Raw genomic sequence first — 51,854 nt, 5'->3', positions numbered from 1 at the left:
CACAACGGCTCCGGACACCACTTCTCCACATCGCTCATCGTTGATCAACAATATCGCCTACCCCACAACACCCCCAAACGAGATGCGGTCTTAGGACGTCAGGCGGGCCCGCCTGCACATCGGCCGGACCCGATCCTGCCGCCCAGTGTCAAGTAGCCGCGGAGAGCGGTCGCCGAGCAAGTCGATAGCCTGCTCACGTGGAGTTCGCAGTCGCCGATGACGAGGCCTGGCTTTCCGTGTTCGGTATCGCCCCGCAAGCCGAGGAGGCGTCCGGTGAGAAGTGGGTGCGGGAGGTGCGGATACCCGTCTCCGCGACCGAGGAACTCCACGTCTCCTGGGACATGGTCGAGCGCAGTGTCCGCCTCCGGTGGAAACAGGCGTCAAGGATCATCGTCGACGTCTACCGCGAGCAAACGACCCGTCTCACGGTGGACGACCACAACAACGAGCCTCTCGTCCTGGTGGAGTACCACGCAGGAGGATGTAGCGGCCGGACAGTCGTACGAACCCGGCCGAATCTCACCTTGAAGGACACGTTCCTGCGGACGTGACCACCCGCTCCCGAACGTCCGCACATGCCGATGAGCGAGCGTTCATCAGGGCGAGTCGATGTCGGCATGCTCAGTGATCCACCGGGTCAGGGCGCCGAGGTAGCCGGACACCAACGCGGTCCCGTCCCGTACTTGAACACGGTGGTTCGCATGGGGGAACACCTCGACGGTCAGGGTTGCCTGCGGATGGCGTTCGGCATGGCAGGCGGCTGCGGCGAACAGGCCGATGCTGTCCGCGACCGGAACCAGTTCGTCGGCGCCGCCGAATGTCGCCAGGTGCGGACAACGCAGACGCAGCACGTCCGGAATCGGATCGTGGTCTTGTTTACGTTTGGTGAACTCCCAGAGGTTCTCGTCCGTCTCGGACCAGTATTCGTCGAACAGCTCTTCGACGGCTGCGGGGATCGAGAAAGACTGGACCAATCGCATCGCTTCGGCGAAGTCAGCGCCGCGTCGACCGGCTTCGACGAGACGGTCGTACACGGCCAGTGTCACCTCGGCGTCGTGGAGCGTGACACCGGAGATCGCCTGGAGGGCGGTGGCCAACGCATAGCGGTCCTGAGCTGCGGGTGTCATGCCGGGGCAACCGTTGGTGACCACCCAGGGCACATCCTCGCGAGCCGCGGCGCGCAGGACGACCCAACCGCCTTCGCTGTGCCCGAACAGGCCGGTGGTTTCGGCTTCGACACCACGCTGGGAGCGGAGGAAGTTCAGCGCTGCGACGGCGTCAGCAGCGAAGTCGTCGATCGTTCCCGCGAGCCAGTCGCCGGAGGACGCGCCGACACCGCGCTTGTCGTAGGAGAGCACGGCGAATCCGGCTTCCACGAGGTGACGGCGGATCGGCGGGAAGAAATTGTCGTTGGTCCGGTCCGACGGTCCGGACCCGCCGACCATGACCACCCCAGGAGTCGGGTCAGGGCGACGGGGAATCGCAAGCGTCCCCGCCAACTCCACATTCGTGCTGAGGAAAGCCACACCGCAGACGCGCTCATCGGTCACCATAAACCCAGTATCCGGACCCCGGACAGAACGCGCTCTCGTGCCGCTTAGAGTCCGCCAGCAGACCTTGCAGCATTCGATGAGCTTCTGTCGCGCCTGACTGGTTCACGCAGGAGCCCGACGACGCGGTCGAGCAGGGACCCGAACTCCTCGACGTCGTCCAGTTCGACGTACTCGGCGGTCGGCCCGTCGATGCCCGGGTGGATGACGGAGACGTCCGCCCAGCCACCGGCGTACAGCACGAACTCCGCCTCCCCCGCATCCCCGTGCACTCGCACACCCAACGACATCGGCCGACGTGCCTGGCCACGATCCCGCAGAAGCGGCGCCGGCCAGGAGACGTCGTTGTCCATCCACGTGAGCTCATCAGCTACGAGGCCCAGCTCACGCCAGCCGGCGCGCCGGGCGTCCACCAACACAGCCGCCCGGTCCAGGTCAAGATTGCTGAGGTCGACACGCCGCTCCACGCGGCCACTGTAACGATGCTCAGCGCACCACCGTCGAACTTTCCAGCCACCTACAGCGGTGACCAAGGCCGCGAACGTCCGCACATCAGCGTGTCGCGCGTTCGACACAGATCGGGCCGCCGAGCTGGAAGGGTGGCAACTCGCGAGGATGACCGCTCGCGCGGCACAGCCACCAAGCTGGGATCTGGCACCTCGATGGCTAGTCCGGTGAAGGGCCCCGGGTCGAGGTCGAGCACCAGCCGGTCCGGTGGTAGCCGCCCGCCGGCGGGGTCGATCTTCCACTGCGGGACGTGCAGCTCGAGCGCGGCCATGTTCGCCGCCCACACCAGCGCCGGCAACTCGTTCAGCAGCGCGTAGGTGATCGTGCCGCCGCCGCGGCCGGAGCGGGAGCCGGTGCTGGGCAGCGCGACGGTGGGCAGCCAGTCAGGTGCACCGTTGGGCACGTTTTTCTCGAAGAACTGCTGCTTGCCGTCGCCGACGCCGTCAGGAAACCGGATGAACGTGACCGGGCTGCCAGCGAGATGCGGCAACAGCACCTCTGCGATGCGGGAGTAGTAGTTGATCACCTCGCCCTTGGTGAACCCGTCCGCCGGGTACAAGACCTTGTCCAGATCGGACAGTGTGAGGCGCTGCCTCCCGACCTGCACGGTCACCTTCGGCCCCAGCGGTACCGACGCGGCCGAGTCTGGCTCAGTCGGCCGCTGAGTCGGCCGCAGATCGGGAGTCGGCGCAGTTTCGGCGTCGACGCGTTCACGGGCGCGCGGGGCCAGGACGTCAGCAGGTTTGCGTCCTCACGCAAGCCGCGCCACGCGGTGTGGCGCAGCCGGCCGACGCCGTGGGTGAACTGCCGAAACACCAAATCACCGACAAGCTCGGGCCGCACCCAGTGAGCACGGGCGGTGTCCTCCAGCGGCGGCGTCACCGCGAACGGATGCCGACGCTGCTCGAGAGCTTCCATGCGAGCGAGCAGCTGCGCCCGGGTCGCCTCGCTGAAGCCGGTGCCTTTACTGGACTACGCCGGTCATCCAGACGGCAGGCACAAGTCAACGTCCTGTATCCGATGAGTGGGCTGCGGATTCAGCACCGAGCACAGGCGCGAGGCAGGAGTACCGGAAGGTGCCTGCAACAGCCAAGTAACTGCCGCGGCCGACCCCCGCTGGTGGCCAATCGTCAGCCGTCCCGGTGGCGTGGTGACCGAAACATCACAGTGGGTGTCGAAGATGCTGCTCCACGTGGGTGGGATCGGCACGTCCGGTGGGTGACGGGTCCTCCACGTCGGGCATGGGGATGGCACCGTTGTCGAAGGTGTTGTCCTGCCACAGGGGGTGGAGGCGGTGATGTCCCGGCGAGCGTCGTCCGACGCCGAAACCGCACAGGGTGGTTTCGGGAATGGTGTGGCCGGGTCGGTTGATGCGGTATTGGCAGAGTTCCTGGCCGATCAGGTGCGCAAATCGGCGCGTCCGCAGGTGGGGCTGTTCGCGGGCTGGTTGCGGGAGTGCTTGGTCGGGGGGAAGCGGTTGCGTCCCGTCTTGTGCTGGTGCGGTTGGGTGGCTGCGGGCGCTCATGGTGACCCGGCCGGGGTGGTGCGGGTGGCGGCGTCACTGGAGTTGTTCCACGCTTTCGCGTTGATCCAGGACGATGTCATGGACGGCAGCGACACCCGCCGAGGCCGTCCGGCGATGCACCGTCAAATCGCGCGGCTGCACGCCGGGCATCCGGCAGCGCAGCGGCTGGGGGAACATGTCGCGATTCTGCTGGGGGATTTGGCCTTCGGGTGGTCTTACGAACTGCTGCACACGGCGGGGCTGGATCCGGATCGGGCGGCGGCGGCGTGGTCGTTGCTGAACGCCATGCGCACCGAAACCCTGGCCGGTCAGTACTTGGACCTGGTCGCCACCGGCCGCGGGCACGTTGATCTCGACACCGCGTTGCGCGTGGCCCGCGCCAAAACCGCCGTCTACACCGTCGAGTACCCGCTGCGGGTGGGCGCGGCCCTCGGCGACGCCGACCAGAATTTGCACCGCGCATTCACGGCCTACGGCGTTCCGCTGGGTGAGGCGTTCCAGCTACGTGACGACCTGCTGGGCGTGTTCGGCGATCCCGCCCGTACTGGCAAACCTATCCTGGACGACCTGCGGAGCGGCAAGCCCACCGCGCTGCTCGCCATCGCCCACGACCGCGCCGACTCCGCCCAGTGCACCCGTCTGGGCGACCTGGTCGGCCACCTCGGTCTCGATGAGGACGGCGCGGCCGAGGTCCGGTCTATCTTCACTGCCACCGGCGCTCATACCACAGTGGAGCACATGATCACCCAACGTTGCCGGCAAGCGGCAGTCGCCTTGGATTCCGCGCCGTTGCACACCGAGGCCGCAGCGTTCCTGCGCTCCCTGATCACCCACGCCACCTCCCGCGACCGGTGACCCCACAACCGCCCCGGCGAGCCCCTCGACCTGAACAGGAGCCGGACTGTGAGCCACACCCGCGCCACCGCGCACCAGCCCACCGGCGGATCCCCATCTGACGCGATCGAGGTCTACTGCCCGGTACCGCTGCAGATTCACCCCGCCGGCGCCGAGGAGGTGGACACCTTCGCGGTCGACTGGCTGGTGAACCACGGCCTGTTCACAGACACCACCCCAGTCACACGCATGAACATCGGCCTGTTGATCGCCGCCGCCATGCCCTTCACGACCACAGCGTTCGTCAAGGCCTTCACCACTTACTGCTACTGGGCCTTCGCCTGGGACGACCACCTCGACCACCTGGCTGAGGAGCCGGCCACCCTGATCGCCCACGTCGGCGAAGTCGCCCACGCCCTCCAACAGCCCACGGCAGTGCCGATCGCCGACGACCTGTGGGTGCGCACCGGCCGCGCGGTGCGCGAACTGCTGTTCGACTGCCTGTCCCCAACCGCGCAGGCGGAGTTCCGGCACACCAACCTGTACTGGATCACCGGCGAACTGTGGAAACGCGCGATCCAGATCCGCGAACACCCTCCGAACGTCGGGAACTATCTCCGGATGCGCTGGGCCAAGCTCGGCGGCCCCGTCCTGGCCGCCGCCACCGGCCCAGGCGGCGGCTACCCGCTCAGCTACCAACACCTGCAGGAACCACTCATCCTCGCGTTCACCCAGACCGTTCTCCTGAGCTGCGGGCTTTTGAACGACATGGGGAGCTCCCTGAAAGAGACCACCACTCAGTCCCACGTCAACCTGATGGCCGCGCTGGACCACGACCACACCCTCGGCGGCCCCGCCGCCCTCGCCCAGACCTACCAGCTCTACGAACGCGCACTCTGCTTGATGCCACACCTGCAGCAACGCCTGCTGGCCGACCCCCGCCCGGAAGTCGCCCGCTACGCGAGCGAGCTACCGCAGTGGATCCCCGCCACCGTCCACTTCACCGCCACCAGCGCCCGCTACCACCAGCACACCGCGCCGGCACTCACCATCCGCACCACCCCCACCCTCTGGGACCCCACCGACCTGACCCCACCCCCCTACCCCCAAATCAGCTGGTGGTGGAACCAACTAACCTGACGCCCGCCGTCGGCACAACCCAGGCACCCTGCCGTATCGCCTCCCGCTCCAGAACGTGCGGCACCCGGACCGTGGACGTCCACCGGGGCGGCGGCGACAACTTTCCGGACGCAGCCACCGAGAACCTGGCGACCGCGATCACGACGCGACTGGACCGGGCCGGACTGCTGGGCATGGAGATCCGCACGGAGTTCCTCCGCTACGGCGGCCACGACAAGGACTCGCCGCTGGACCAGGTCACCGCGAACTTCACGACGTGGGGACGAGACGGCCCGGCCGGCGAACGGGGAAGCTGCGACTGGCCTTCGGGTAGGCCGCTCGTCACCGGAGGATCTTTCACGTCTCACTGGGCAATCCTGCGGCCGTCGAGCCGTGCCGTGGGCGTCGAGGCATCAGCCCACGACACCAAGTGCCTCTGCAGCACTGGGATATCGATGGTGTCCGCACAGTCGAACCGTCCGGCGCCTCAGCGACCTGCCCGGCATAGTTGCAGTCCACAGTAGACAGACAGCCCTCTAGCGTCGGGCCGTTGTGGTGACCGTCCGTGCACGTGTCGATGGCGGGACGACGAGCGGTGCTCTGCGTCGGTTTCGACGGTGGAGAACTTCGGCTCCGTTGTGACGCCGCGAGCAAATTGAATCTCCTTCGCGTGACTGCCGGATCAGAGGGATGAACCCTGTTTCGGCCACTGCCGCGGCGGCAGTCGCTCTGGTAAAAATGGAAATGCGAAAGGTCGAACGACCCGCGTCCAATGGCGCAGCGCATATAGGCCGACCCTCGCCATCCCGCTGCATCACCCCCGAGCGGGACAGGTGGCCTATCGCCCAGCCGAGAACAGGACTCTTGTGACCGCAGCGACAAAATCCGTGAAAGAACTACTCGAGCACCCCAACCGAAGCGGTATCACCCCCGGCGCGGACCAGCAGGTCGACGCCCTGCTGGCCGACATCCAAGGCAACATCCTCAAAAGCCACGGACGGGACCACAGCACGCACCTGTTCCTCGCCTTCGATGACGTCCATGCGGCCAAGAAGTGGCTGGGCGCGATGGCAACGCGGGTGACCTCGGCGAAGAAGCAGTGGGATGACTCCCGGGCACGGGCCGAAGCAATGGCCGCCGCCGCCGAAGATCCGGTGGCCTGGCACGCTGCGCTGACGGAAAAGGCTGCGCGGCAGGCCGGCACGGTCTTCGTCAACCTGCTGCTGTCGGCGTCCGGCTACACCAAGCTGGGTTTGACGCCTCCGCCCGATGAGGCTTTCCTCGATGGCGCCAAGAAGCGCGCCTCCTCCCTTCACGACTCGCCGAGTTCGACGTGGGAGGCAGGATTCCAGCAGGACGTGCACGCCGTCGTAATGCTCGCCGAGGATGATCGCTGCAAGGTGCAGGAAGCGGCGAGCAAACTGGACGCCGACCTGGCGGCGAACCCTCGGATCGGCAAGGTCTTGTTCACCCAGAAGGGTGCCGTGATCCGCACAGACGAGGGCGGGAAACCCACGCGCGACGGCCCCCCTCGGGAACACTTCGGCTTCCTCGATGGGATCGCTGATCCGCTCTTCTTCGCGAAGGACATCTCGAAGACGCGACCCGCTACCGGCGAACCGCTGAACGACTCGAGCGCTCCACTCAACCTGGTGCTGGCGCAGGAGCCGGGCCGGGACTCGTGCGGGTCCTACATCGTCTACCGGAAACTGAAGCAGCACGTCGATCGGTTCACTGAGGACCGCGATCTTCTGGCTCGAAATCTGAGTAAAAACGATCGGAACACTCCACAGAAGAGCAGCCAGTACTACAAAGACCTCGCCGGCGCATACATCATGGGCCGGTTCCGCAACGGCTCCCCGGTAGTCACCTCCAGCGAACCGGGCCGCCTGACCGACGAGTTCAACTATGCGGAAGACGTGCCTGACCGTAGCAAGCAGGGGACCTCCCGGTGTCCGCTTCAGTCGCACATCCGCAAGACGAACCCGCGCGGCGACGACGACGTAATCAACGGAAAATCCCTGGAAATGGAACGCGAACACCGCATCGTCCGCCGGGGCGTATCCTACGACGACACAAAGCCGGAGGATTGCGAACGACAAGTCGGCTTGCTCTTTCTCTGCGCGCAGGCCTCCATCGAAGCTCAGTTCGAGTTCATGCAGGCGTCATGGGCGAACATGGACAGTTTCGTAAAGAGCGGCGTAGGCCTGGACCCGGTCATCGGGCAAGCTGCCGGTGACCACACAACGCATGCCGCCCAGTACTGGCCCAAAATACACGGACAGGAGGGCCTGTTTCAATTCCGGGTCGGTGGGAACAGCGCGAGCGACGGGCTCTGCCGGAACTGGGTCACCCTCCAAGGCGCTGAATACTTCTTCGCTCCCAGCCTGTCGTTTCTGCGCTCCTGCTCACCGCAAGGCATCTGACCACACCCGAACCTCTTGGAGGACCCGTGTCCACCGAACCTGTGCCCTCGGACGCCAGCACGTCCTCCGGGGAACGACCCGGCACCACGTTCGCTCGCCGCACCGCACTGACCGGTGTCGTGGCGACCGGCTGCGTCGGCCTCCTCTCCCAGCGGGCCGTCGCCGCCCCGGCACCCCCAGCCGGGCCAGCGCCGACGGCCACGCTGCGGGTGCAGCCCGCACGACTGTCGATGACCATCGACGCCACCACGGACACCCCGCAGCGCGGTGTCCCGGTGCCACTGACCATCAGCACCACCTCCGCGCGCAGCACCGATGTCATCGTCAGCAGCCGGACTGCCAACACCCACATCGGCCCCAGCCGCGATGAAAGCGGCCGAGCCACCAGTATCACGGTACGGATCGAGCCGAACGCGGAAGCCACCGTCTGGGTGACGCCCCGCGACGCCGGTAAGCCCGGCGAACCCGGCGACCTGCTCACCGTCAGCGACGGCCACAGCAGCGTGGAAGTAGAAGTGTGGATCGAGCCGACCGGCGGTCGCTGGGAGCCACTGGCCAGACCTGGCAACAGCGCCAAGAGCGACCTCCAGATCGTTGCCGTCCACGCCGCGCTCATGCGCGGCCCGAACGGGCCCGAAGTGGTCATGTACTCCCCACCTCGCGAACGCGACACCAGCGGAAAGCTGGAGGTCCGCAAAGACGTGAACCCCGAGGTACGGGAGAAGTGGATCTGGGACGTCAAGGACTTCCAACACACCGAGACCAGGACCCTGAACCTGAACACCGTGACCACGGCGGACGTCAACTCCGGCCTGGGGCACAACATCTTCTGCGGTGCGGCCGCCCACCTTCCCGACGGCCGACTCCTCGCGGCCGGCGGACACATTCACGCCGACGACAAGAGCACCGCCAGCGGCAAATCGCTGTACCTCTACGACCCGCACAGCCCCGAGAAATGGAAGGAGATCCCGAACAGCGGTAAAGTCCTTATAAACCCTCGATGGTACCCCACCGTCACGCCACTGCCCGATGGGTTGATGCTCATCGCCGGCGGCTACTGGGACGGCCTCTGGAACAAGAAGTACTTCGGGAGGTTCCTCAACAGCTACATCATCTACGACCCCAAAACGGTAACGGGAAAAACCACAACTGGATTGGTCAACAGTAAAAAGCTGACCAGTAAGTCTCCGCTTGCGGCTTATCCCGGGATCTTCGTCGTCCCGGGCAAGAACCCCAACGACACCGTGATCGCTGTCGTCGAAACCAACCGGGCTTGGCTGCACACCTACCTGCCAGGCGAGAAGCTCACACCAGTCGGCGACGGCAGCCCCAGAATGATGACAACCAAGGGAACGCGCAGCTATCCATGGTACGGCTCGATGGTGCTGCTCCCCCTGCACCCCGGCGACCCGGTCTCCAAGATCCTCGCGGTCGGCGGAGCGAAAGAGACGAAAACCGACCACACGGACCGCGACAAGAACGGTACTGACCCGACCACCGCGACCGCGGACCTGCTGCGGCTGGATCCCACCAAGCCGCCCTCGTCGCCGGAAGCAGCGAAATGGACGCAGCTGAACGCGTTGCGCGCCCGGTTCCTGTGCGACGCGACGCTGATGGCCGACGGGACCGTCCTGATCAGCGGCGGCGCCAGCCAAGGCTGGAGCGACCACAACCACACCCCGGTCAACGAGGCCGTCATCTTCGACCCGACGACCGAGAAATTCCACGTCGCGGCCACCGCCGCCACGCCACGTCGCTACCACTCGGTGGCCCTCCTGCTGCCCGACGGCAGCGTCCTGAAAGCCGGCAGCACCGGCGGCTTCGGCGGCCCGAATGCCGACGCGGGCAAGAAAAACCTGTGGTTCCTGACCCGCACCGACGCCGAACGCTACCTGCCGTCCTACCTGTGGCGCGGCCCTCGCCCGGTGATCGAAACCGTGAACGCCACCGCCACGGCGTCGGTGGGCCCGACGCTGCAGCACGGCAAGCCGTTCACCGTCAACGCCAAAGGCCGAAGCCTCAACGACCGGTGCAAGCTCGCCCTGATCCGGCTCGGCGCCACCACCCACGGCAACAACATGGAGCAGCGCTACGTCTGGCTGGCGGTCTCCGAGCGCGTCCCGGCCGGCGACCGCTGGTCCATCACGGCCACCCCGCCCGCCAGCAAGGCCGCCGCGCCTCCCGGTGACTACATGCTCGTCGTCGTCGACAGCGTCGGCGTCCCGTCCGCAGCTCAGCTGGTGCGCGTGGCGAACACCGGCCCGTGACGAATTCCCGACCCATTCAGCAGGCGGCCAGCACGGAATGAGGAGATCATGGTCCAATTGCTCGGTTCCTCCCAGACGATGCAGGACATCGAACCGCCGGTGTCGGCATCAACGGAGGACTTCGACCCACTGCAGGACGCCCACACCGAGCCGGCGGAGGGCACCCGGACACTGCGCTACAACCGGGACGTGCAGGGCAACGTCCTGGCCGCGTTCAACAAAGACCACGAGACCTTCCGCATGCTCCACTTCGCCGGCACCGAACAAGCCCGGACCTGGTTGCTGAGCATGCTCGGGCACATCTCCACCACGCCGGAGGTGGAGCAGTTCAACGAGCAGTACTCCCTGCGCCGCCGCATCGGCGGCGTCGACCCCCAGGACCTCAAAGCGACCTGGGTGAGCGTCTCCCTCACCTACCAAGGACTCCAAGTCCTCGTCGGCAACGACCAGAACGGCAACCGGCTGAAGAAACTGGCCGATGACATCAACAAGGTCGAAAACAACTTTCCCGATGCCGCGACCCGCGCCGAGCACCTCGGCGACATCGGGCGATCCAGCCCGGCCCTGTGGGAATTCGGGAACACCCAACACGATCCGGCTGAGGCGGTGCACGCCGTGGTCATCGTGGCGGCGGACGACGAAGAGGACCTCAAGGATCGGGAAGCGTGCCTAACCCTGATCGACAAACGGACCGGGACCACCGAAGTGCACCACCTCGCGGGCAAGACCCTCCCCGGCGACCTCAGCGGCCACGAGCACTTCGGCTTCAAGGACGGGGTGTCCCAGCCCGGAGTGACCGATTTCCACAAGCACGGTCTCAACGGCCAGCGCCTGGGACACCCCGGAACACAAATGATTCAGCCCGGCGAGTTCGTCCTGGGCCACCGCCGCGAACCCAAGGCCGGCACCTCACCCAAGATCCCGTCGTGGATGCGCGACGGCTCGTTCCAGGTGGTTCGCAAACTCGAGCAGGACGTACCGGGATTCCGCAAGCTGATCGACGACCTGGTGAAACAAGACCCCAAGCTCGACCACGAACTGGCCGGGGCCATGGTGGTCGGCCGGTTCCCCGACGGACGCCCGCTTGCTCGGCCGACGCACGAACGGCGGGGTCTCGGACCGGACCTCAACGACTTCGACTACCACGGTGACCCGGACGGCAAACGCACCCCCTGCAGCTCCCACGTGCGCAAGACGAATCCGCGCGCCTGGATTCCGAGTTCGGAGACCAAGGCCGACCTCAAGAAAGACGGGGACAAGGACCACGAGCAACTGAAGCACCACCGCATCATGCGCCGGGGCATCCCCTACGGCGAGGTGTACGAGAAAGGGAAACCGGACACCAGCAAACGCGGGCTCGTGTTCGTCGCGTACTGCGCCTCACTGACCGATCAGTTCGAGTTCCAGCAAGCCAAGTGGTCCAACAACAAAAAGTTCAACCCGGGAGCACACAACGCAGCCACCGGTATCGACCCCGTCATCGGCGTCGACCCGGAAACCGTTCTCACCGAAGACATCACAAGCAGCGGGCAGGGGACATCGGCATTCGAATGTCCCTCGGGACGAAAGACACTTTCCTTCGACCGCGTGGTTCACACCCGAGGAGCCGTGTACGCCTTCACCCCGTCCATGACCACGCTGCGCAAACTCGCTGAAGGAGCCACTCTGTAACGGAGGAGCAACCACTCAGCCGAGCTTCGCCGTTCTTGAACGCAGTACGATCAAGACGGTCGCGAAGGTGGACATCGTCTGGCCGAGGCGGAAACCGCGGCGATGACCTTGCGGGTTCGGCCGACGGCGGATCCGTCGGCCGAACCCGTCGGTGGTCATGCTGCTTCAGGGCTTCGGGTCGACGAGGATGGGCAGGCCTAGGTTGACCGGCCCAGCGGGCCGGCGTTCGCGAGCGCGGTCAAGGCTGACCAGCTTGCGGGCGGCTTCGTTCAGGCTGGTCTGCATGCCGGCGACTTCGCCGAGCCAGCCGTTGGTCTTCGCCTCGTTGACGCGGTCGCGGAGGTTGGCGATGATCTCCAGCAGCCGGGGTCATGCCTGCGGGTCGAGGCGCAGGCTCGGGCAGCGGATGTCCCGTTGACCGAACTAACTTGGCGATCTCCTGGGCTTCCTCGATGCGGACCGACAGTGACGACTGGGCCTGGTCTCGGCAGGATCTGACCTGGTGAGTCACCGCGAGTTACGGGGCGTTTCTGCTCTGATCCCGTGCCGTCAGAGAAGACGGCTCGTGGAGGTTGGGATGGCAGAACGCGGCACGGTGGTCCGGGATGTGGCGGCCCTGGAGGTCGCCAGAATCGGGAGGGTCGAAGAGACCGGGGGTGGTGGAGTCGCGTATTTAACTGTCGCGACTTCTTCGCGGTTGTATCGGTGCGTGATCACCTGAGGCGTATCGGCTTCAGATAGTGCCTGACTCCGTCGCGCTCAACACGGTGTTCGAGCGCTACGCCGGGCAGTCGGCCACCGAAGTCAAGGCCGCGGTGCGAACGGCTTGCGACGACCAGTGCTCGCCGTTGGACGACGAAACCCTGACCGCGTTCGCGGAACTAATCGCCGCCGGCGAGTACGTCGACATCACGACCTCCAACGGCCACAGCACCGCTCCGATCGATCCGCCATGGTGAGTAGAAGAACTCCTCTTGCGGACGCGTCTGCAAGAGGTCAACCAGCAACAATCCTGACCGATTGATCCGCTGACCCCAGATACGGCGTGGTCGACGGAGTACTACGGCCTGGCCGTGGAGTCGGTGCGCGCGGCCGGGCGGCGCATCGGTGACGAGGCCCCGGCCCACATTTACCCGGCGCACAGCGAGAACATCCACTTCTTCGGCGCCATCGAGGTCGACATCGAAGGTGAACTCGCCCAGCTCGGCCCGACCGGGTACCGGCCGCTGCGAGTCCGCGACATCTTGTTTTGACCGATGAAGGCCAGGGGTGGTGCTCACCCTGTTCGGGCGTGAGCCCGGCGCAGCACGCACTTGGCGTTGACCTGGCGGGAGGCCGCCAGGGCCCGCGGCGCCCGGTTGCAGCCGGCCCGAGCGTGATCGCGTACCCGCAGCGGCATCATGCCACCGGCTGCAGACGGAGAGAACCCCGTGTCCCGGCCGGGGTGCCGCGGTGCAGCAGCAGGTCGGCCAGGCAGTGGCAGACCAGCCTGTTCCCGGCGGCGGGCCACCGGCTGACGGCCGGCAGGTCGGCCACCGCCGCCGGGAGGGCGGCGCAGTAGTCCGGCAGGCGGGCCCGCAGGACATCGCACACCGCGTGACCGACCTCGACCTGCGCTACCCGGGTGGGGAGCAGATCCTGCCTGAAGAACCCCGACTTGCCCGCGGTGAACTCCGGGCCGCGCAGCAGCTGCCGCGCCGGCTCCGGGTGGCTGACGCACCAGCCGCCCTGCGGCAGCCGGATCACCTCCGCCACGCTGCGCCGGTGGAGGTTTTCCGGGTAGTCCAGCGGATCGCGCCGCAACCGGCGCCTGTCCCCGATCCTCATCCTCGATTCCCCTCCTCAGTTGCTTCGTTTCCCCCTTTTTCCGGGGGCGGACATCATCCGGTTGTCACAGGCTGGGTTTCCGCCGCGATGAGGCACCCAACCCGCAGCCGCTGGTCACCACCTGGACGAGGGACCCATGACCATCTGGCCCGCGCGGCCGGAGCGCAGCGTCCTGGATCACGTGCGTCGCACCGTGGCCGCGGCGCGCAGCCGCGGGTTGGCAGGCCTCCTTCCCGTGCCGCCACCTCCACAGCCGCGGCAGGTCGTGCAGCCGCCGCCCGCCCGCTAGCTAGCCGCCCAGGCAGGGTCAGGCGCCATCCCCAGAATCGCCGGTCCAGCTGCCCTGCGCACGAACTCCGGCATCGAGACTGGTGAGCTCGCCTGTTCGCCCCGCCGGACGGCGAGGCCGGGCCACCGTCTCCCGCCCCCGTGCGCGTACCCGGTCGGGCGGACTTGATCGGCCAGAGGCATGAGTGCCGCCGTCGCAGTGAACCCGGGTGCGGAGTCCCTCGCCCGGGGACCGCGGACTGCGGACGACCCCGGGTGTGGCATCCCTGACAGGTTCACAGAAAGGCACCATGATGCGACGCAATATCACGGCCTTCGCCGCGGCGGCCGTCACCCTTGCCACCCTGCTCGGCACTGCCGCGACCGCTACCGCCGACACCACCCTTGCCGCCAGGATCGGATGGGTCACCTTCAAGGAGTGCGTCGACGGTGGCGGCACACCGCTGGGAGGGGCTGGCCCGTTCCAATGGCCCTGGTGCAAGGGCGGAAGGTACAACATGGAATGGCTCAATCCCTTACCGTCGTGACCGGCGACGTGCACGCCCGTCCCGTGCTGCGGCCCCGGCCGGTGATCGGCGGCGCGCCGTGCCACACCCAGTTAGAGCAGCAGTCCTACAGCCATGAACGGGCCTGGGGTCCTGGCGACCGGATCAGGCTCCGGGAGCAGGCGGGCCGGTGTGGGTGACCGCGTCCCCCTTCGAGTGGTGCCGCCCCGATAGCGCGTACCGGTCACCGCAGCGGCTACCCGGTGAACAAGGGGGCAACCGAAAGGAGATCGACGATGCGATCCACCATGACCGGCGCCGCGGCGGCCGGACTCACCACACTGTTGCTGCTCGGCGGGACCGGTGGCGCCTCCGCGCAACCGGCAACACCGTCGTCGCCGACATCCACCCACGCCAGGCAACTCGACCCGGTCGGCCCGTCGGCGCTGTCGTGCGATCCGGACGAGGACCAATGCTCGCTCGCCCTGGACTTCGCCGGTCGGCGCTTCCGCGCCGGATGGGACGCACAGGTCCGCGAGCAGGACGTCCGGCTCGACGACTCGACCCAAGCCCCCCCGGGCGTGATCACGTGCAACGTCATGGACAAGAACAGCTCCTGCGCCGCAGACTTCGATAAGAATGCCGTGGCCGTCTGGGGCGTCTACGTCGAACTCGACGGCCGGCTCGACACCCCGGACCCGAGGGCAGTCGCCGATCTGAGGTGCGACCCGGCCGCCTCCACCTGCACGGCACGGCTCGACGGTCACTGGATCGCCACATGGGGCGTGGAAGTGCGCACAACGCGGTAAGCAAACCGAGTTCTCGCGCGGGCCCACTCAGTCAAGGCCGTAGTTGCAGGTTCGTAGGAGTCATTGTCCTCCCAACCTGACCTGCGGGGTAACGCTTAACGCCGACTGCTGAATCGCTGCTCAACCCCGGTCAAGATGAATCGCGCGCGCCATCGCCACAGTTACGTCTTGCCCGGCGAGGAGGTCCTGGCCCGGCTCGCCGGGGTTCAGCCGAGGGTGGCCAGGGCGATGGTTTCCGGGGTTTGTCGGTGCGCAGGCCCAGGTAGCTGGGTTGGCGCAGGGTGCGGCCGGCGACGAGTTCGCGGTAGGCGATGGAGGCGATGAGGACCGGTTCAGCCCAGTGGACCTGGCAGGTGGTGCCGGTGCGGGGTGGAGCGGCGAAAGGGGTGGTGCTGCGTTCCAGCGGCAGGAGGCGTTCGAGCAGGTGCCGGCGGTCGGTGTCGGCGAATCCGGCCGACACTGCCCAGATACACCAGCAGCCCGTTCCGGTCGCGGGCGCCGACGATCAGGGACCCGATCGTGCCGGCCAGTCCGCCGTGCCCGGTTTTCCAGCCGCCGATGAGCAATTCCGCGCGGGGCCGCAGGACGGTTCTGATCCAGTCCCGTGACCGGCCCGGGGTGAGCGCCGGGACACAGGGCGCGGGAACCGTCGTCCTCGGCGCCCCAGCCACCCACGGCAGGTCGTCAGGCAGCCGGGTCTGCGGCGGCGTCGCCTTTCGAGCGTGCCGGGATCATCCGGATGCCGTGGCCGGCCATCCAACTCGAACCGGCTGGCGTCGGGGTCTGCCTGCGCGGTCCCGCAACGCGCGGTCCCGGAACGCTCCATGAGCCCCGCCAGTCGAGGGACAGGCAACGCAGGCGAAGATCCCGCGTTCGGCGATCTTCTCGGCGACGTCGTCCCGCAGGTCGTGATCGCCTGCCGACCTGCCCGCCTGTCCGCCCGCAGGTGCAGTGCTCAATCGTGGCGCCGTCCGCCTCGGTAGCCGCGGCAATCACGATCGGCTGTCCCACAATCAACAGCAAGTTCGAGCTCCGGTGGCGCAGCGGTGCCTGTTGACTCCGTCTCTTTCACAATCATCACGCGCTGTCATGGGAGGGAGCAATATCTGACTCCTCCGGTCCTCCTTCGACCTCTATAGCAGGGACGGTTTCCAACCTTCTTCCGGAAGCAAGCCTTCGAAGTCGACAGCTTGCGGCTGAACCTGGACCTGTTGGACCTCTACCGGGATCGGTTGTGGTTCCGGCGAATGTGCGCGGTAGTCGCCACACCCGCCGGACGACGCCTCCGCGTAGCGCGCGACCGGCTCGAACGCCGGATCGACCCGCCCCGAAGTCCTGCTCGCAGCCCTCGAACGCCGGGTGACTCAGCTGTGGCCCGCCGTCGCCACCGCCCTGGGCGGGAAAATCAGCGATAGTGATGTCGCCGGACCGCTGGACCTCGGCGACACCGTCCCGCTCGCACCGGCAGGGGGGAAATCGCGACCTGAGACGAAGTCCCTGCGTGAGGTCGCACTCTGGATGTGCACCGGCTGAACAACGTCAGACAGGCTCCCGCATTCCATCGCAAGCTAGCTACCCGGAATCACCCCGGGACGGCAACCGCGAACTTCGTGCAATCCGGACCCACATCCAGGTGGTCGGGGTCGACCAAAAGCGGGAGCGAGTTCACCACCCTGCAACTAGCAAAGTTGATCTCCTGACCTGGCTTTGCTTTGAGCCGCACGGGGCCGGGGTTGTCCACCCACCTGGCCGACGGTTGGTCTCGATCTGTGGGCGGAGAGGGGACGGCGGCGATCGTGCACACCGCTCCGGTGGGTGTCTCGTCGGGTTCCAGGGCGTCCAGGGAGACTTCGACGGTGTCCAGAGACGTGCCCGGCTCGGCACAGATCGCGACACGAAGATTCGCGAACCGTTCGGGTTCGTTGGTCCGGTACAGCACCCACCCATGGGGCTTGGTGGTGTCCTCCTGCGCTGCTTGGGCGAGACCGCCGGCGGGCGACACGGCTGCCGCCACCAAGGCCAGGCATCCCGCAGTCAGGGCACCGCGACGAACATTCGGCATGACTCCTCCTCATTCCTCGGCGGACGGCACTTCCGGCCATCCCTGCACCCACGGAGTGCCCGCTCTTGCCGCAGGGGCGACGTCATGACGCCTCAACCACTCGAAAGCGTCACTCGATCGTCTGGATCATCGGCCAACAAGCCGACCCAGCCCACATATAGACGCTGAACAACGCGCTCAAGGACGAGGACAAGCTGGTCCGATCCCGCGCCGCCGCGGCACTCGGGCGAATCACCCACGAGAAGCCGCTCCCGCTGCTGACCGAGGCCCTACGCGACCCCAGACCACGCGTCCGGGCCAACGCCGCGACCGCTCCGGGCCGAACCTCCGCCGACGGCCTGCGTTCTCCTCGCCGACGCACTGGTCGGCCCGCACCCTGCCATCCGATCCGCCGCCGCGGCCACTACGAGCGACCGCCCGCTGACCGTCCTCCGTAGACGATTAGCTCAGCTCGCCGGTTTGCTGGCATCAGCGTGGTGTACTCGGCCACTCGGGCAAGCAGCCCGATCTCGCCCTCGCCCTCGTGAGGAAATGCCACAGATTTGAGACTGATCATGGCTGACAAGGCTGTGAGACAGCAAAGAACGTCCAGGCCACCCAAGATCGACATGTCACGCGCTGTAAGACCCTACAGTCGGTGGCCCGCGCTCCGGCGCCCGCGGCGAGTACGGCGATCTTCTGCCGATCCGGCCCGCCGCAGACGTCCCCGTCCAGTGCCTGCGCGGGGAGTACCTCACCCACTACGGCATGACCCGCACCTACAGCCATCGCTACCGGCTACACGGCACCGTGTGCTTGTGGACCTGGTTGGAGCGTGACCGTTGACCGCCGGGCTGGTGGGCTGCAGTCCGGGGTCGGACAGTGGTCTGTCGGCGCGACCGGCGGTGCATCACGGGCACTGTTTCAACGGACATGATCTCGATATCGCGGGGCGGACCATGAGCTATGACCACTCGGTCTATGTGCCGACATCGAGTTGCAACCTGTGCCAGGCGCTTGGTTTGCCGAGATCAACCTGGTTCGAGATTGATCTGCGGTTCGTGCACGAGACGCCGCCGACGGACGCCGAGCTCGTGCTGATCGCGAGGCCGCCGACGGCGAGGGCCGGTGTGGGACAAGTCGACTTGCAACTGCGCAGTCAGCGGATTGGCGGCCTCGACCTGTGGTTGTGCGGGATTGACCGGAGGGGGGTGATCGGTCCGGTTGGGGTCGATGCCTCCTACCGGCGGCGCGGGTTCGGCACCGTACTCGTCGCGGCGGCGCTGGCACGAGGGGCGGGCTATCGGTGGTCGACGACGGCAATCAGCGAGTCAGCGTCTGCACGGGCATTTTGCGCGGCTCAGTACTGGCCGGACGGTGTGCACCTGAGCAGGCCGCATTACTGCTCTCACATGAAGTTTGCGAACGGCGATGAAGTCTAGGAACGAGTGGCCCCATCCGGGGGCGACATCTCTCCGGTCAGGGTCGTTTGAGGCTTCAGGAAGCTGTCCTGGATTTTGGTCACGCCTGCAGCCGCTTTCGGCAGCCCAACGGAGCCGCCGGTGCGGGCTCGCCGGTGGGCTGGCCGAGCGGCTCTCGATGACGAAGGTGCGTGCCAGACGCCGTCGCGTTGGGCCATGCGTTCACGGATCCCGACGGTGCGATATCCGGCGGCGTGGTGAGGGCGACGCTGGCCCGGTTATCGGTGCAGGTCGAGGTCAGCAGGGGCTACAGCCTGGCGATGTGAGCGGCGGTGACTTGCTTGTGCAGCAGCGTTCTTCCGACTCCTCAGCATTGGTCGGAGGGAAGAAGCGCTTCGCGACCAGCCTGGCACGAGCCAGAACTCCAGTGAAGCTTGCCGCGGCGGCACCCCCCACGCCACTACCAGCGCCGAACCCGTGAGGCCTGTGAGATAGCAGACGACGCGGCCGATCTGGGCGAACCAGGTCAGCGGCTACACCGTCGGCTGGCCACTAGCGTTGTTGCCGGCCTGCCTGTACATGTGACCGGTTTCCCCATGCGCTCCGGGCTCGTCCTCGGCCCGGAGCGCTTCATCCCGGGTGTTGTAAAGTTCGCCGGCCAGCGCCAGGCCCCTCCAGGACAGCCCGTTCGGCACGGTTCCGACAGCCCCCAGCCGGACCAACTGCCGCTCTGATGTGGTTGAGCACGCAACCAGTGGCCTGACAGCCAGATTGCGTGAGGATCGGGCCATTCGCCGAATCGCCGTCCTCGTCCCCATTGACCGGAACGGACCGACGTATTTGGTGACGTCGCATTGACGTGTGCTGCAGGCGGTCAACAACCTCTGTCAGCTCTGGAACTGGGCCGCGGTGGTGGCCGACGAGCTCGATCGCCCGGTCCGCTCGCGCTGCTCGAGAGCGGCAATGGCCGACGCGGTGAGACTGCGCTCGATGTGTTCCCGCATCAGCGTTTCGGCGCCCACGACGTCGCCGACGACGATGAGGTCGAATAGTTCGTGGTGTTCACGGTGATCTCGCATACGCGGTTCGTCGCCGGGCGGAAGTTCGAGACCGACGCGCCGGTAGCGGTCGGACTTGTCCCACAAGTCGTCCAACAGCCGGATCAAGACATCGTTGTGCGAAGCGAGGTAGAGCGCCCGGTGAAACGCGCGGTGCGCGGTCAGCGCCTCCTCGCCCCAGGCCCGGGTGACCGGCAGGAGCCGTGCGGCGGCGGCGCGCATCGCGGCGATGTCCGCCTCCGTGCGACGCTCGGCAGCGAGCCGGGCGGCACTGGGGTCCAGCGACAGGCGGACCTCGAACAGCTGCCGGGCCTCGGTCGCGGACATCGAGGCGACGCGTGCGTTGCGGTGGGCATCCAGGTCGATCAGCCCTTCGCTGCTGAGCCGGCGGATCGCCTCCCGCAGGGGGGTGAGGCTCATCGCCATCGTCTCGGCCAGATTGTTCTGGTCGAGACGGGATCCTGGCTCCAGCGCGCCGGTCAGGATCAGCCCGCGGAGCTGGGCATAGGCGACGTCACCCTTGCTCGAGAACACGTTCGGGCTGCTCATCGCCTCATTGACCTCTTCTTGGGGCAGGGCTTGCGCCCGGTTCGACCCCAACCTACCATCCGTTGCAAATTATAAATTACAACGGAGGTGTCAGTGAAGATCACCGCAGTGCACGAGGGCGTCATCCCGATCAGCTCCTCGATCCGCAACGCCTGGATCGACTTCAGCGCGATGGACTGCTCGATCGTCGCGGTCGTCTCCGACGTCGTGCGCGACGGCGAGCCGGTCGTCGGCTACGGGTTCAACTCCAACGGCCGCTACAGCGCCGGCGAGATCCTCCGCCGCAGGATCATCCCCCGCCTGCTCGACGCCGACCCGGAAGCACTGCTCGCCGATGACGGCCAGCTCGACCCCACCCGCGCCTGGGACTTCATGATGACCAACGAAAAACCCGGCGGGCACGGCGAGCGCTCGGTCGCCGTCGGCGTCATGGACATGGCCCTGTTCGACCTGGCCGCCAAGCTCGACGGCCGGCCGCTCTACCGGTGGCTCTCGGACCGCTACGGCGACGGCACCCCCGACGACAAGGTCTTCGTCTACGCCGCCGGCGGCTACTACGCCCCCGGCAAAACCCTGACCGACCTGCAGGACGAGATGCGCCGATTCCTCGACCAGGGCTACCACGTTGTCAAGATGAAGATCGGCGGCGCGGACCTGGCCGAGGACCTCAAACGCATCGAGGCCGTCCTCGACGTCCTCGGCGGCGACGGCTCCCGCCTCGCCGTCGACGTCAACGGCAAGTTCGACCTGGCCACCGCCCTCGAGTACGGCAAGGCCATCGAGCCCTACGGCCTGTTCTGGTACGAAGAGATCGGCGACCCGCTGGACTACCGGCTCAACGCGATCATCAGCGAGCACTACCGCGGCCCGATCGCCACCGGCGAGAACCTGTTCTCGCTGCAGGACGCCCGGAACCTGATCCGCTACGGCGGCATGCGCCCCGACCGCGACTACATCCAGGTCGACCCGGCCCTGAGCTACGGACTGACCGAATACCTGCGCGTGCAGGACATGCTCGCCCAGCACGGCTGGTCGTCGCGGCGCTGCATCCCGCACGGCGGGCACCAGTTCTCCCTGCACATCGCCGCGGCGCTCAAGCTCGGCGGCAACGAGTCCTACCCCGGCGAGTTCCAGCCCACCGGCGGCTTCGCCGACGGCGCGGTGGTCGAGGACAGCTACGTCGGGCTCACCGACACACCGGGCATCGGCTTCGAGCGCAAGGCCGCGTTCCACGAGGTCCTGCGCAAGCTGCACAGCTGAGCCGCCTGCCCCACCCTTCTTCCGCCACAACGTCGTGCAAGGGAGCAGCACCATGTCATCCACGAGCGTCACCGACCGCCCCTGGCGGTCACGCATTCGCCGGCTCATCGGCCGGCTTTGGTTTCAGGTCGTCGCCGCCGCCGTCCTCGGCGTCGCCGTGGGACTCCTCTTCCCCGCCGTAGGCTCGACGCTCAAGCCGCTCAACGACTGGTTCATCGCACTGGTCAAGATGATCGTCATCCCCGTCGTGTTCTGCGTGGTCGTCACCGGCATCGCCTCGATGGACAACCTCCGCAAAGCCGGCCGGATCGGGGCCAAGGCGATCGGCTACTTCCTGGTCCTGTCACTGCTGTCCATGCTGATCGGGCTCGTCGTCGCGAACGTGTTCAAACCCGGCGCCGGGATGAACGTCGACCCCGCCACCCTCGACGCCGGCGACATCCCCGCCGCCGCGACCGAACAGCACGCGACCTTCACCGGATTCGTCTCGAGCCTGATCCCGGACTCGCTGTTCGGCGCCATCACCGGCGACAGCATCCTCACCGCGCTGCTCGTCTCCATCGTCTTCGGCATCGCCCTCAACATGGCCGGGCCGTCGGGCGCACCGCTGACCAAGGGCATCTCCGCGCTGTCGGGCGTCGTTTTCCGCGTCGTCGGCTGGGTCATGCGCCTGGCCCCGATCGGCACATTCGGCGCCTTGGCCACCGTCGTGGCCACCTACGGAGCCGGCAGCCTGCAGCAGCTCGGATACCTCATCCTGCTGTTCACCCTCACCTGCGTCGCCTACGTCGTCATCGTCCTCGGCGCGATCATGCGGGCCTGCAAACTGAGCCTGTTCGGGCTCATCCGCTACCTCAAGGCCGAACTGCTCGTCGCTCTCTCGACCTGCTCCAGTGAAGCCGTCCTGCCTCAGCTCGTGCGCAAGCTGGAGATGATGGGCATCGGCCGTCCCGTCGTCGGCATCGTCATTCCGTCCGGGTTCTCGTTCAACCTCGACGGGTCGGCGGTCTACCTGACCATGGCCTCGTTGTTCCTCGCCCAAGCACTGGGCATCGACCTGAGCTGGCAGCAGCAGCTCGTGATGGTCGGCGTCATGATGCTCACCAGCAAGGGCACCGCCGGCATTGCCGGCGGCGCGTTCATCGTCCTGGCCAGCACCATCACCGCGGTCGGGCACATGCCCCTCGCCGCGCTCGCCCTGATCGTCGGCATCGACCGGATCCTCAACGAGGGCCGCGTGTTCATCAACGTCCTCGGCAACGCCGTCGCGACCATCGTGATCGCCAAATGGGAAAAGGACTTCGACGTCGAGAAGGTCAACCGCGTCCTGCACGCGGACGCGGCCGAACTCGAACGCATCGAGGCCGAACACGACACCGCAGCACAGCGCGCCCTCGCCGGGCCTGACGGCCCGGCCCGGTCAGCGACACGCGCGACGACCGCCGACCCGAACGAGAACCCTGCAATCCACGACGTCTCGACCATCAACAGCTGAGAGCCGCAGTCCGAAGGTCCTCGCCATGATCAGTGGCAGCTGACCGGCCTGCGCCGGGCATCCTCGGCGCAGGCCGCCGCCACAGGCCGTGTTCGATGCCGGCGGGCCGTGCAGGGAGGGTGACCATGGGGGCGGCTCGCTGCGAGTGCGCCCGGCGTCGGCCGCCTGAGGGCTTCGCTCGGGTGGGTGAGGACTGCTCATCCATAGATCGGTGATCCGGCCCGTCTTCCGCGTACGGCGGGTGGGCACGCGATTCTCGACCCGGCGGTCAGGGGGTGAGCTGCTGGCGTCCGATGACGGAAAGTAGCTGGAGTTTGGTGTGGCTCTCCGTGCCGGGGCGTGCGGTCAGCACGATAAGGGTGTGGGCGCGGTTCTCGGCGTACAGGAATTCGCAGTCGACCTCGATCCGGTCGGCGGTTCATCTGCTGAAGCCGCGTTGCGGGCGTTGCGTTCGGGCCCAGGTTGCCGTCCAATATCGTCCTGCTCGCAATCGCAGTGTGATCGGCGTGGACTGGGGCGACTGGGTGCGCGCCGAAGGGGGAATGACAGCCGGCCGGGACCTGCTGACCGACGTCCTGGGCCGGATCCGTGCGGGAACGATCAACCCGCCGCTGCCGGAGCCCGTCCCGCTCACCGGTGCCGAACAGCTCCTGCGCCGCTTCGCGGAGCGGCGGGCCAGCGGCAAGTACGTGGTGCGACCCCATCAGGACTGAGCCTGCACTGGGCGAATCGCAGGGACAGCGGGGTACGCCAAGAGGTCGAAAATGTCCGGGTCGGCAGTTGACGGAGGGGGTCGATCATGGCTACGTCGCGTTCCGGCGGATCGCCGCGGCTGGAACGCTGCGTCCTGAGCCGGGACGCGGGCGCCGGTTCGACCGTGAGCGCCGCGAAGAGCTGCACGATCGAAGGTCCGACCGAGTGAAAGGTCGTGGACTCGTAGTCCGGGGTTCAGGATCGGGCGAGTTAGCGGGTGAGCATGAGGGCGACGGCTTCGTCCACGATGGTGGTGTCGGTGGGGTCGGGCGGGACGAAGTCGGTCCGTACGAGTTGAGGCCACAGGAGCTGGCCGCAGATCATGCCGAGGAACTGTTCGGCCACTGCGGATGCCGGCTGTGGCTGTCCGTCGGCCGAACGGAAGTCGAGTGTGCCGGCCTGTGCTTCGGCGTCCAGGTAGTCGCGGAGCCGGTCGAAGAAGGGGCCGCGGTCGATGGCGAAGCCGGTGCCGACGATGTCGGCGAGTTCGGGCATCTGGGGAAGTTCGGTGATGATGAGGCGGCACAGTGCCGCCGTGCCGGGCCGCGAGACCAGGCAGGCGTAGTCGCGGCCGATGTGGTCCAGGCCGTACCGGGGGTCGCCGGGCGGGGGCGGTTCGGCGTACTGCACGTCCAGCTGCCACTGTTCGGAGGTGACGGCCGCGAATAGCGCAGCCTTGGAGGGGTACCGCTTGAAGAGGGTGCCGGTGGAGACGCGGGCCTCCCTGGCGATCTGGGCCAGGGAGGCCTTGTCGTATCCCCGGGCGAGGAAGAGGTCGCGGGCGGCGCGGATGATGCGCGCGCGGTTTTCCGCTTTGATCTGCGCGTGATACCCGACTTCACAGGTATCGCCACCGGTTTCCGCTCGGTCACGGTCCGCCGCCGTCATACCTGCGCTCCCTTTCCCGTCTCTCAGACGCGCCCTCGCATGTCAGAGGATGGTCTGGCCGCCGTCCAGGATAAGGTCCTGGCCCACGGTGAACGCGGAGGCATCGGAGGCCAGGTACACGACGGCTTCCGCGATCTCTTCGGGCTTGCCCATGCGCCCCAGCGGGATGCCGGAGCTGATCCCTTCCAGAACCGCCATCTGCTGCGCGGCTCCTCTCCGCCGAGGAGTTCGGCATCCCCCAGACCCGCTCCCGCCCGATGCTCGTGGCGAAGCGTTCCGCCACGGCCGCGCTCCCGACTCCGACCCACGCCCCCTCCTGAAGGACGTTATACAGGCTGACGGCGACCTGGACCTCCTGCCCTTGGTCCCGATGGCCGACGCGCTCGGCTGGCCGGCCGGGCTCGTCGGCTTCCCGCGGCTCGTCGACCCGGGCGCCGGGCCATCACGATCAACGGCACCGAGTACCGCGCCCGCGACCTCCGCGGCGCCGACCAGCCGAGCTTCACCCTCACCGGGAAGGCCCGGAGCTGGCTCCGCTGGCTCCCAGGACGGCGGAGTCGACTCGGAGCCGGTCCGCGTCACCGTCGAGGAGGCCGCCGCCCTCCAGACCTTCCCCGCGAACTACCCGTGGCAGGGCGTCCGGACCAAGGCGTTCCAGCAGATCGGCAACGCGATCCCGCCGGTCCTCGCCCGCGCGATCCTCGCGGAGGTCGCGCGGCGAGGAGAAAAGAATGAGGCTCGATGGAACCCGGGTGCAGGCAGCCCGCGTGCGCACAGGTCGGCGCCCGCTGACATCGGCCTGTTGACATGATGCGCCTGCATGGTCACGCTATGAACATGAGCTGCGGGGAGGAAGCTCAAATGGGGACAACCGAGAACAAGCAGCTCCGAGCGGCCCGGGAGCGCACGGCATCGTTACGACACGTCGGCGAGTGCCTGTCCCGGCGAGAACTGGCAGAGCTCGTCAACGTGTTCCTCTGGCAGCGCCACGAGCTACGGGCCGCACTGGACGACAACTACATCGCGAAGCTCGAACGCGGCACTATCTTGTGGCCGAACGCCAAATACCGCGAAGCATTCCGTGCCGTGCTGCAGGTCGACACTGACACGAACTTGGGCTTCGTCAACTCCCGCAGGCAAGCGGCTCCCCTCGATAGCGATCCCGCCCGCGGCGGACATACCGCCACTCCAGGTGGACGGTGCGGCGCGAACCAGGCGTCGTTGCCACCGGACGCCTCGGTGCCGCAACAGCTTCCGGCGCCACCGCTGCGGTTCACGGCCCGCGCGGACGAATTGCGCGCACTGTCCGCCGTATGTGACGAGGCGAAAGTGGCGGGAGAGGCCGTCATGGTCATGTCGGCGGTCGCCGGCGTCGGCGGCGTGGGAAAGACGTCGCTGGCGTTGCATTGGGCCCACCGTGAGCTGGACCGCTTTCCGGACGGCCAGCTCTACGTCGATCTCCGCGGGTTCGACCCTGCCAACCCACCGCTACCCCCGGCCGCCGCGGTCCGCGGGTTTCTGGACGCGTTGGGGGTGACACCGTCAGCGATCCCGGAGAGTGTGAGTGCGCAGATCGCGTTGTACCGCACTCTGGTCAGCGGGAAACGCATGTTGATCGTTCTCGACAACGCCAGGGACACCGCTGCGGTCGAGGCCTTGCTTCCGGGTAGCGCGACCAACACGGTGATTGTCACGAGCCGAAACCACCTGCCCGGCCTCGCCGCGCGCGGCGCGCACGCGCTGCGGTTGCGGATGTTCACACCTGCCGAAGCCCGTGAACTGTTCGCCGAGCACCTCGGCGCCGACAAGATGGACACCGATGCCGACGCAAGTGCCGACTTGGTCCGATTCTGCGCCGGGCTCCCGCTGGCCATCAGTATCATCGCCGCCCGAGCCAGCGAGAATCCGACCTTCCCGCTGGCACTACTGGCCGACGAACTCACAGACGAGACTCACCGGCTCGATGGCCTCGACGCCGGTGAAGTGTCCGTTCACTTGTCCTCGGTCTTCGCAGCCTCATACCGCTCGCTCGACACCGATGCCGCGGATTTGTTCCGGCACCTCGGCCTGACTTCGGGTGCAGACATCGGAACCCCGGCCGTCGCCAGCCTGGTCGGCAAGCTCCCGCGCCTCGTCCGCAGGCAGCTGCGCACCGTCCAGAACTCCCACCTGCTGGAACAACACCGCCCAGACCGGTACCGGATGCACGACCTCGTCAGCCTCTACGCTCGCGATCGTGCGCACAGCGATCTGCCTGCCGAGTCGCAAGAGCAGGCGATCCGCAGGCTCGTCGATTTCTACCTGCACACGGCATTCAAGGCAGAACGCCTCCTCGACGCTCGCCGGCCCTCGATCGATCTCCCGCCCGCGAGCCCCGGGAGTCACGCCTATACACCCCCGGACCACGCCGCGGCCGAACGTTGGCTCATCGAGGAACACACCAACCTCCTCGCCGCTCAGCAACTTGCGATCCGGTACAGCTGGCACGACAAAGTCTGGCGGCTCGCGTGGACGTTGAACACTTACCACGTGCGTCACGATCGCCGAGATGACAATTTACGCAGCTGGCAGGCGGCGATCGACGTCGTCGCGCACATTCCCGGGGTCTCCGACCAGGCCGAGGTGCATCGCCTCTGCGGCTGGGCGCACATGATGGTCGGAGAACACGAACTGGGGATGCACCACCTCGAACGTGCCCTCAGTTTGTTCCAGGACGCCGATGATCTCGCCGGCCAAGCCCGTGCCTACGAGGCCCTCGCGGCGGCCTGGGAGCAACATGGTGACCACCAGCGCGCCTTACCGCCGGCGTTACAGGCGCTGGACTTGTACCAAAACCTCAACCAGCCTGCTCGGACCGCGAATGCCCTCAACACCGTGGGGTGGCACTATGCCCGCCTCGGCGAACTCGACCGGGCAAGCACCTTCTGCACCGCCGCACTCAACCTCTACCTATGTCATCGCTACCACGACGCCGAGGCCTACGCCCTGCACACTCTCGGCTATATCGACCACCACTCCGGTCGATACCACGACGCCGTCCGTCACTACAGGCGCGCCGTGAGCCTGCTGCGTGCGGAGCGCGACCCCAAGCAGGAGGCTGTCGTGCTCGCCGATCTCGCCGAGGTCCATGCCTCTGGTGGAAACCGTCGCCGAGCCCGGCAACTGTGGATCGAGGCCCTCGCGCTCCACCGGCAACAGCATCGAACTTCCGACATCGAACGGATCAAACGACGCCTCGCTGAGCTCGACTGACCGACGAACCATCTCCCGATACAAGATCATTATGATCGCCCTTGCCTACGACGCTGGCTCTGCAGCAGGATCCCGCGATCTATCCCTCGTAGCCTCCCTCCCCTGAAGCCGCCTTCGGATGCCAGATTTGATCCGTCCAGAGAAGCCGGACTGCGCCACACCGGCCCTGGAAGTGGGAGGAGCTGGTGGCGGCCCGAGGAAGGTGCCGCCACCAGCCGGGGTATTGCAGTCAGCCTTCACGAGAGGGAATGAACATGAACCGGATCAAGATGATCACCGCCGGGATGGCCACCATCGCCTGTGTAGGACTGGCCGTACCGGCGTCGGCGGATACGCCGGCTGCGCCGACGTCCGCTGCCGGAAAGACAATTCTGCGAGTCGACTCGGCGCAGGCGAGTTGGCCGATGTACTCCGCCCCACACAGCGACACCTACTGGGTTGGAGCGTTGCGGAGCGGCGAGTGGTACGAGTACTGGGGCTATCGGGATATGCCGGACGGCCGTTGGTGCCACATCGTGGATACCGCCGGGTACGGCGGAGAGCACTACGCCGACACCGCCGCCTGGGTCCGAGGTATTTGCTAACGGTTCAGGCCGCCGGACGGGCTCACCTGCGAGCACGTCCGGGGGCCGACGGCGCCGCCTCGACCACCTACCTGTTTCGCAGCGTCATCCACGACCATGTCCGCTTCACCGAGCCGCACAAACCAGCGTGACAACCGTATCCACCCACCTCTGTGTGTCACGCAGCGACCGCGTCCCTGTACCGCGCGAACAGCGGGAACGCCAGCGCTACCTCTGACGCGCGGCGGACGCGTCACGCCGATGATCAGAGTGCCGGTCGCGGCAGATCAGAACGGCTACGGGGCACCCGGCTCGGGCAGAGTGAACAGGGCGTGTTGAGCCGGGTCGTCGGGTTCGCCGGCCAGCCGCAGGCACTTGCGGCAGCTGACCTGCTGATGGGTCGGGGTGATCTCGCCGCCGGCGCCGAGCCCGGACCAGCCTTGATGGCAGGCGGGCGCGGGCAGGGTGAGACTGTTGACGCACTCCCCTCGCCACCCTTGCGGATCCGGCCGTCACCCGACCGTGGAGATCGCCTGGTCAGGGCCCGATTCCCTTGCCTATCACCAACACAGGGACTGGGCATTTTGTGGGCATCGTGCTGGGCCCAACCCATGCCCACAAAAAGCCCAGCAGAGGACGAGATGGCCGCCGCACTCAGGGCGACTGCTCCGCCGCGGACTGCCGGTCACCCCAGCCGCCGCGGACCCGGTCCTGCTCAATCTGCGCGGAATCGTCGCCCGAGCGGTCGACCCTGCCGACGACGCGAGCCGCACCGCGGCGCTGGATCACACGCTGCGCGGCCTGCTCGCCCGGTTCCCGGACACCCGCTACGCCCCGGCAGCGCGGACGCTGTTCGGGCTGGCCCCGGCCGAACCGGGCCAAAACCTCACCGCCCGCCGCAACCTGGCCGCCGAACAGGCCCGGCACGAAGTACACCACTTCCGCAAGCGAGTCGAACCCCGCCTGGTCAAGCAGATCGCCTGGGAACTGCTCGCCGACGCCGACCGGTTCACCCGCCCGCCGACAATCGCCCCCGAGTTGGCGCCCGTCACCGAGCCGCAACCAGTCCAGTCCGACCCGTTCGCCTGGGAGATCGCCGAACACGAAGAGCAGCAGTCCCGGCTGTGGGCGGCGATCTACGCAGCCCGCGCTGAACTCCTCGCCATCCAGCGGCAGATCAGCCTGCGCGCCTACCGGATCGACATCCGCGACACCGCTACAACCGCCGCGTGGCGATGGGCAGCAGCCCGCGCCGAAGCAATCGACTACACCACCGCGTTCGCCCCCGACCTGAACGCGGACGAGCTGGTCGTCCTGATCGGCTGGACCCCGACGCTAACCGAAGCACACACGTCCCGGCTGACCAAGGCCGCCAGCGGCGGCGCCAGCCGCGAGCAGTTCGTCCACGCCCTGCACAGCCAACCCGGGCTGAGGCACCCCTGGATCGACGGCTTCCTCGCCCGCACCACCCCATCCCCCAAGCACATCCCCGAAACCGAACGACAGGTGCCGCGACCAGCACCAACACCGCCTTGACCGCCGCGCTGGAGGTCGCCGCCAGCGGCAAACCCCGCCGCCACGTCATCACCGGCGGCCCCAACTCAGGCAAAGACAACCTGATCGACGCGGTGCACGCCGCCTGCATTCCCTGCATGACCGAGGAACCCGGCCGGGAGATCTACCGGCGCCACCGCGAACGACTCGACCGCCACCTGCTGCGCGAAGACCGCCGCCGGTACTCACTGGAGGTCCTCTCCGCCTTCATCGCCGAATACACCGCCCACACCCACGGCATCCGCTTCTACAACCGCGGCATCCCCGACAGCTACGGCTGGGAAGGGCTCTTCGGCCTGAAACCGACCACCGACCTGGAAGAAGCGACCCGGACCTACCGCTACGACGCGATCTTCATTCTCGATCCACTAGACACCTTCGAAGACCCCGACGACATCGCGTGGGCCAACCACGAGACGCGCCGCGCACACGAGCTCATTGTGCAGGGCTACTACGACGCCGGCTACGAGCCGATATTCGTCCAACCCGACCCCGCCACCGCCCGACTGGACTTCATCTGCGCCAACCTGAACCTCCCCACACCCAGCCTAAGAGCATGACCGCCAGGCACGGCAACCGGAACTGGGAGTCTGAAAACGACGAGTCGCACCGTCAAACCGTCACGGCTAGTCTCCCGGACTAGCGTGCTGGCCAATGTGCTGCGCTCGATCAACATCCCGCGGCCACGCGTGCTCGCAACGACGCCGCCCCGGATCGGGTTTGGGTCGGCATTAAGATCAACAACCAAGGAAGCGCACGGCGTGCCTCGTTCACGGTCGACCTCAAGGTACGGCACCATCGAGAAGCGCGCCCCTCTGCAGCCAATACACTCGACGCCAGAAGCTTTAGGCAGCGATGTTAGTAGCCCACAAAACAACCTCGACTTGGAGAAAATTTTCACCATTTCCGGGCGGCGCTAATTTCACCCGTTCGAGGTTCGCGACGTGTCGCGCGTGGCACAACGTCGAGCTAACATGTCGACGATGATGCCCAACATGTGGCCGCCCAGCAGGAGTCCTGCCGCGCTGACATTTGCGGGCACATGAGCGACACGATGTCACGAGAATTCGGGAATCAGGCGCCCTTCACGCACTCACAGCGAGCAGTCGCCCGCCCGAATCCCCGGATACTCGCAGACCTCGCCCGGGCGAAGGTGATTGCCAGCGCAGACGGCTCAAATTCACCTATGCCTCGACGTTCAAATAACGAGGGGCCACTCGTCTGGGGTTCCATTCCGCCACGGATACCCGATTTTACAGGACGTCGCGAACTTCTTGAGCAACTCGACGAACGACTGGGCGCTGGCGCCACAGCAGTCCTGCCCGTCGCCCTGCGCGACATAGGCGAAATCGGCAAATCGCAAATAGCCGTCGAGTACATCTACCAGCCTTTGCTGGACTACGTGGTCACCCAGTGGATCCAGGCTACCCAGCCGACCGACTTCCACGCTCCTCTGATCTCAGACGAACACCTTCCACCCGTGGGTGTCAGGACAGAATCTTTCCGCCGACCGGGTGCGAAATGCTATGCACCCTCCGCTCTGCCCAGCCGACACAGGCCAGTTCTTGGCACTTCTTTACAAGAAGGCATATCATCCCCCGAGTCCCTTGCCTGGGACATGAATCCTATAGGCAAGAAGACCGGCCCCTACGCCGGTAGCAAGAGATCACTCAATAGCAAAGGAGAAGATCTTGAACACAACCGGCTTTACATAGATTCTCTGGCATCGTTGCCCAAGCCTAAGCAAGGCTTCCAGCCTTGAACGCCTTGGCGACTGCCTCGGATCACGTGGACCTCCGTCATGTGCCCGGCATGCCGCCGGGCCCCGCGGGTAGTGGCGTCAGCCCACGTAGGGCGAGACAGTGGCTGGCCGCGCTGAGGACGTGCGCCACGATCACCGGCGTCCCGCGATGAGCAGAAACCGTGCGAATGCGTGATGAACTCCGGGGGCCGCGCCGAGCTGAGTTGTCGACTCAGAAGCTGCTCTCTCGGACCCCCATGAAGCCGTACCGGTGGGCCATGTCGACCAGCGCGGACCGAGCACGTCTCCGCCGCGATTCAGCGTCCAGGCCCGGCACGGCCGGCAGCGAAACGAACAGCTCAGACAGCTGGGCGCGATGACCGGTAGCGCCGAAGGAGTCCAGGTCGAGGACGTCCTCCAGCATCAGCCGCGTCTCGGGCTGGTTGTGCGACCGGTCGGTGCCGACCCACAACTCGACGTGGGGCACCGCACTCCAGCGCCTTGGCGTCACGGGATCCAGCACCAGCCGGGGCAGGAGCTCGGTCGCGGTCTCCCAGGCCGCCACGAAGAACTCCAACAGGTCATCTCCCGACCAGCGCAGACCCGACCCCGGTTCCACGCCCAGAGCCCTGGCCCAGGCATCGAAGCTCACGATCCGCACCTCAGCACAGGTGACGACGGCTGAATTCATCGCACCCGGCAGCGACATCATCACTTCGGCCACCAGCGCGACCTCACCGTCCGACGTGGCGATCTCACTGGCGTAGCTGAACCGATCACTTGAGTTCCTGTTGGGGCCGGTATCCCAGGCTCCCGCTGGCAGGGACCCGCCGCGGCGACTCGACAAGTTCGTGGTGAACCCGGCCAGCTGGCTGAACGGTAGGTCCGGCAGCACCGTGTCCAGCCGGTCCGGGGTGATCTTCAGGTCACCGGCGTCCGCGAAGGGCAGGATCGCCAGCACTCGTGCCCGCAGTTGGGGCCGCACCGAGGTAGGCGCCCAACTGCCCGTCGACGCCGACGTCGTCGTGCTGGGTTCTGGTTCCGGGGCCCACCACCAGCCCTGTCCTTGGACGGTTTCGCGCAGTAGCCGGCCGCGGCCCCAGCGACCTCCCGACAAAGACACCGCTGTGACGTTTCGGTCGACGACTCGGGTCGTAGTGGTATCCCCCGAAGGAAACCCCACAGCGCCCAACGCGTCCCCGTCGGGCGAACCGCTGCCCTGATCCCGCAACGCCTGCCAGATCTCCTCGGCGACGACGACGGGCCGGCCTTTCGGCTGAGCACACAGCACCCAGCCGAATCGCTCGCCCGGCACCGCGAAGTACTGCACGACGCCCGGGCCGACCGGAACGACGTCGCTGACCGGCTCACCCAGCATCACGCCCTGCTCGGCAAACTCGCCGAACGCCTGCAGGAACACTCCACTCCAGCCAGGCTCGCCGCCGCCAACGGTGTACCTCGGCTCCGCGACCGGCCGCGGGTCCCCGATGCTCGCGAGCGCGGCGCTCAGCTTGCCGATTACCTCACCCGAGTTCGCCCAGCCCAGCCCGACGAAGTGCTGGATCTCGTGCGGCCGCAGCCAGGTCGTGCCATCGCCGCGGCGGACCGGCACGCCGAGGGCGATCTTGCTGACCTCGGAGGTCCCCGTGGGTGCCGGCACGGCGAAGAGCTGACTCGACTGCGGTTGGGCGGGAATGTCGATGATCAGGACACCCAAACCGTTGCCGCAGTCGAGCCAATCCACCGACACCTCCCGCAACGCGGGGATCACTCGTGTCGCGATCAACTGGCGGTGCCTGTCGAGGTCGATCAGCTTCCGAGGCACCGGATTGAGGGCCTCGACGATCTCCTCGCCGTATTCCTTCCTAGTGGTGAACCCCACCAGGATCAAGCCGCCGTCACGGGTGTTCGCGAAGGCCGCCACGTCCTTCGCGAGCTCTTCCGGCCCCTTGGGCTGCTCCAGGCGGTAGACACCGTCCTTCACATCGAGCCAGACGCACTCGCGCTCACCGAGCAGAGCCTCGGGATCACCGCGACGCAGAGCTTGCCGTGCGCGTTCCAGACCCGAAACCGTCATGCGGAATATTCTTCCCGATCCTCGCCGGGCCACAGGCGCGGGGTGTGGCCGCAGCGGCAGCACGCGTACTCGCCAGCCCGGCCAGGTGACGTCGAGAACGTCGACGCCATGCTGTAGTCCGATCCACGATGCCCAGGGTGGTCGAGCAGCCGGGCCTCGACGTGCCGGCCGGGGCCTCAGTGGGTCTGTGCTCACACCTGTCGGCGCTCTTGCCGGTCGAGCGCCGACAGCACCCGCACCGGATCCCCGATCAGCTCGAACAGCCCGCTCGTCCGGCGCGCCCATCGCACCGGGTCGTCGCCCTCGTCGAATACCGCAGCCGACGCGAACTGGTCCCGGAGTTTGACCGGCAGCTTGCCAGCCAGAGCCGCCCCGAGCTCACGACCCAGAACAGCTCGCGGCGACGACGGCCGCATGAACCGGCTCAATCCGCGGAACGCTGGTGCAACGGTGTCAGAGGTATTCGCGAAAGCCGTGACGGCATCGCGGACCCATTCGGCGTCCCAGACGTCGGGGAGCGGCACGGCGACCTGCTGGACCCCGGCGATCGCGTCCCGCCCTAGCGCCAGGGAGAGCCCGCCGGGGTCCTCGTGATAGTTGAGGTAGCGGGCGACGTCGACGCCGGCAGGGCAGACCTCGGCCAGCACCACATCGCCGACGAAGTTGCTGGGGTCGATGAGCCAGTCCTCCCGCACCACGACGGACGGCTTCAGATGAACCCGGTAGAGATAGAACTGACTGCCGTGGTCGGCCTGGTCATCCATCCGTCGCAGCATGTTCTGGACCGCAGCTTCGTACGTGCCGACGTGGAGCGCCTTCGCGCGCTGGCGCGCGGCCCACTCTGCGACACGCCGGTCGCCGCCCATCGTCATACGGGTCTCGGGCGCGAGGACGGCCGCCGGGTCGAAGTCACTCGTCGGCCAGTCCGGCTGCGTGCTGGTGTGGTACCAAGCGAGCCGCGCGACCTGGGCATCGTCCAGTGCGGGGTCGCAGGGGTCGACCGTCACCCGGGGCGAGTCCTCGAGCTCGCACGTCATGCCGCAGCCCGGGGCATGCCTCCCTCGCCTGATCCCACCGTTCGATCCAGTCCAGACTGACATCCCACCGATGCCTGCAGGCCCCGCACAGCATGCGCCGATCGCGCGAGAAGTCGATCCGTCGTTCCATGGCTACCCATCTTGGACCGCGGCATCAGTCCCGACCACAGCACCGAAACGCTCGGGCCCACGCCGCCGAACGCCAGCGGCGTGGGCCCGAATCGTCTCGCTTACCAGCGTCTACCAGCCGCGCTCGGCCAGCCGGGTGAACTCCGTCTTGACCGTCGTGTCGGCATCTTTGGACCACGGCACGTTGATGCCGACCATGGCCTCGCCGAGGCCGCGCGAGACCTTCGCCAGCACGTCCGGGTCATCGTAGAACGTCGTCGCCTTGACGATCGCCTCGGCGCGCTGGGCCGGGTTGCCGGACTTGAAGATGCCGGAGCCGACGAACACGCCCTCCGCGCCGAGCTGCATCATCATCGCCGCGTCGGCCGGGGTGGCGATGCCGCCCGCGGTGAAGAGCACCACCGGCAGCTTGCCGGCCTGCGCCACTTCGCGAACCAGCTCGTACGGCGCCTGCAGTTCCTTGGCCGCGACGAACAGCTCGTCCTCCGGCAGCGACTGCAGCCGCCGGATCTCCTGGCGGATCTTGCGCATGTGCGTGGTGGCGTTGGAGACGTCACCGGTGCCGGCCTCGCCCTTGGAGCGGATCATCGCCGCGCCCTCGGTGATCCGGCGCAGTGCCTCGCCGAGGTTGGTCGCACCGCAGACGAAAGGAACGGTGAACGCCCACTTGTCGATGTGGTTGGCGTAGTCGGCCGGGGTGAGGACCTCGGACTCGTCGACGTAGTCCACGCCGAGGGACTGCAGGATCTGCGCCTCGACGAAGTGGCCGATGCGGGCCTTCGCCATCACCGGGATCGAGACGGTCTCGATGATGCCGTCGATCAGGTCGGGGTCGCTCATCCGGGCGACGCCGCCCTGGGCGCGGATGTCGGCGGGCACGCGCTCCAGGGCCATCACCGCGACCGCGCCGGCGTCTTCGGCGATCTTGGCCTGCTCGGCGGTGACCACGTCCATGATCACGCCGCCCTTGAGCATCTCGGCCATGCCGCGCTTCACCTTGGCGGTGCCGGTGACGGACTGGACGGTGCCACTGGAGGGGGTGGGCTGCTGCTCGGACACGACGAGGCCTTTCGACACGGTTCGGGGGCGGACGAGTCCGAGCGTAGGTCGGCGATGGACCCTTCAGGCAGGCCAGTACACGGGTATCTCAGCAGTCCACTTCCCCGGTGCCCGCGACCAGGGCTTCCGCGAGGGAAGTACGCACGTAGAGCACGTGACGTCCGGCACGGTGCCCGCTGACCAGGCCCGCAGCTTTGAGGATGCCGAGGTGCTGCGACACCGCACCGGCGCTCAGGCCGGTCCGGCGGGCCAGTTCGGCGGTGGACGCCGGCGCGGCCAGTCCGGTCAGCAGCATCGCGCGGCCGCGGCCCACCACGGCGGCCAGCGCGCCGGGCGCGGTGGCCGTGCCGGTTTCCCACAGGGTGGCGATCCCGCGCGGCGGGTAGCGCAGCACCGGCTGCCAGCGCGCGTCGGTCTTGGAGAACACCCGCGGCCAGACGAACGCCGAGGGCACCAGCACCAGCCCGCGCCCGTCGAGCGGTACGGCGGCGCGCAGGTGCCGGTGCGCCACCGTGAGCGTGCCGTCCTGCCAGCGGACCAGCGGGGTGAGGTCGTTGAACAGTTCGGCGGCCCCGCCCTGGGCCAGCAGCCGGGACCGGTACAGCACGTCGGCTTCGAGCAGGGCGCGGATCCGGGGCCAGTCCGGCGCCAGCACGAGGTCCCAGTACTGCGCCATCAGCGTCGCGAGCCGCTCGAGGCCCGCCTCGGGGTCGCGGTGGAAGCGGCTCAGCGCGGGCGAGCGCGGCCCGGCCATCGCGTCCAGTTCGCGCCGGATGAGGCGAGCGGGCACGTCCCGCAGGTCGGCCAGCTCGTCGGCCAGTTCCGGCAGGGGCGTCGACGGCGTCCCGGCCAGGAAGCCGGGCAGGTGGCGCAGCGGGACGAGGTCGCGCAGCAGCCCGATGTCCAGGCCGGCCTCGTCGAGCGCCGCGGTGGCGCGCTTGGTCCACGGCAGGTGCAGGGCGTGCTGCCCCGGCTGGTTGAGGACGCGGACGCTCGCGACGATCTCCCAGGCCGGGGAGAACGCGAACCGGGTGTGCGCCAGGTCCTCTGTGGAGAATGCCAGGTCGAGCACGTGCTGCCTCCTGCCGGCGGAATCCGGCGCAGTCTAGAACTCTCCCTTGTGGACGGTCCAGCGGGACGGGGAAAGCCCTTGCGGGAAGGCGAAAATTCCTCGGGGGTCATACTTTCGGGCGACAGTGCGCAACCGCGGCAGGTTCACCCCGTAGTACGCCTGCGCCCAGTCCGGCATCTCCGGGTCGAGGTAGTTGACGTACCCGGTGACGCCGAATTCCGGCCCCAGCCCGTCGCGGACCGCGGCCACCGCGCGCCGGGCCGCCGCTTCGCCGCCGCGTTCGGGTTCCGCGCCGCGCAGGAACTGGAAGCTGGCCAGCGCGGTCCGGTGCGGGAACGCCGTTTCGCGGACACCGACGCGCGCGATGGCACCGCCGCCGGAGTCGATGATCGTGTCGACGCCGGGGGTCCCGAGCAGCACCTCGACGACGGCGGCCGGGTCGGGCGCGCGCCGCGTCAGCATCCGTGAGGTCCCGACGTAGGCCGCCCGGTCGACGGCCAGGCCGGGCCGCGACTCCCGGTCGTCGAACGACCGCATCGCGCTCAGGTGGTCCTGGACCCGCCGCCGCTGCTCGGCCGGTGGCGTGCCGACCCGGCGGATCAGGTCGTCGAGCAGGGCGTTCATCCGCGCTTCCGGCCCGACGAACGTGCCGCCGAGGACAGCGTGGTCCGCGCCGAGGCCCATTCCTGACCACAGCTCGTCCGGCATCGCGGGCTGCCAGTCCTGCCAGGCCGCGAACAACGCGGCCTGCGTGCCCACCGGGAACTTCAGGTCGAAGGTGGCGACGTCGGTGAGCGGGACGGTCCGGAACGTGAACCCGGTGACGATCCCGAAGTTCCCGCCGCCCCCGCCGCGCAGCGCCCAGAACAGGTCCGGCTCCGCCGACCTCGACACCGTGCGCGCCCGGCCGTCGGCCGTGACGATCCGCGCCGCCTCCAGGTGGTCGCAGGTCAGCCCGTACTTCCGGTCCAGGACACCGACGCCGCCGCCGAGGGCGAGCCCGGCGATGCCGACCGTGTCGCAGCTGCCCGCCGGGAGCACCCGGCCGGCCGCGGCGAGCGTCGTGGCGATCGGCCCCAGCCGGGCGCCGGCCCCGATCACCGCGCGGCCGTCAGGACGCGTCTCGATCCCCGAGAAGCGGCTGAGGTCCACGACGATCCCGCCGTCCACTGTGGAGTAGCCGGGGTAGCTGTGGCCGCCGCTGCGCGCGGCGATCGGCAGCCGGTGCCGGGCGGCGAAGCCGACGGCGGCCTGGACGTCCTCGACGCGGGCCGCGCCGACGACCGCGGCCGGCATCCGGGCGTCGTACATCGTGAAGTAACCCTGCTTGGCCTCCGGGTAGCCCGGGTCGCCGGGCCGGAACAGCGGCCCCTCGAGCTTCCGGCGCAGCCGTTCCCAGTCGTTCGGCGGCGGCCGGCCACCCAGCCCCGCCACCGGCACCGCCCCGGAAATCCGCAGGAAAGTCCGCCTGTCCATGACACTCCCCTCCCCGCCCCCGGGCATTCGGCTGGTCCCGGGAGCCCTGCCTTGCCGTGACCAGGGTAGCGGGTGTGTGATCGAGGACACATCCCGTACGCCAGCCGTTCGCCGAGGAGTCGTCATGGCAGACAAACAAGCCAAGAACGCCGACACCGGGGCCGCCGTCGCTGTGGACGACCCCGCCAAGGTCCGCAACGTCGTGCTCGTCGGCCCGGCCGGTTCCGGGAAGACCACCCTCGCCGAAGCCCTGCTCGCCGCCTCCGGCACGGTGTCGCGGGCGGGCTCGGTGGTCGACGGCACGACGGTGTGCGACCACGACCCGGCGGCGGTCCGCCAGCAGCGCTCGGTCGGCCTCTCGGTCGCGCCGGTGCTGCACCAGGGCCACAAGATCAACCTGATCGACACGCCCGGGTACGCGGACTTCGTCGGGGAGCTTCGGGCCGGGCTGCGCGCGGCCGACGCGGCCCTCTTCGTCGTCAGCGCCGCCGAAGGCGTCGACGCGGCGACGGCCGCGGTGTGGGAGGAGTGCGCCGCGGTCGGGATGCCGCGCGCGGTCGTCGTCTCCCGGCTCGACCACCACCGGGCCGACGCGATGGCCGAGATCGCCGCCTGCCAGGCCGCGTTCGGTGCCGGCGTGCTGCCGCTGTACCTGCCCGCGGGCGACGGCCTGGTCGGGCTGATCACCCAGCGGTACTTCGACTACTCCGGCGGGCACCCGCCGAAGGTCGGCGAGCCCGACCCGGCCGACCTCGAGCGGATGGCCGAGGCGCGCAACGAGCTGATCGAAGGGATCATCGCCGAGAGCGAGGACGAGTCCCTGATGGACCGCTACCTCGCCGGCGAGGAAATCGCCGAGGCCACCCTGATCGCCGACCTCGAGACCGCGGTGGCGCGCGGGTCGTTCCACCCCGTCATCCCGGTGTGTTCGACCAGCGGGATCGGCCTGGCCGAGGTCCTCGACGGCATCGTCCGCGCGTTCCCCTCCCCGCTGGAGCACCGGCCACCCGACGTCACCACGCCGGACGGCGGCCCGCACGCCGCGATCACCGCCGACCCCGCGGGCCCCCTCGCCGCGGAAGTCGTCCGGACGGCGGTGGACTCCTACGTCGGCCGGGTGTCGCTCGTCCGGGTGTTTTCCGGGACGCTGCGCCCCGAGCGGCCGGTGCACGTGTCCGGGCACGGTCTCGCCGAGCGCGGCCACGAGGACCACGACGCCGACGAGCGGGTCGCGCACCTTTACTCCCCCCTCGGCTCGTCCCTGCGAGAAGTGCCCTACTGCGTCGCGGGCGACCTCTGCGCGCTGACGAAGGTCGGCTCGGCGGAAACCGGCGACACCGTCTCCTCCCCCGACGACCCGCTGCTCATGGAACCGTGGGCGATGCCGGAACCGCTGCTGCCGGTGGCGGTGGTCGCGAAGACCCGCAGCGACGAGGACACCTTGGCCCGCAACCTCTCCCGCCTGGTCGCGGGCGACCCGACGCTGCGGCTGGACCGCAACGCCGAGACCGGCCAGCTGGTGCTGTGGTGCATGGGCGAGGCCCACGCCGACGTCGTGCTCTCGCGGCTGCGCGCGGGCGGCGCGGACGTCGGGACGGAACCGGTGAAGATCAGCCTGCGCTCGACGTTCGCCAAGCCGGCCAAGGGACACGGGCGGCACGTGAAGCAGTCCGGCGGGCACGGCCAGTTCGCCGTCTGCGACATCGAAGTCGAGCCGCTGCCGCGCGGCAGCGGGTTCCGGTTCGTCGACAAGGTGGTCGGCGGCGCGGTGCCGCACCAGTTCATCCCGAGCGTGGAGAAGGGTGTGCGTGCCCAGCTGCAGCGCGGGCTGGCCGACGGGCACCCGGTGGTCGACGTCAAGGTGACGCTGGTCGACGGCAAGGCGCACAGCGTGGACTCCTCGGACGCGGCGTTCCAGACGGCGGGCGCGCTGGCCCTGCGCGAGGCCGCGGCGAACGGCCACATCACGATGCTGGAGCCGCTGGAAGAGGTGGCGATCCGGCTGCCGGACGAGCACCTGGGCACCGTGCTCGGCGACCTCTCCTCCCGCCGGGGCCGGGTGCTGGGCACCGAAGCCGGCGAAGGCGGCCGGACGGTGATCAAGGCGGAGGTCCCGGCGGCGGAACTGGTGCGGTACCTGATCGACCTGCGGTCGATGACGTCGGGCACGGCGACGTTCACCCGGCGGCATTCGCGGTTCGAGCCGGTGCCGGAAGGAATGGCGGTCCACTGACCCACCCGGAAAACGGAACTCGCGTGATCAGAGCCGGAACTCGCGTGATCAGAGCCGGTCCGGCTTCGATCACGCGAGTTACGGCCTCAATCACGCGAGTTACGGGGTTCGGGCCGGTCAGAAGGCGAAGCCGCCCGGGCGGCCGTTGCGGTCGGCCAGCAGGCCCGCCAGCGTGGCCAGGGCGATCTCCGGCGGGGTCCGCGAGCCGATGTTCAACCCGACCGGGCGGTGGACCCGGGCGATGTCCTCCTCGGCCACGCCGAGCCCACGCAGCGCCGTCACGTGCGGGCCGGGGTGCCGCGGGTTGCCGAGCACCCCCACCCACCGCGGCTTCCCGTCGAGCGCCGCCTTCAGCACCTCGCCGAGCTCCGGCCGGTGGTGGTCGGTGACGACCACGTCCGCGGACGCGTCGAGCGGGGGCAGCGTCGTCTCGGCCTCGAAGCCGTCCGGGACGTCCGTCGCCCGCGCCGCGTCCGGCTCGTACAGCGACACGTGGTAGCCGAGGTCCCGCGCGAACTTCAGCAAGGACCGGGACACCGGCGACGCGAACACCGCCACCAGGGTCCGCAGCCCCGGGTCGGCCGCAGCCGTGCCGTGGGCGACGTCGCAGGTCTCACTCATGCCGCCCAGTGTGTCAGCCGCCGGCCTGCTCGCCCACCGTCACGCGGAACTGCCACAGGTCGGTCTCGCCCTTCACCAGCACGAGGTACCCGTCGGTCACCCGCAGCACGAGCCGGCTCTGCGGCGACCACGGCCGGCGCGGGCGGTGCTGCTTGGCCAGCAGGTGCGCGTCGCCCTCGGCGCTGTCGCGGTCCGGGTACGGCGTCGCCTCCGCGACCGACCAGCCCCGGCCGTCGCCCTCGCCGCCCTGCTCCTCGATGACCACCCACCACGTCGTGCTCATGCCGGTCCGACGCGCCCGGGCCGCGGAAGGTTTCAGATCTCTTCGAGGACGCTCAGCCGGAAGTGGAACGTCGACGTGCGGCCCTCGACGATCACCAGGTAGCCGCCGGGGCCCCGCAGCACCTTCCGGGACTTCGGCGACCACGGGTACACGGGCTGGTACTCGCGCGCGAGCCGCAGCCCCTCGGCCTCGGCCGTTTCCTGGTCGGCATAGGAAAACGTCTCCGACAGCGACCAGCTCCGGCGGTCACCGGTGCCGCGCTGCTCCTCGACGACCACCCACCACATGTCAGACCTCCGGCTCCGCGAACTCGAAGTACTCCGGCAGCGGCGCGGTCCCGGCCAGCCGGAAGTACCGCACCTTCCGCCGCCGCCGCAGCCGCAGCGTGTCGCGGACGGCGTCGTTGTGGACGCGGCGGGCGATCACCACCCGGTGCTCGGCGTCGGTCAGCTCCTCGGCCAGCTCGGCCGGCAGGCCCGCCCGGTCGACGCGGCTCAGCTGCCACGTCAGCTCGTTCTCCGCGGCTTCCCGGTCGGGCCGGGGCGTCGCTTCGGCGCGCTCGGCCGACGTCCGCAGCGCGGTGTCGCCCAGCACCACGGCGACCGCGCGGGCCACCACCGCCCGGCGGGCCAGTGCCGCGTCGAGGGCGGCCCAGCCGGCGTCCGTGCGGACGTGCAGGCGGTCGAGCCGGTTCGCCGTCGCCACCAGGAACAGCCCGCCCAGCAGGACGATCAGCGCAAGCAGCGGGAGCAGCCAGCCGAGCACGCTCACCGGGCGAACTCCCGCTCCGGCGCCGCGACGCGCCGTGGGTCGGCGGCGACGGCCGCCTCGTAGACGCGCAGCACCTGCGTGGCCACCACCGACCAGTCGTACATCGTGACGCGCTCCCCCGCCGCCGCGGCCAGCGACACCCGGCGCGCCGGGTCGCCGAGCAGCTCGCGCAGCCCGTCCGCGAGCGCGGCCGGATCACCGGTCTCCACGAGCAGCCCGGCACGGCCGTCGTCGAGCACCCGCCGGAACGAGTCGAGCCCGCTGGCCAGCACCGGGGTGCCGGCCGCCATCGCCTCGGTGAGGATCATCCCGAAGCTCTCGCCACCGGTGTTGGGCGCGCAGTAGACGTCGACGCTGCGCAGCGCCTGGGCCTTCACGCCGTTGTCGGCCTGGCCCAGCAGCTCCAGGTGCGCCGCCAGTTCCGGCCCGGCGTCGCGGCGCAGCTGGTCTTCGTCGCCGCGGCCGACCACGACCAGCCGCAGGTCCTCGAACTCCGGGAGGATCCGCCGCAGCGCCTCCAGCAGCACGCCCATGCCCTTGCGCGGCTCGGTGAACCGGCCGACGAACCCGACGGTGCCCCCGGCCCGCGGGTAGCCGGGCAACGGCGTCGCCGAGGAGAAGAACTCGACGTCGACGCCGTTGGGGATCTCCACGGCGTCGCCGCCCGCGTGCTCCACCTGGACGCGGCGGGCCAGCGCGGAGACCGCGATCCGCGCCGTGATCTTCTCCAGCAGCGGCCGCAGCACCGGCTGGAACGCCGACAACGTGCGCGAGCGCGTCGTCGCGGTGTGGAACGTCGCCACGATCGGGCCGTCCGCGATGAGCAGCGCCAGCAGCGAAAGGCTGGGCGCGGCCGGTTCGTGCAGGTGCAGCACGTCGAAGTCGCCTTCGCGGATCCAGCGCCGCACCCGCGAGTAGGACACCGGGCCGAACTGCAGCCGCGCGACCGAGCCGTTGTACGGGATCCCGAGCGCCTTGCCCGCGGGGTGCACGAACTCCGGCAGCTCCGCGTCCTCGTCCGCGGGCGCCAGCACGGACACCTGGTGCCCGCGGGCGAGCAGCGCCTTCGTCAGGTCGATCACGTGCCCCTGGACCCCGCCGGGGACGTCGAACGAGTAGGGGCACACGATCCCGATCCGCATCGGCCGCGCGGCCACCGCTCAGCTCGCTTCTTCGAGGCTGACCCGCTCGGCGGCCTCGAGGTCGGCGGGCCAGAACTTCTGCACCATGTGCCAGTCGGCCGGGTGCGCGGCGATGTCGCCGGCGAAGATGTCCGCCAGCGCCTGGGTCGCGGCCGGGACCTCGGCGCGCGCGGTGACCCGGATCCGCGGGTGCAGCCGGATCTGCCAGCCGTCCTCGGTGAACCAGCAGCCGGCCGGGATCAGCGCCGCGCCGGTCGTCGCCGCCAGCCGGGCCGGGCCGCCGGGCAGCCGGGCCTGCTCGCCGAAGAACTTCACCGGGATGCCGCTCGTGGTGAGGTCGCGGTCGCCCACCAGGCAGACCGCCTTGTTCTCGCGCAGCCGTTTCAACAGCACGCGCATCGCCGAGCTGTCGCCGGTGAGCGGCACGATCTCGAAGCCGAGCGACTCCCGGTACTCGACGAACCGGCGGTAGAGCGACTCCGGCTTCAGCCGTTCCGCCACGGTCGTGAAGCCGCCGAGGTAGTCGGCCAGCCACACGCCGGCGATGTCCCAGTTCCCGCTGTGCGGCAGCGCCATCACCGCGCCGTTGCCCTCGGCCAGGGCCGCGTCGAGGTTCTCCACCCCGGTGATCGAGGCCGCGACCTTGGCGCTGACCTCCTTGTGGTCCATCGACGGCAGCCGGAACGTCTCGTGCCAGTACCGGGCGTACGAGCGCATCGCGCGCCGCGTCAACTCGTCCAGCTCGACCGGGTCGGCCTGCGGCACCACCCGGGCGAGGTTGGCGCGCAGCTGCTGCACGCCCCCGCCGTCGCGGCGGACTGCGAGGTCCGCGCCGAGCGAAAAGACCGTGCTGCCGAACCCGGCGGGCAGCCAGCCGGCCAGCCGCCAGCCCGCCGCATAGCCGAACGCGCTCAGCCGCTCGGTCAGGCTGCTCATGCCCGCTGCTCCCCCGCGGCGGCCTCGCGGGCCGCCTTCGCCACGGCGGCGAAGCGCTGCACCAGCGTGACGATCGATCCGGCGGCGAGCAGCCAGAGCGTCACGTCCACGGTGTACGGGATGCCGAAGCCGTGCAGGCCGGTGCCGACCAGGGCGATGATCAGCCGCTCGGCGCGTTCGACGAGGCCGCCGTCGACCGGCAGGCCGGAGGCGTCGGCCCGAGCCTTGACGTAGGAGATCACCTGGGCGAGCACCAGGCACAGCAGGGCCGCGGCGGCGGCCGGGTGGTTGTCGTCGACGACGAAGCACCACCAGGCGATGGCGGCGAACAGGGCGCCGTCGACCAGCCGGTCGCAGGTCGCGTCGAGCACCGCGCCGAACGGGGTGCCGTAGCCGCGGGCACGGGCCATGGCGCCGTCGAGGATGTCGAGCATGGCGAAGCCCCACACCGTGAAGGTGCCCCACAGCAGGTGGTCGTTCGGGAAGAAGACCAGTGCGCAGACCACCGCGCCGGCGGTGCCGAACACGGTCATGACGTTCGGGGTCAGCCCGGCGCGGACCAGCGCCTGGCCGATCGGATCGGTGACGCGGGAAACGGAGGCACGCGCGAAGATATTGAGCATCGGTTCGTCGAGGCACCTGGCTACGAGGGTCGGGTGGGCGATGGCAGCCTATCGACCCACGTGCGCGCCCCCGACGCGCCGCCCCGGGTCAGCCCGATTTCGTGAGCCGGACTACGTCGGCTTCGTCTTCCCGAGCGTCCTCCGCGGCCTTGGCGGCCGCACACTTCGGCGAGAGCCGACGGCGGATCGCGGCGCTGATCTCACCCAGCGCCGTCACCTGCTCCGGCGTCAGCGGGTCGAAGAGGCTCTCCCGGACGGCTTCGACGTGCCCGGGCGCGGCGGCTTCGAGCGCGGCGAAGCCGGCGTCGGTCAGCACCGCCCAGGCGCCGCGCTTGTCGGTCGGGCACGCCTCACGCCGCACCCACCCGTTCGCCTCCAGCCGCGCGACGGCGTGCGAAAGGCGGCTGCGGGACGCCTGGCGCGCGTCGGCGAGCTCGCTCATCCGCAGCCGGCGGCCGGGGGCTTCGGAAAGGGCGACGAGGACTTCGTAGTAGGTGTGCGGCATGCCCGAGTCGTGCTGCAGCTGCCCCTCCAGGTGCGCGCTGAGCATGCGGGTGGCCGCGTTGAACTCACGCCAGACGCGCTGTTCGTCGTCGCTGAGCCATCGGGTTCCGGACATAACCCCATCATACTCTCGGTTGAACACTCAATCAGGAGTTTTTGCCGGTCAGGGACGGATCGGACGATGGTGGCCGGACGTCTGGGGGCCGTGCTTCACCAGGCGCCGGCCAGCAGGTCCCTCGTCTCCCCCAGCAGCTGCGGGAGCACCTTCGTCTGGCCGATGACCGGCATGAAGTTCGCGTCCCCGCCCCACCTCGGCACCAGGTGCTGGTGCAGGTGCGCGGCGATCCCCGCACCCGCGACCACGCCCTGGTTCAGGCCGATGTTGAACCCGTGCGCGCCGGAGGCCGCGCGGATCACCTGCATCGCGTGCTGCGTGAACTCGGCGACCTCGCGCGTTTCCTCCACCGTCAGCTCGGTGTAGTCCGCGACGTGCCGGTACGGCACCACCATCAGGTGCCCGGGGTTGTACGGGTACAGGTTCAGCACCGCGAACACGACGTCGCCGCGGGCGACAATCAGACCGGTTTTGTCGTCCAGCGAGGGGATCCGGCAGAACGGGCAGCCGGACTCTTCGTCGCCGTCCGGCTTGTCCTGGCCCTTGATGTAGGCCATCCGGTGCGGGGTCCAGAGGCGCTGGAACGCGTCCTGGACCCCGGCGCCCTGCTGTTCCACGAGCTCGGGACCGTCACTCACCGAACGACCGTCTCCAGCGCCTCGGCCGACGGCGAGGCGTTCTCACGGCGCTCGACCCACTCCGCGATCGCGTTCACCGCCGCGTCCACCGGCACGCCGTTGATCTGGCCGCCGTCGCGGAAGCGGAACGACACCGCGCCCGCCTCGACGTCCTTGGCGCCGGCCAGCAGCATGAACGGCACCTTCTGCGTGGTGTGCGTGCGGATCTTCTTCTGCATCCGGTCGTCGCTCGCGTCGACCTCCGCGCGGATCCCCTTGGCCCGCAACGCCTTCTCGACGTCCTGCAGGTACGCCACCTGGTCGGCGGTGATCGGGATGCCGACCACCTGCACCGGCGAGAGCCACGCCGGGAACGCGCCCGCGTAGTGCTCGGTCAGCACGCCGAAGAACCGCTCGATCGAGCCGAACAGCGCGCGGTGGATCATCACCGGCCGCTGGCGGGTGCCGTCCGGCGCGGTGTACTCGAGCTCGAACCGCTTGTTCTGGTTGAAGTCCAGCTGGATGGTCGACATCTGCCAGGTGCGGCCGATCGCGTCCTTGGCCTGCACCGAGATCTTCGGGCCGTAGAACGCCGCGCCGCCCGGGTCCGGGACCAGCTCGAGGCCGGAGTCGACGGCGGCCTGGCGCAGCGTCTCGGTGGCCTCCTCCCACTCCCAGTCCTCGCCGATGAACTTGTCGGAGTCCCCGCGGGTGGACAGCTCGAGGTAGAAGTCGGAAAGGCCGTAGTCGGCGAGCAGGTCGAGGACGAACTTCAGCAGCGACCGCAGCTCGCCCGGCATCTGCTCCTTGGTGCAGTAGATGTGCGAGTCGTCCATCGTCAGCCCGCGCACGCGGGTCAGGCCGTGCACCACGCCCGACTTCTCGTAGCGGTACACGGTGCCGAACTCGAACAGCCGCAGCGGCAGTTCGCGGTAGGACCGCCCGCGCGAACGGAAGATCAGGTTGTGCATCGGGCAGTTCATGGCCTTGAGGTAGTAGTTCTCCTCGTCGAACTGCACCGGCGGGAACATGGTGTCCGCGTAGTAGGGCAGGTGGCCGGAGGTGTGGAACAGCTCGCCCTTGCTGATGTGCGGGGTGTTCACGAACTCGTAGCCGGCCTCCTCGTGGCGGCGGCGCGAGTAGTTCTCCAGCTCACGGCGGATGATGCCGCCCTTGGGGTGGAACACCGGCAGGCCGGAGCCGATCTCCTCGGGGAAGGAGAACAGGTCGAGCTCGGCGCCGAGCTTGCGGTGGTCGCGGCGCTCGGCCTCGGCGACGCGCTCCAGGTAGGCGTCCTGCGCCTCCGCCGACTCCCACGCCGTGCCGTAGATCCGCTGCAGCTGCGGGTTCTTCTCGCTCCCCCGCCAGTACGCCGCGGCGACGCGGGTCAGCTTGAACGCCGGGATGAACTTGGTGGTCGGCACGTGCGGACCACGGCAGAGGTCACTCCAGACACGTTCCTTGGTGCGCGGGTCGAGATTGTCGTAGATGGTGAGTTCACCCTCGCCGACCTCCATCACCTCGGCCGTGTCCACTTCGGACTTGAGGTCGACGAGCTCGAGCTTGAACGGCTCGTCGGCCAGTTCCTTCTTGGCCTCGTCGACGGAGTCGAAAACGCGCCGCGAGAACTGCTGGGCGCCCTTCACGATCTGCTTCATGCGCTTTTCGAGCGCCTGCAGGTCCTCCGGGGTGAACGGAGTGTCCACGGCGAAGTCGTAGTAGAAGCCGTCCTTCACCGGCGGGCCGATGCCGAGCTTGGCCGCCGGGAACTGCTGCTGCACGGCCTGGGCGAGCACGTGGGCCGCCGAATGGCGGATGACGCTGCGCCCGTCCTCGGTGTTCGCGGCGACGGGTTCGACCTCGGCGTCGGCTTCGGGAGCCCAGGCGAGGTCGCGCAGCTTCCCGTCGGCGTCGCGCACGACGACGATCGTGTCCTCGCCCTTGGTCGGCAGGCCGGCTTCGCGGACCGCCGCGCCCGCCGTAGTGCCCGCCGGTACCACCACGCGGGAGGCGGCCACGGGGGAAACGGGGGGCGACTGGGACACGATCGGCTCCTCGAGCTGGAGTGACAGAGATGACGCCGTCGATGCTAGCCGTCGGCCCGCGCGCGCCTCACGCGCGTGGCGCGAACGCGAGACAGGCCGCCTCCGGGTCCGGAGGCGGCCTGTCCGAGCGAGGTCAGAGGGTCTCGACGACCTGGTCGAAGTCCAGCCGCGGCAGGCGGTCGAACCACGGGTTCTCACCCGGCTTGCCGACGTTGACCACGACCAGCGAGCGCCACTTCTTGTCCGCGAAGAACTCGTCGTCGACGCCCTGGGCGTCGAAGCCGGTCATCGGGCCGGCGGCCAGCCCGGCGGCGCGGACGCCGATGATGAAGTAGCCGACCTGCAGCAGCGAGTTCAGCTTCGAGAACTCGACGCGGCCCTGCTCGTCGGAGAAGTTGTCCTTGACCCCCGGGTTGTGCGGGAACACCTGGGGGATGTTTTCGTGGAAGTCGACATCCGCGGCGAGCACGACGGTCAGCGGAGCGGCTTCGGTCTTGTCCCGGTTGCCCGGCGCCAGGTGCGGGAGCAGGCGGGCCTTCGCCTCGGCGGTCCGGAGCACCAGCGCGCGCAGCGGCTGCGTGTTCATCGACGTCGGGGCCCACTTGACGAGGTCGTAGATCGCGCGGACCTGCTCCTCGGTCACCGGCTCGGAGCTGAAACTGTTGGCCGTGCGCGCCTCGCGGAACAGCAGGTTCTGCACGTCCTCGGGGAGCTGAAGGGCCTCGGTCTGCTCGGCAAAGGTGGTCATGGGGCTGCGCTTCCTTCCGTTGGTCGGTACCCCGTGCAACCAGGTTGAGCGTTGAACTATTTCGCGTTCAACTACTTTGTGCCGGTGAAGCGGATCACAGAACGGACACGGCCGCCGACTCCCCCGCAGGCGGGAGTCGGCGGCCGTGGTGCGCAGACGCGGCGAGGACGGGTCAGTAGGCGCCCTGCCCGCCCATCACCGCGCGGAACGTCTTCCAGAGGATCATCAGGTCGAGGGCGAGGGACCAGTCCTCGACGTAGCGCAGGTCGAGCCGGATGCTCTCCGCCCACGTGAGGTCGCTGCGCCCGCTGACCTGCCAGAGGCCCGTCAGGCCCGGCTTGACGAGCAGCCGGCGCCGCGCGTCCGGCGCGTACTGCGCGGTCTCCTCCGGCAGCGGCGGCCGCGGACCCACGAGCGACATCTTCCCGGACACGACGTTGAACAGCTGGGGCAGCTCGTCGAGCGAATACCGGCGCAGCAAACCACCCACCCGGGTGATACGCGGGTCGCGCTTCATCTTGAACAGCGGGCCCGCGCCCTCGTTGTCCGTCGCCAGCGCCTGCTTGATCTCGTCGGCGTTGGTGACCATCGTCCGGAACTTGAGCATGGTGAACGTCGCGCCGTCGCGGCCGACGCGGCGCTGGCGGTAGATGACCGGGCCGCGGTCGTTCAGCTTGATCGCGACGGCGATCACCAGCAGCAGCGGCGACAGCAGGGTGAGCAGCAGTGCCGAGCCGCAGCGGTCGACGATCTCCTTCACGACCCGGCGGCCGCCGGTGAACATGGGCGCGGTGACGCGCAGCAGCGGCATGCCCAGCACGCCGGTGACGTTGAGCCGGGGCCCGGCGACCTCCATCAGCACGGGCGCCACGACCATCTCGGCGCCGGTGCCCTCCATGTCCCAGGCCAGCCGCTGCAGCCGCTTCGGCGTCCAGTACTGGTCGGCGGTGATCGCCACGACCCGGTAGCCGCCGCGCCGCACGTAGCGGGACAGCTCCTCCAGCCGCCCGACCACCGGGACGCCGTCGATCTCGCCGCTGTCGCGGTCGGCGCCGTGGCCGCTGAACGTGCAGGCGGCCTCGACGCGCCAGCCCACGTGCACCTCCGAGCGGGTGCGGGCGATCAGGTCGGCGACCGTCTCCGGGCTGCCCGCCGCCATCACCGGCAGCAGGCAGAGTCCCTTGGCGCGCTTGCGGTGCAGGATCTGGCGCAGCAGGTACCGCTGCGGGAAGGCGACCAGCGCGATGGCCGGGACGACGACGAACACCCAGGCCTGGACCTCGAGCGCGCCGAACAGCAGGCCGCCCAGCGCCACCAGGACGGCGGCGGTGAGGAAGCCGCGGCCGAGGGTGCGGTACTCCTCCGCGCCTTCGCCGAGTACGCGCGGGCTCCAGGCCCGGCTGACGGGCAGGGAGACGAACACCGCGAGCATCGTGCCGAAGGCGTGCATGTCGTGCGGGGCAACGCGATCGATGACGAACGCGCTGATTGCGATCACCAGCAGCGTGATGAAGACATCGCTGCCGATGACCCAGGCTCTGTACCGCGCTTCCCAGGCCGCGGGCCACGCCTTGGCGGGCGGGGCTCCGACGTCACCGGGGTGGGTGTCCCGCTTGGCGGGACGCGGGATGGCCTGGAGGTCGATGTGCGGCGGTGGCTGGCTCACCGTGTACGAAGGCCGCACCGACTCTTCCATCTGACCTCCAGGGAACTGGATCGAGTTGATCCGCAGGCACGCAGCGTCACGAGAAATGATTTCGAAGAGTTACGACATCTCAGTGGTCGCGCAGAGCCCGCGGAAGCTTCACACGGCAGGTTATCGGCGACTCTCTGGCCAGCGTTACAAGGATTTCCAGCCACACGCTGCGCGACATCCCCGCCAGAAAATGGCCGGAACATAACGAGATGATGACGATGAGTAATAGGGCGTATCCCCATGAAAATTACGTTCCGTAGCGGACAGGGCGATGCCCGCACCCGGCTGGACCAACTCGGCCGAACGGCCGAACGCGCCCGGTGAAATCTACAGTGGACACTGCGCATCTCCGGTGGGTCCACAGTGGACCCCGCGACACCGAGGGCACCGGCCGCGCGGACCCCGCGGCGACCGACAGTGACATCCATCGCCCCACCGTCACGCGCGACAGTTTTGTCACACGTCCCCGCCGAGCGTCCACGCAGCCCCAGGTGCCGAGGATCACATCGGACCTCCCACGGGCTGACGTTCGACAGAAAACCGCCGCAGCGGCAAAGTCCGAAGGCAGTTCCGGCAGGCCCCGGCAGCCGGGGCGCGAACTGCTCCCATCAGCTCATACGAGTAATCCGAACGGATCGTTCACTCCGCTTGACGCGAGCTCACCGCAGAACGCGGGCACACGGGGGTCCGGGGGCTCGCCCCCGGCGGAGGCGTGGGGGGGGGGGGGCCCCCCCCCCCCCACATGTGTTCACCCCGGTGGGTGGGAGCAAGCCGTGCGCTCCCCCGG

At 68.5% G+C, this 51,854-nt stretch carries 50 protein-coding genes; 23 read left to right on the top strand and 27 right to left on the bottom strand.

The features are described 5' to 3' along the window. Window positions 1-197 precede the first annotated feature (197 nt). Entirely contained in the window at window positions 198-551 is a 354-nt protein-coding gene (locus AB0M80_RS41560) for a hypothetical protein (protein WP_364575934.1), read from the top strand. A gap of 45 nt (window positions 552-596) precedes the next feature. On the opposite strand, the gene AB0M80_RS41555 is transcribed toward AB0M80_RS41560, so the two are convergent. Genes AB0M80_RS41555 through AB0M80_RS41540 form a run of 4 tightly spaced genes read right to left on the bottom strand, consistent with a single transcriptional unit; the run spans window position 597 to window position 2,975 of the window. Then, window positions 597-1,553 carry an alpha/beta hydrolase gene (locus tag AB0M80_RS41555; RefSeq protein ID WP_364575932.1) on the bottom strand — a complete coding sequence of 319 codons (957 nt, stop codon included), beginning with the start codon at window positions 1,551-1,553 and terminating at the stop codon, window positions 597-599. A 44-nt stretch (window positions 1,554-1,597) separates the two neighbouring features. Beyond that, the gene (locus AB0M80_RS41550) at window positions 1,598-2,017 is read right to left on the bottom strand and encodes a hypothetical protein (RefSeq protein ID WP_364575930.1); all 420 of its coding nucleotides are present in this window, start codon (window positions 2,015-2,017) and stop codon (window positions 1,598-1,600) included. Between the two features lie 50 nt (window positions 2,018-2,067). Continuing rightward, window positions 2,068-2,670: a hypothetical protein gene (locus AB0M80_RS41545; protein WP_364575928.1), complete on the bottom strand. Its 603-nt coding sequence runs from the start codon at window positions 2,668-2,670 to the stop codon at window positions 2,068-2,070. Further along, on the bottom strand, window positions 2,667-2,975 hold the full coding sequence (locus AB0M80_RS41540; RefSeq protein WP_364575926.1) for a hypothetical protein: 309 nt from the start codon (window positions 2,973-2,975) through the stop codon (window positions 2,667-2,669). Before AB0M80_RS41540 ends, AB0M80_RS41545 begins: the two co-directional genes overlap by 4 nt. A 379-nt stretch (window positions 2,976-3,354) precedes the next feature. Here AB0M80_RS41540 and AB0M80_RS41535 point away from each other — a divergent pair, with 379 nt between their 5' ends. From AB0M80_RS41535 to AB0M80_RS41505, 7 genes are all read left to right on the top strand, one after another. Then, complete coding sequence (locus AB0M80_RS41535; RefSeq protein WP_364575924.1) at window positions 3,355-4,437, top strand: polyprenyl synthetase family protein; 1,083 nt, start codon at window positions 3,355-3,357, stop codon at window positions 4,435-4,437. Between the two features lie 48 nt (window positions 4,438-4,485). Then, window positions 4,486-5,556 carry a hypothetical protein gene (locus AB0M80_RS41530; RefSeq protein ID WP_364575922.1) on the top strand — a complete coding sequence of 357 codons (1,071 nt, stop codon included), beginning with the start codon at window positions 4,486-4,488 and terminating at the stop codon, window positions 5,554-5,556. Window positions 5,557-6,422: 866 nt separating this feature from the next. Continuing rightward, on the top strand, window positions 6,423-7,961 hold the full coding sequence (locus AB0M80_RS41525) for a hypothetical protein (RefSeq protein WP_364575920.1): 1,539 nt from the start codon (window positions 6,423-6,425) through the stop codon (window positions 7,959-7,961). 26 nt (window positions 7,962-7,987) lie between these two features. Further along, window positions 7,988-10,228, top strand: a complete 2,241-nt coding sequence (locus AB0M80_RS41520; RefSeq protein WP_364575918.1) for a galactose oxidase-like domain-containing protein — start codon at window positions 7,988-7,990, stop codon at window positions 10,226-10,228. A gap of 48 nt (window positions 10,229-10,276) precedes the next feature. Beyond that, entirely contained in the window at window positions 10,277-11,899 is a 1,623-nt protein-coding gene (locus AB0M80_RS41515) for a Dyp-type peroxidase (protein ID WP_364575916.1), read from the top strand. A gap of 740 nt (window positions 11,900-12,639) precedes the next feature. Continuing rightward, window positions 12,640-12,858, top strand: a complete 219-nt coding sequence (locus tag AB0M80_RS41510; protein WP_364575914.1) for a hypothetical protein — start codon at window positions 12,640-12,642, stop codon at window positions 12,856-12,858. A gap of 114 nt (window positions 12,859-12,972) precedes the next feature. After that, window positions 12,973-13,152 carry a hypothetical protein gene (locus tag AB0M80_RS41505; RefSeq protein WP_364575912.1) on the top strand — a complete coding sequence of 60 codons (180 nt, stop codon included), beginning with the start codon at window positions 12,973-12,975 and terminating at the stop codon, window positions 13,150-13,152. A gap of 145 nt (window positions 13,153-13,297) precedes the next feature. Here AB0M80_RS41505 and AB0M80_RS41500 read toward each other — a convergent pair whose 3' ends face one another. Continuing rightward, on the bottom strand, window positions 13,298-13,726 hold the full coding sequence (locus AB0M80_RS41500) for a hypothetical protein (protein WP_364575910.1): 429 nt from the start codon (window positions 13,724-13,726) through the stop codon (window positions 13,298-13,300). 578 nt (window positions 13,727-14,304) lie between these two features. On the opposite strand from AB0M80_RS41500, the gene AB0M80_RS41495 reads away from it, so the two are divergent. After that, window positions 14,305-14,541, top strand: coding sequence for a hypothetical protein (locus AB0M80_RS41495; RefSeq protein WP_364575908.1), 237 nt, complete (start codon window positions 14,305-14,307; stop codon window positions 14,539-14,541). Between the two features lie 254 nt (window positions 14,542-14,795). Next, complete coding sequence (locus tag AB0M80_RS41490) at window positions 14,796-15,308, top strand: hypothetical protein (RefSeq protein ID WP_364575906.1); 513 nt, start codon at window positions 14,796-14,798, stop codon at window positions 15,306-15,308. 130 nt (window positions 15,309-15,438) lie between these two features. On the opposite strand, the gene AB0M80_RS41485 is transcribed toward AB0M80_RS41490, so the two are convergent. Next, entirely contained in the window at window positions 15,439-15,768 is a 330-nt protein-coding gene (locus tag AB0M80_RS41485) for a hypothetical protein (protein WP_364575904.1), read from the bottom strand. Between the two features lie 1,122 nt (window positions 15,769-16,890). After that, window positions 16,891-17,370 carry a hypothetical protein gene (locus tag AB0M80_RS41480; RefSeq protein WP_364575902.1) on the bottom strand — a complete coding sequence of 160 codons (480 nt, stop codon included), beginning with the start codon at window positions 17,368-17,370 and terminating at the stop codon, window positions 16,891-16,893. Between the two features lie 164 nt (window positions 17,371-17,534). Here AB0M80_RS41480 and AB0M80_RS41475 point away from each other — a divergent pair, with 164 nt between their 5' ends. Together AB0M80_RS41475 and AB0M80_RS41470 are read left to right on the top strand one after the other, a co-directional pair. Next, window positions 17,535-17,807, top strand: coding sequence for a HEAT repeat domain-containing protein (locus tag AB0M80_RS41475; protein WP_364575940.1), 273 nt, complete (start codon window positions 17,535-17,537; stop codon window positions 17,805-17,807). A gap of 384 nt (window positions 17,808-18,191) precedes the next feature. Further along, entirely contained in the window at window positions 18,192-18,791 is a 600-nt protein-coding gene (locus AB0M80_RS41470) for a GNAT family N-acetyltransferase (protein ID WP_364575901.1), read from the top strand. Between the two features lie 866 nt (window positions 18,792-19,657). Here the strand turns inward: AB0M80_RS41470 and AB0M80_RS41465 are convergent. Next, on the bottom strand, window positions 19,658-20,377 hold the full coding sequence (locus tag AB0M80_RS41465) for a GntR family transcriptional regulator (RefSeq protein WP_364575899.1): 720 nt from the start codon (window positions 20,375-20,377) through the stop codon (window positions 19,658-19,660). A 93-nt stretch (window positions 20,378-20,470) separates the two neighbouring features. Between AB0M80_RS41465 and AB0M80_RS41460 the strand changes: the two genes are divergently transcribed. From AB0M80_RS41460 to AB0M80_RS41445, 4 genes are all read left to right on the top strand, one after another. Continuing rightward, a complete protein-coding gene (locus AB0M80_RS41460; RefSeq protein ID WP_364575897.1) occupies window positions 20,471-21,637 on the top strand; it encodes a mandelate racemase/muconate lactonizing enzyme family protein in 1,167 nt (388 codons plus the stop codon). Window positions 21,638-21,689: 52 nt separating this feature from the next. Then, window positions 21,690-23,132, top strand: a complete 1,443-nt coding sequence (locus AB0M80_RS41455) for a cation:dicarboxylase symporter family transporter (protein WP_364575895.1) — start codon at window positions 21,690-21,692, stop codon at window positions 23,130-23,132. 497 nt (window positions 23,133-23,629) lie between these two features. Then, window positions 23,630-23,845, top strand: a complete 216-nt coding sequence (locus AB0M80_RS41450) for a hypothetical protein (RefSeq protein ID WP_364575893.1) — start codon at window positions 23,630-23,632, stop codon at window positions 23,843-23,845. 86 nt (window positions 23,846-23,931) lie between these two features. Then, window positions 23,932-24,054, top strand: coding sequence for a hypothetical protein (locus AB0M80_RS41445; protein ID WP_364575891.1), 123 nt, complete (start codon window positions 23,932-23,934; stop codon window positions 24,052-24,054). A gap of 41 nt (window positions 24,055-24,095) precedes the next feature. Here the strand turns inward: AB0M80_RS41445 and AB0M80_RS41440 are convergent, their stop codons facing one another. Both AB0M80_RS41440 and AB0M80_RS41435 read right to left on the bottom strand, forming a co-directional pair. Next, the gene (locus AB0M80_RS41440) at window positions 24,096-24,773 is read right to left on the bottom strand and encodes a TetR/AcrR family transcriptional regulator (RefSeq protein WP_364575889.1); all 678 of its coding nucleotides are present in this window, start codon (window positions 24,771-24,773) and stop codon (window positions 24,096-24,098) included. A 42-nt stretch (window positions 24,774-24,815) separates the two neighbouring features. Further along, window positions 24,816-25,103, bottom strand: a complete 288-nt coding sequence (locus tag AB0M80_RS41435) for an SDR family oxidoreductase (RefSeq protein WP_364575938.1) — start codon at window positions 25,101-25,103, stop codon at window positions 24,816-24,818. Window positions 25,104-25,143: 40 nt separating this feature from the next. Between AB0M80_RS41435 and AB0M80_RS41430 the strand changes: the two genes are divergently transcribed. From AB0M80_RS41430 to AB0M80_RS41405, 6 genes are all read left to right on the top strand, one after another. After that, window positions 25,144-25,584, top strand: coding sequence for a DNA cytosine methyltransferase (locus tag AB0M80_RS41430; protein ID WP_364575887.1), 441 nt, complete (start codon window positions 25,144-25,146; stop codon window positions 25,582-25,584). Window positions 25,585-25,634: 50 nt separating this feature from the next. Then, window positions 25,635-28,025: a tetratricopeptide repeat protein gene (locus AB0M80_RS41425; protein WP_364575885.1), complete on the top strand. Its 2,391-nt coding sequence runs from the start codon at window positions 25,635-25,637 to the stop codon at window positions 28,023-28,025. Between the two features lie 254 nt (window positions 28,026-28,279). Next, window positions 28,280-28,609 carry a hypothetical protein gene (locus AB0M80_RS41420; RefSeq protein ID WP_364575883.1) on the top strand — a complete coding sequence of 110 codons (330 nt, stop codon included), beginning with the start codon at window positions 28,280-28,282 and terminating at the stop codon, window positions 28,607-28,609. Window positions 28,610-29,110: 501 nt separating this feature from the next. Then, window positions 29,111-30,124: a hypothetical protein gene (locus AB0M80_RS41415; protein WP_364575881.1), complete on the top strand. Its 1,014-nt coding sequence runs from the start codon at window positions 29,111-29,113 to the stop codon at window positions 30,122-30,124. Beyond that, window positions 30,121-30,702, top strand: a complete 582-nt coding sequence (locus AB0M80_RS41410; protein WP_364575879.1) for an ATP-binding protein — start codon at window positions 30,121-30,123, stop codon at window positions 30,700-30,702. The genes AB0M80_RS41415 and AB0M80_RS41410 overlap by 4 nt, the downstream gene beginning before the upstream one ends. A gap of 482 nt (window positions 30,703-31,184) precedes the next feature. Then, entirely contained in the window at window positions 31,185-31,904 is a 720-nt protein-coding gene (locus AB0M80_RS41405) for a hypothetical protein (RefSeq protein ID WP_364575877.1), read from the top strand. A 211-nt stretch (window positions 31,905-32,115) separates the two neighbouring features. Here AB0M80_RS41405 and AB0M80_RS41400 read toward each other — a convergent pair whose 3' ends face one another. The 5 genes from AB0M80_RS41400 to AB0M80_RS41380 form a co-directional block, all read right to left on the bottom strand. Beyond that, window positions 32,116-33,960, bottom strand: coding sequence for a hypothetical protein (locus tag AB0M80_RS41400; protein ID WP_364575875.1), 1,845 nt, complete (start codon window positions 33,958-33,960; stop codon window positions 32,116-32,118). Window positions 33,961-34,151: 191 nt separating this feature from the next. Next, the gene (locus AB0M80_RS41395) at window positions 34,152-34,967 is read right to left on the bottom strand and encodes a hypothetical protein (protein ID WP_364575873.1); all 816 of its coding nucleotides are present in this window, start codon (window positions 34,965-34,967) and stop codon (window positions 34,152-34,154) included. A gap of 270 nt (window positions 34,968-35,237) precedes the next feature. Beyond that, window positions 35,238-36,185 (bottom strand): pyridoxal 5'-phosphate synthase lyase subunit PdxS, encoded by a 948-nt coding sequence (pdxS, locus tag AB0M80_RS41390; protein WP_364575871.1) that lies wholly within the window; start codon window positions 36,183-36,185, stop codon window positions 35,238-35,240. A gap of 88 nt (window positions 36,186-36,273) precedes the next feature. Then, window positions 36,274-37,257: a DUF5937 family protein gene (locus AB0M80_RS41385; protein ID WP_364575869.1), complete on the bottom strand. Its 984-nt coding sequence runs from the start codon at window positions 37,255-37,257 to the stop codon at window positions 36,274-36,276. A 33-nt stretch (window positions 37,258-37,290) separates the two neighbouring features. Next, window positions 37,291-38,733, bottom strand: coding sequence for an FAD-binding oxidoreductase (locus tag AB0M80_RS41380; protein ID WP_364575867.1), 1,443 nt, complete (start codon window positions 38,731-38,733; stop codon window positions 37,291-37,293). A gap of 124 nt (window positions 38,734-38,857) precedes the next feature. Here AB0M80_RS41380 and AB0M80_RS41375 point away from each other — a divergent pair, with 124 nt between their 5' ends. Then, window positions 38,858-40,966 (top strand): elongation factor G-like protein EF-G2, encoded by a 2,109-nt coding sequence (locus AB0M80_RS41375; RefSeq protein ID WP_364575865.1) that lies wholly within the window; start codon window positions 38,858-38,860, stop codon window positions 40,964-40,966. Window positions 40,967-41,083: 117 nt separating this feature from the next. Here the strand turns inward: AB0M80_RS41375 and AB0M80_RS41370 are convergent, their stop codons facing one another. From AB0M80_RS41370 to AB0M80_RS41315, 12 genes are all read right to left on the bottom strand, one after another. Further along, window positions 41,084-41,587 carry an XdhC family protein gene (locus AB0M80_RS41370; RefSeq protein ID WP_364575863.1) on the bottom strand — a complete coding sequence of 168 codons (504 nt, stop codon included), beginning with the start codon at window positions 41,585-41,587 and terminating at the stop codon, window positions 41,084-41,086. Window positions 41,588-41,600: 13 nt separating this feature from the next. Further along, complete coding sequence (locus tag AB0M80_RS41365) at window positions 41,601-41,870, bottom strand: hypothetical protein (RefSeq protein ID WP_364575861.1); 270 nt, start codon at window positions 41,868-41,870, stop codon at window positions 41,601-41,603. Between the two features lie 32 nt (window positions 41,871-41,902). Next, complete coding sequence (locus tag AB0M80_RS41360) at window positions 41,903-42,157, bottom strand: hypothetical protein (RefSeq protein WP_364575859.1); 255 nt, start codon at window positions 42,155-42,157, stop codon at window positions 41,903-41,905. Window position 42,158: 1 nt separating this feature from the next. Beyond that, window positions 42,159-42,641: an NUDIX hydrolase gene (locus tag AB0M80_RS41355; RefSeq protein WP_364575857.1), complete on the bottom strand. Its 483-nt coding sequence runs from the start codon at window positions 42,639-42,641 to the stop codon at window positions 42,159-42,161. Further along, window positions 42,638-43,783 (bottom strand): glycosyltransferase family 4 protein, encoded by a 1,146-nt coding sequence (locus AB0M80_RS41350; protein ID WP_364575936.1) that lies wholly within the window; start codon window positions 43,781-43,783, stop codon window positions 42,638-42,640. The genes AB0M80_RS41355 and AB0M80_RS41350 overlap by 4 nt, the downstream gene beginning before the upstream one ends. Before the next feature lie 18 nt (window positions 43,784-43,801). After that, window positions 43,802-44,719, bottom strand: coding sequence for a phosphatidylinositol mannoside acyltransferase (locus AB0M80_RS41345; protein WP_364575855.1), 918 nt, complete (start codon window positions 44,717-44,719; stop codon window positions 43,802-43,804). Further along, complete coding sequence (pgsA, locus tag AB0M80_RS41340; RefSeq protein WP_364575853.1) at window positions 44,716-45,342, bottom strand: phosphatidylinositol phosphate synthase; 627 nt, start codon at window positions 45,340-45,342, stop codon at window positions 44,716-44,718. Before pgsA ends, AB0M80_RS41345 begins: the two co-directional genes overlap by 4 nt. A gap of 88 nt (window positions 45,343-45,430) precedes the next feature. Beyond that, window positions 45,431-45,961 (bottom strand): MarR family transcriptional regulator, encoded by a 531-nt coding sequence (locus AB0M80_RS41335; RefSeq protein ID WP_364575851.1) that lies wholly within the window; start codon window positions 45,959-45,961, stop codon window positions 45,431-45,433. A gap of 95 nt (window positions 45,962-46,056) precedes the next feature. Then, window positions 46,057-46,599, bottom strand: coding sequence for an HIT domain-containing protein (locus tag AB0M80_RS41330; protein ID WP_364575849.1), 543 nt, complete (start codon window positions 46,597-46,599; stop codon window positions 46,057-46,059). Beyond that, window positions 46,596-48,623: a threonine--tRNA ligase gene (gene thrS, locus AB0M80_RS41325; RefSeq protein ID WP_364575847.1), complete on the bottom strand. Its 2,028-nt coding sequence runs from the start codon at window positions 48,621-48,623 to the stop codon at window positions 46,596-46,598. The genes AB0M80_RS41330 and thrS overlap by 4 nt, the downstream gene beginning before the upstream one ends. A gap of 133 nt (window positions 48,624-48,756) precedes the next feature. Further along, a complete protein-coding gene (locus AB0M80_RS41320) occupies window positions 48,757-49,371 on the bottom strand; it encodes a malonic semialdehyde reductase (RefSeq protein ID WP_364575845.1) in 615 nt (204 codons plus the stop codon). Between the two features lie 172 nt (window positions 49,372-49,543). Continuing rightward, entirely contained in the window at window positions 49,544-51,067 is a 1,524-nt protein-coding gene (locus AB0M80_RS41315) for a sugar transferase (RefSeq protein ID WP_364575843.1), read from the bottom strand. Window positions 51,068-51,854: the final 787 nt, after the last annotated feature.

The sequence above is a fragment of the Amycolatopsis sp. NPDC051045 genome (genome assembly GCF_040682955.1).
Classification (GTDB): Bacteria; Actinomycetota; Actinomycetes; order Mycobacteriales; family Pseudonocardiaceae; genus Amycolatopsis.
This window is presented reverse-complemented; position numbering and strand designations above follow the sequence as displayed.

Coding starts and splice junctions, on each gene's coding strand:
- AB0M80_RS41540 (WP_364575926.1), bottom strand. CDS start 2,975: ATGGAAGCTCTCGAGCAGCGTCGGCATCCGTTCGCGGTGACGCCGCCG.
- AB0M80_RS41335 (WP_364575851.1), bottom strand. CDS start 45,961: ATGTCCGGAACCCGATGGCTCAGCGACGACGAACAGCGCGTCTGGCGT.
- AB0M80_RS41400 (WP_364575875.1), bottom strand. CDS start 33,960: ATGACGGTTTCGGGTCTGGAACGCGCACGGCAAGCTCTGCGTCGCGGT.
- AB0M80_RS41345 (WP_364575855.1), bottom strand. CDS start 44,719: ATGAGCAGCCTGACCGAGCGGCTGAGCGCGTTCGGCTATGCGGCGGGC.
- AB0M80_RS41315 (WP_364575843.1), bottom strand. CDS start 51,067: ATGGAAGAGTCGGTGCGGCCTTCGTACACGGTGAGCCAGCCACCGCCG.
- AB0M80_RS41465 (WP_364575899.1), bottom strand. CDS start 20,377: ATGAGCAGCCCGAACGTGTTCTCGAGCAAGGGTGACGTCGCCTATGCC.
- AB0M80_RS41490 (WP_364575906.1), top strand. CDS start 14,796: ATGCGATCCACCATGACCGGCGCCGCGGCGGCCGGACTCACCACACTG.
- AB0M80_RS41455 (WP_364575895.1), top strand. CDS start 21,690: ATGTCATCCACGAGCGTCACCGACCGCCCCTGGCGGTCACGCATTCGC.
- AB0M80_RS41405 (WP_364575877.1), top strand. CDS start 31,185: ATGAGCGACACGATGTCACGAGAATTCGGGAATCAGGCGCCCTTCACG.
- AB0M80_RS41365 (WP_364575861.1), bottom strand. CDS start 41,870: ATGAGCACGACGTGGTGGGTGGTCATCGAGGAGCAGGGCGGCGAGGGC.
- AB0M80_RS41375 (WP_364575865.1), top strand. CDS start 38,858: ATGGCAGACAAACAAGCCAAGAACGCCGACACCGGGGCCGCCGTCGCT.
- AB0M80_RS41500 (WP_364575910.1), bottom strand. CDS start 13,726: ATGAGGATCGGGGACAGGCGCCGGTTGCGGCGCGATCCGCTGGACTAC.
- pgsA (WP_364575853.1), bottom strand. CDS start 45,342: ATGCTCAATATCTTCGCGCGTGCCTCCGTTTCCCGCGTCACCGATCCG.
- AB0M80_RS41430 (WP_364575887.1), top strand. CDS start 25,144: ATGGCCGACGCGCTCGGCTGGCCGGCCGGGCTCGTCGGCTTCCCGCGG.
- AB0M80_RS41555 (WP_364575932.1), bottom strand. CDS start 1,553: ATGGTGACCGATGAGCGCGTCTGCGGTGTGGCTTTCCTCAGCACGAAT.
- AB0M80_RS41380 (WP_364575867.1), bottom strand. CDS start 38,733: ATGGACAGGCGGACTTTCCTGCGGATTTCCGGGGCGGTGCCGGTGGCG.
- AB0M80_RS41535 (WP_364575924.1), top strand. CDS start 3,355: ATGTCCCGGCGAGCGTCGTCCGACGCCGAAACCGCACAGGGTGGTTTC.
- AB0M80_RS41480 (WP_364575902.1), bottom strand. CDS start 17,370: ATGCCGAATGTTCGTCGCGGTGCCCTGACTGCGGGATGCCTGGCCTTG.
- AB0M80_RS41440 (WP_364575889.1), bottom strand. CDS start 24,773: ATGACGGCGGCGGACCGTGACCGAGCGGAAACCGGTGGCGATACCTGT.
- AB0M80_RS41420 (WP_364575883.1), top strand. CDS start 28,280: ATGAACCGGATCAAGATGATCACCGCCGGGATGGCCACCATCGCCTGT.
- AB0M80_RS41370 (WP_364575863.1), bottom strand. CDS start 41,587: ATGAGTGAGACCTGCGACGTCGCCCACGGCACGGCTGCGGCCGACCCG.
- AB0M80_RS41350 (WP_364575936.1), bottom strand. CDS start 43,783: ATGCGGATCGGGATCGTGTGCCCCTACTCGTTCGACGTCCCCGGCGGG.
- AB0M80_RS41360 (WP_364575859.1), bottom strand. CDS start 42,157: ATGTGGTGGGTGGTCGTCGAGGAGCAGCGCGGCACCGGTGACCGCCGG.
- AB0M80_RS41495 (WP_364575908.1), top strand. CDS start 14,305: ATGATGCGACGCAATATCACGGCCTTCGCCGCGGCGGCCGTCACCCTT.
- AB0M80_RS41445 (WP_364575891.1), top strand. CDS start 23,932: ATGGCTACGTCGCGTTCCGGCGGATCGCCGCGGCTGGAACGCTGCGTC.
- AB0M80_RS41515 (WP_364575916.1), top strand. CDS start 10,277: ATGGTCCAATTGCTCGGTTCCTCCCAGACGATGCAGGACATCGAACCG.
- AB0M80_RS41425 (WP_364575885.1), top strand. CDS start 25,635: ATGGGGACAACCGAGAACAAGCAGCTCCGAGCGGCCCGGGAGCGCACG.
- AB0M80_RS41320 (WP_364575845.1), bottom strand. CDS start 49,371: ATGACCACCTTTGCCGAGCAGACCGAGGCCCTTCAGCTCCCCGAGGAC.